The 55,111-nt window shown below is 71.6% G+C and carries 60 protein-coding genes (1 of these 60 cut by a window edge); 37 read left to right on the forward strand and 23 right to left on the reverse strand.

The window, feature by feature from the left end:
• Positions 1–218 precede the first annotated feature (218 nt).
• Positions 219–440, reverse strand: a complete 222-nt coding sequence (locus tag ABZ463_RS36815; RefSeq protein ID WP_352013243.1) for an MbtH family protein — start codon at positions 438–440, stop codon at positions 219–221.
• Between the two features lie 624 nt (positions 441–1,064).
• On the opposite strand from ABZ463_RS36815, the gene ABZ463_RS36820 reads away from it, so the two are divergent.
• The gene (locus tag ABZ463_RS36820; RefSeq protein ID WP_362783803.1) at positions 1,065–1,583 is read left to right on the forward strand and encodes a YbhB/YbcL family Raf kinase inhibitor-like protein; all 519 of its coding nucleotides are present in this window, start codon (positions 1,065–1,067) and stop codon (positions 1,581–1,583) included.
• A gap of 21 nt (positions 1,584–1,604) precedes the next feature.
• Here ABZ463_RS36820 and ABZ463_RS36825 read toward each other — a convergent pair whose 3' ends face one another.
• Positions 1,605–2,333, reverse strand: a complete 729-nt coding sequence (locus tag ABZ463_RS36825) for an HAD-IB family phosphatase (protein ID WP_362783806.1) — start codon at positions 2,331–2,333, stop codon at positions 1,605–1,607.
• A 670-nt stretch (positions 2,334–3,003) separates the two neighbouring features.
• Here ABZ463_RS36825 and ABZ463_RS36830 point away from each other — a divergent pair.
• The 18 genes from ABZ463_RS36830 to ABZ463_RS36915 all read left to right on the forward strand — a co-directional run bounded on the left by ABZ463_RS36830 (position 3,004) and on the right by ABZ463_RS36915 (position 19,808).
• A complete protein-coding gene (locus ABZ463_RS36830) occupies positions 3,004–3,819 on the forward strand; it encodes a 2OG-Fe(II) oxygenase family protein (protein WP_352013246.1) in 816 nt (271 codons plus the stop codon).
• Positions 3,803–4,852, forward strand: coding sequence for a hypothetical protein (locus tag ABZ463_RS36835; protein WP_352013247.1), 1,050 nt, complete (start codon positions 3,803–3,805; stop codon positions 4,850–4,852). The genes ABZ463_RS36830 and ABZ463_RS36835 overlap by 17 nt, the downstream gene beginning before the upstream one ends.
• Entirely contained in the window at positions 4,845–5,723 is an 879-nt protein-coding gene (locus tag ABZ463_RS36840) for a phosphotransferase (RefSeq protein ID WP_362783810.1), read from the forward strand. Before ABZ463_RS36835 ends, ABZ463_RS36840 begins: the two co-directional genes overlap by 8 nt.
• A complete protein-coding gene (locus ABZ463_RS36845; protein WP_362783813.1) occupies positions 5,720–6,895 on the forward strand; it encodes a type III PLP-dependent enzyme in 1,176 nt (391 codons plus the stop codon). The genes ABZ463_RS36840 and ABZ463_RS36845 overlap by 4 nt, the downstream gene beginning before the upstream one ends.
• Positions 6,896–6,900: 5 nt before the next feature.
• A complete protein-coding gene (locus ABZ463_RS36850; RefSeq protein WP_362783816.1) occupies positions 6,901–8,103 on the forward strand; it encodes a hypothetical protein in 1,203 nt (400 codons plus the stop codon).
• Entirely contained in the window at positions 8,100–9,023 is a 924-nt protein-coding gene (locus tag ABZ463_RS36855; RefSeq protein WP_362783819.1) for an NAD-dependent epimerase/dehydratase family protein, read from the forward strand. The genes ABZ463_RS36850 and ABZ463_RS36855 overlap by 4 nt, the downstream gene beginning before the upstream one ends.
• The gene (locus ABZ463_RS36860; protein WP_352013252.1) at positions 9,002–9,313 is read left to right on the forward strand and encodes a hypothetical protein; all 312 of its coding nucleotides are present in this window, start codon (positions 9,002–9,004) and stop codon (positions 9,311–9,313) included. The genes ABZ463_RS36855 and ABZ463_RS36860 overlap by 22 nt, the downstream gene beginning before the upstream one ends.
• Positions 9,285–10,928: a GMC oxidoreductase gene (locus tag ABZ463_RS36865; RefSeq protein WP_362783822.1), complete on the forward strand. Its 1,644-nt coding sequence runs from the start codon at positions 9,285–9,287 to the stop codon at positions 10,926–10,928. Before ABZ463_RS36860 ends, ABZ463_RS36865 begins: the two co-directional genes overlap by 29 nt.
• Complete coding sequence (locus ABZ463_RS36870; protein ID WP_362783825.1) at positions 10,925–11,866, forward strand: ABC transporter ATP-binding protein; 942 nt, start codon at positions 10,925–10,927, stop codon at positions 11,864–11,866. The genes ABZ463_RS36865 and ABZ463_RS36870 overlap by 4 nt, the downstream gene beginning before the upstream one ends.
• Positions 11,853–12,635: an ABC transporter permease gene (locus ABZ463_RS36875; protein WP_352013255.1), complete on the forward strand. Its 783-nt coding sequence runs from the start codon at positions 11,853–11,855 to the stop codon at positions 12,633–12,635. The genes ABZ463_RS36870 and ABZ463_RS36875 overlap by 14 nt, the downstream gene beginning before the upstream one ends.
• 11 nt (positions 12,636–12,646) lie before the next feature.
• Positions 12,647–13,657 carry a hypothetical protein gene (locus ABZ463_RS36880; protein WP_362783829.1) on the forward strand — a complete coding sequence of 337 codons (1,011 nt, stop codon included), beginning with the start codon at positions 12,647–12,649 and terminating at the stop codon, positions 13,655–13,657.
• Positions 13,627–14,181, forward strand: a complete 555-nt coding sequence (locus ABZ463_RS36885) for a hypothetical protein (protein WP_352013257.1) — start codon at positions 13,627–13,629, stop codon at positions 14,179–14,181. The genes ABZ463_RS36880 and ABZ463_RS36885 overlap by 31 nt, the downstream gene beginning before the upstream one ends.
• A 48-nt stretch (positions 14,182–14,229) precedes the next feature.
• Entirely contained in the window at positions 14,230–14,673 is a 444-nt protein-coding gene (locus ABZ463_RS36890) for an SRPBCC family protein (protein ID WP_352013258.1), read from the forward strand.
• An 85-nt stretch (positions 14,674–14,758) separates the two neighbouring features.
• The gene (locus ABZ463_RS36895; RefSeq protein ID WP_362783833.1) at positions 14,759–16,036 is read left to right on the forward strand and encodes an aspartate aminotransferase family protein; all 1,278 of its coding nucleotides are present in this window, start codon (positions 14,759–14,761) and stop codon (positions 16,034–16,036) included.
• Positions 16,033–17,280 (forward strand): acyl-CoA dehydrogenase family protein, encoded by a 1,248-nt coding sequence (locus tag ABZ463_RS36900; protein ID WP_362783835.1) that lies wholly within the window; start codon positions 16,033–16,035, stop codon positions 17,278–17,280. The genes ABZ463_RS36895 and ABZ463_RS36900 overlap by 4 nt, the downstream gene beginning before the upstream one ends.
• 40 nt (positions 17,281–17,320) lie before the next feature.
• A complete protein-coding gene (locus ABZ463_RS36905; RefSeq protein ID WP_362783838.1) occupies positions 17,321–17,548 on the forward strand; it encodes an acyl carrier protein in 228 nt (75 codons plus the stop codon).
• Positions 17,545–18,774: a beta-ketoacyl-[acyl-carrier-protein] synthase family protein gene (locus tag ABZ463_RS36910; protein WP_362783841.1), complete on the forward strand. Its 1,230-nt coding sequence runs from the start codon at positions 17,545–17,547 to the stop codon at positions 18,772–18,774. Before ABZ463_RS36905 ends, ABZ463_RS36910 begins: the two co-directional genes overlap by 4 nt.
• The gene (locus tag ABZ463_RS36915) at positions 18,771–19,808 is read left to right on the forward strand and encodes an SDR family oxidoreductase (RefSeq protein ID WP_362783844.1); all 1,038 of its coding nucleotides are present in this window, start codon (positions 18,771–18,773) and stop codon (positions 19,806–19,808) included. The genes ABZ463_RS36910 and ABZ463_RS36915 overlap by 4 nt, the downstream gene beginning before the upstream one ends.
• A gap of 47 nt (positions 19,809–19,855) precedes the next feature.
• On the opposite strand, the gene ABZ463_RS36920 is transcribed toward ABZ463_RS36915, so the two are convergent.
• On the reverse strand, positions 19,856–20,458 hold the full coding sequence (locus tag ABZ463_RS36920) for a superoxide dismutase family protein (protein WP_352013264.1): 603 nt from the start codon (positions 20,456–20,458) through the stop codon (positions 19,856–19,858).
• A 141-nt stretch (positions 20,459–20,599) separates the two neighbouring features.
• Positions 20,600–21,880 (reverse strand): diaminopimelate decarboxylase, encoded by a 1,281-nt coding sequence (gene lysA, locus ABZ463_RS36925; protein WP_362783848.1) that lies wholly within the window; start codon positions 21,878–21,880, stop codon positions 20,600–20,602.
• Between the two features lie 144 nt (positions 21,881–22,024).
• Here lysA and ABZ463_RS36930 point away from each other — a divergent pair, with 144 nt between their 5' ends.
• The 6 genes from ABZ463_RS36930 (at position 22,025) to ABZ463_RS36955 (ending at position 28,627) form a co-directional block, all read left to right on the forward strand.
• The gene (locus ABZ463_RS36930; protein ID WP_352013266.1) at positions 22,025–22,909 is read left to right on the forward strand and encodes an ABC transporter substrate-binding protein; all 885 of its coding nucleotides are present in this window, start codon (positions 22,025–22,027) and stop codon (positions 22,907–22,909) included.
• Positions 22,900–23,838: an amino acid ABC transporter permease gene (locus ABZ463_RS36935; RefSeq protein WP_362783852.1), complete on the forward strand. Its 939-nt coding sequence runs from the start codon at positions 22,900–22,902 to the stop codon at positions 23,836–23,838. Before ABZ463_RS36930 ends, ABZ463_RS36935 begins: the two co-directional genes overlap by 10 nt.
• Positions 23,838–24,629, forward strand: a complete 792-nt coding sequence (locus ABZ463_RS36940; RefSeq protein ID WP_352013268.1) for an amino acid ABC transporter ATP-binding protein — start codon at positions 23,838–23,840, stop codon at positions 24,627–24,629. Before ABZ463_RS36935 ends, ABZ463_RS36940 begins: the two co-directional genes overlap by 1 nt.
• Positions 24,626–26,230, forward strand: coding sequence for a D-aminoacylase (locus ABZ463_RS36945; RefSeq protein WP_362783855.1), 1,605 nt, complete (start codon positions 24,626–24,628; stop codon positions 26,228–26,230). Before ABZ463_RS36940 ends, ABZ463_RS36945 begins: the two co-directional genes overlap by 4 nt.
• Positions 26,227–27,024 carry a serine hydrolase gene (locus ABZ463_RS36950; protein ID WP_362783858.1) on the forward strand — a complete coding sequence of 266 codons (798 nt, stop codon included), beginning with the start codon at positions 26,227–26,229 and terminating at the stop codon, positions 27,022–27,024. The genes ABZ463_RS36945 and ABZ463_RS36950 overlap by 4 nt, the downstream gene beginning before the upstream one ends.
• A gap of 178 nt (positions 27,025–27,202) precedes the next feature.
• Positions 27,203–28,627, forward strand: coding sequence for an amidase (locus tag ABZ463_RS36955; RefSeq protein ID WP_352013271.1), 1,425 nt, complete (start codon positions 27,203–27,205; stop codon positions 28,625–28,627).
• Positions 28,628–28,634: 7 nt separating this feature from the next.
• Here the strand turns inward: ABZ463_RS36955 and ABZ463_RS36960 are convergent, their stop codons facing one another.
• From ABZ463_RS36960 to ABZ463_RS37000, 9 genes are all read right to left on the reverse strand, one after another.
• Positions 28,635–29,546, reverse strand: a complete 912-nt coding sequence (locus ABZ463_RS36960) for a LysR family transcriptional regulator (protein ID WP_362783861.1) — start codon at positions 29,544–29,546, stop codon at positions 28,635–28,637.
• A 147-nt stretch (positions 29,547–29,693) separates the two neighbouring features.
• Positions 29,694–30,038, reverse strand: coding sequence for an RNA polymerase-binding protein RbpA (locus ABZ463_RS36965; protein WP_352013273.1), 345 nt, complete (start codon positions 30,036–30,038; stop codon positions 29,694–29,696).
• A 135-nt stretch (positions 30,039–30,173) separates the two neighbouring features.
• Positions 30,174–31,520, reverse strand: coding sequence for an MFS transporter (locus ABZ463_RS36970; protein ID WP_362783864.1), 1,347 nt, complete (start codon positions 31,518–31,520; stop codon positions 30,174–30,176).
• A 54-nt stretch (positions 31,521–31,574) separates the two neighbouring features.
• Entirely contained in the window at positions 31,575–32,366 is a 792-nt protein-coding gene (locus ABZ463_RS36975) for a glycerophosphodiester phosphodiesterase (RefSeq protein ID WP_352013275.1), read from the reverse strand.
• 83 nt (positions 32,367–32,449) lie between these two features.
• A complete protein-coding gene (locus ABZ463_RS36980; protein WP_362783868.1) occupies positions 32,450–33,022 on the reverse strand; it encodes a TrmH family RNA methyltransferase in 573 nt (190 codons plus the stop codon).
• A 55-nt stretch (positions 33,023–33,077) separates the two neighbouring features.
• Positions 33,078–33,689 carry a methyltransferase gene (locus ABZ463_RS36985; protein ID WP_362783870.1) on the reverse strand — a complete coding sequence of 204 codons (612 nt, stop codon included), beginning with the start codon at positions 33,687–33,689 and terminating at the stop codon, positions 33,078–33,080.
• A gap of 32 nt (positions 33,690–33,721) precedes the next feature.
• On the reverse strand, positions 33,722–34,669 hold the full coding sequence (locus ABZ463_RS36990; RefSeq protein ID WP_352013278.1) for a VWA domain-containing protein: 948 nt from the start codon (positions 34,667–34,669) through the stop codon (positions 33,722–33,724).
• On the reverse strand, positions 34,666–35,625 hold the full coding sequence (locus ABZ463_RS36995; RefSeq protein WP_362783874.1) for a DUF58 domain-containing protein: 960 nt from the start codon (positions 35,623–35,625) through the stop codon (positions 34,666–34,668). The genes ABZ463_RS36990 and ABZ463_RS36995 overlap by 4 nt, the downstream gene beginning before the upstream one ends.
• Positions 35,622–36,626, reverse strand: a complete 1,005-nt coding sequence (locus ABZ463_RS37000) for a MoxR family ATPase (RefSeq protein WP_362783877.1) — start codon at positions 36,624–36,626, stop codon at positions 35,622–35,624. The genes ABZ463_RS36995 and ABZ463_RS37000 overlap by 4 nt, the downstream gene beginning before the upstream one ends.
• A 117-nt stretch (positions 36,627–36,743) precedes the next feature.
• Here ABZ463_RS37000 and ABZ463_RS37005 point away from each other — a divergent pair, with 117 nt between their 5' ends.
• Positions 36,744–37,508 (forward strand): hypothetical protein, encoded by a 765-nt coding sequence (locus ABZ463_RS37005; RefSeq protein ID WP_352013281.1) that lies wholly within the window; start codon positions 36,744–36,746, stop codon positions 37,506–37,508.
• Between the two features lie 35 nt (positions 37,509–37,543).
• Here the strand turns inward: ABZ463_RS37005 and ABZ463_RS37010 are convergent, their stop codons facing one another.
• Entirely contained in the window at positions 37,544–38,185 is a 642-nt protein-coding gene (locus tag ABZ463_RS37010) for a response regulator transcription factor (protein WP_362783880.1), read from the reverse strand.
• Between the two features lie 353 nt (positions 38,186–38,538).
• A complete protein-coding gene (locus ABZ463_RS37015) occupies positions 38,539–38,820 on the reverse strand; it encodes a hypothetical protein (protein ID WP_352013283.1) in 282 nt (93 codons plus the stop codon).
• 714 nt (positions 38,821–39,534) lie between these two features.
• On the opposite strand from ABZ463_RS37015, the gene ABZ463_RS37020 reads away from it, so the two are divergent.
• Positions 39,535–39,807, forward strand: coding sequence for a WhiB family transcriptional regulator (locus ABZ463_RS37020; RefSeq protein WP_352013284.1), 273 nt, complete (start codon positions 39,535–39,537; stop codon positions 39,805–39,807).
• A gap of 27 nt (positions 39,808–39,834) precedes the next feature.
• Here ABZ463_RS37020 and ABZ463_RS37025 read toward each other — a convergent pair whose 3' ends face one another.
• Complete coding sequence (locus ABZ463_RS37025; protein ID WP_362783884.1) at positions 39,835–40,818, reverse strand: DUF72 domain-containing protein; 984 nt, start codon at positions 40,816–40,818, stop codon at positions 39,835–39,837.
• A 180-nt stretch (positions 40,819–40,998) separates the two neighbouring features.
• Here ABZ463_RS37025 and ABZ463_RS37030 point away from each other — a divergent pair, with 180 nt between their 5' ends.
• A complete protein-coding gene (locus tag ABZ463_RS37030; protein ID WP_352013286.1) occupies positions 40,999–41,994 on the forward strand; it encodes a winged helix-turn-helix domain-containing protein in 996 nt (331 codons plus the stop codon).
• Between the two features lie 59 nt (positions 41,995–42,053).
• Positions 42,054–42,338: a DUF427 domain-containing protein gene (locus ABZ463_RS37035; protein ID WP_352013287.1), complete on the forward strand. Its 285-nt coding sequence runs from the start codon at positions 42,054–42,056 to the stop codon at positions 42,336–42,338.
• Positions 42,339–42,422: 84 nt separating this feature from the next.
• On the opposite strand, the gene ABZ463_RS37040 is transcribed toward ABZ463_RS37035, so the two are convergent.
• The 3 genes from ABZ463_RS37040 to ABZ463_RS37050 all read right to left on the reverse strand — a co-directional run bounded on the left by ABZ463_RS37040 (position 42,423) and on the right by ABZ463_RS37050 (position 44,903).
• Positions 42,423–43,610, reverse strand: coding sequence for an FAD-dependent monooxygenase (locus ABZ463_RS37040; protein ID WP_352013288.1), 1,188 nt, complete (start codon positions 43,608–43,610; stop codon positions 42,423–42,425).
• A complete protein-coding gene (locus ABZ463_RS37045; RefSeq protein ID WP_362783888.1) occupies positions 43,607–44,449 on the reverse strand; it encodes an SAM-dependent methyltransferase in 843 nt (280 codons plus the stop codon). The genes ABZ463_RS37040 and ABZ463_RS37045 overlap by 4 nt, the downstream gene beginning before the upstream one ends.
• Positions 44,450–44,597: 148 nt before the next feature.
• On the reverse strand, positions 44,598–44,903 hold the full coding sequence (locus tag ABZ463_RS37050; protein ID WP_352013290.1) for a hypothetical protein: 306 nt from the start codon (positions 44,901–44,903) through the stop codon (positions 44,598–44,600).
• An 841-nt stretch (positions 44,904–45,744) separates the two neighbouring features.
• Between ABZ463_RS37050 and ABZ463_RS37055 the strand changes: the two genes are divergently transcribed.
• Entirely contained in the window at positions 45,745–46,605 is an 861-nt protein-coding gene (locus tag ABZ463_RS37055) for a carbohydrate-binding protein (RefSeq protein WP_352013291.1), read from the forward strand.
• A gap of 388 nt (positions 46,606–46,993) precedes the next feature.
• On the opposite strand, the gene ABZ463_RS37060 is transcribed toward ABZ463_RS37055, so the two are convergent.
• The gene (locus ABZ463_RS37060; RefSeq protein ID WP_352013292.1) at positions 46,994–47,281 is read right to left on the reverse strand and encodes a Fe-S cluster assembly protein HesB; all 288 of its coding nucleotides are present in this window, start codon (positions 47,279–47,281) and stop codon (positions 46,994–46,996) included.
• Between the two features lie 264 nt (positions 47,282–47,545).
• Here ABZ463_RS37060 and ABZ463_RS37065 point away from each other — a divergent pair, with 264 nt between their 5' ends.
• From ABZ463_RS37065 to ABZ463_RS37080, 4 genes are all read left to right on the forward strand, one after another.
• On the forward strand, positions 47,546–48,346 hold the full coding sequence (locus ABZ463_RS37065; RefSeq protein WP_362783893.1) for an alpha/beta hydrolase: 801 nt from the start codon (positions 47,546–47,548) through the stop codon (positions 48,344–48,346).
• Positions 48,346–48,801: a transcriptional regulator gene (locus ABZ463_RS37070; RefSeq protein WP_362783896.1), complete on the forward strand. Its 456-nt coding sequence runs from the start codon at positions 48,346–48,348 to the stop codon at positions 48,799–48,801. Before ABZ463_RS37065 ends, ABZ463_RS37070 begins: the two co-directional genes overlap by 1 nt.
• Positions 48,802–48,910: 109 nt before the next feature.
• On the forward strand, positions 48,911–49,909 hold the full coding sequence (locus ABZ463_RS37075) for a YafY family protein (RefSeq protein WP_362783899.1): 999 nt from the start codon (positions 48,911–48,913) through the stop codon (positions 49,907–49,909).
• A gap of 64 nt (positions 49,910–49,973) precedes the next feature.
• The gene (locus ABZ463_RS37080) at positions 49,974–50,540 is read left to right on the forward strand and encodes a GNAT family protein (RefSeq protein WP_352013296.1); all 567 of its coding nucleotides are present in this window, start codon (positions 49,974–49,976) and stop codon (positions 50,538–50,540) included.
• A gap of 329 nt (positions 50,541–50,869) precedes the next feature.
• Here ABZ463_RS37080 and ABZ463_RS37085 read toward each other — a convergent pair whose 3' ends face one another.
• The gene (locus tag ABZ463_RS37085; RefSeq protein WP_352013297.1) at positions 50,870–51,175 is read right to left on the reverse strand and encodes a DUF1330 domain-containing protein; all 306 of its coding nucleotides are present in this window, start codon (positions 51,173–51,175) and stop codon (positions 50,870–50,872) included.
• 186 nt (positions 51,176–51,361) lie between these two features.
• Between ABZ463_RS37085 and ABZ463_RS37090 the strand changes: the two genes are divergently transcribed.
• Entirely contained in the window at positions 51,362–52,264 is a 903-nt protein-coding gene (locus tag ABZ463_RS37090; protein ID WP_362783903.1) for a LysR family transcriptional regulator, read from the forward strand.
• Positions 52,265–52,337: 73 nt separating this feature from the next.
• Here the strand turns inward: ABZ463_RS37090 and ABZ463_RS37095 are convergent, their stop codons facing one another.
• Positions 52,338–53,375 (reverse strand): hypothetical protein, encoded by a 1,038-nt coding sequence (locus tag ABZ463_RS37095; RefSeq protein ID WP_362783906.1) that lies wholly within the window; start codon positions 53,373–53,375, stop codon positions 52,338–52,340.
• 106 nt (positions 53,376–53,481) lie between these two features.
• Here ABZ463_RS37095 and ABZ463_RS37100 point away from each other — a divergent pair, with 106 nt between their 5' ends.
• Both ABZ463_RS37100 and ABZ463_RS37105 read left to right on the forward strand, forming a co-directional pair.
• On the forward strand, positions 53,482–54,336 hold the full coding sequence (locus ABZ463_RS37100; RefSeq protein WP_362783909.1) for a helix-turn-helix domain-containing protein: 855 nt from the start codon (positions 53,482–53,484) through the stop codon (positions 54,334–54,336).
• Positions 54,333–54,740, forward strand: coding sequence for a VOC family protein (locus ABZ463_RS37105; RefSeq protein WP_352013301.1), 408 nt, complete (start codon positions 54,333–54,335; stop codon positions 54,738–54,740). Before ABZ463_RS37100 ends, ABZ463_RS37105 begins: the two co-directional genes overlap by 4 nt.
• A 97-nt stretch (positions 54,741–54,837) precedes the next feature.
• Here the strand turns inward: ABZ463_RS37105 and ABZ463_RS37110 are convergent, their stop codons facing one another.
• Positions 54,838–55,111 carry the 3' end of a S8 family serine peptidase gene (locus tag ABZ463_RS37110; RefSeq protein ID WP_362783913.1) on the reverse strand. Its footprint extends 2,396 nt past the window's final position, so only the last 274 of its 2,670 coding nucleotides appear in the window; its start codon lies beyond the right edge, outside the window; its stop codon occupies positions 54,838–54,840.

A 55,111-nucleotide genomic window follows, 5' to 3' on the forward strand; every position in this document is an offset into this window, starting at 1 on the left:
CGGGCGTTGAGCTCCGCGGCGGTCAGGCGGGTGGTGCCGCAGACCACGGCTTCGGCGCCGGGGTCCGCCGCGACCCGCGCCTCGAACAACCGGGCGAGACTCTCACGGCGGGAAAGCGGGTTCATCGGGCCTCCTGGTTCATGACACGGCGACCAGGGAGCCGCCCGGCCGCCGACGGGACGGAACACGCCGGGCACGACCGGGAGCGGGAGCTCTTCTCATAAGACCGGGAGACCTTCCCGCGACGCCGAGAGGCCGCGGGGCCGCATGTCGGTCCAGTTCGCCTCGACGAATTCAAGACAGTCCCGGCGGCTGCTTTCCCCGAGCGCCACCTCCCATCCCCTGGGAATTTCCTGGGAAAAAGGCCACAGGGAGTGCTGGCCCTCACCGTTGACCAGGACGAGGTAGCGCCCGTCTTCGTCCTCGAATGGATTGCTCATGGAAACTCCGTACTCTGGTGTGGTCCTTGGCGCCGACGCCGGGAGAACGCCGGAAGGACATCGGTGGAACGCCGGGAGGGCATGAACCACACCGCCCCCGGTAAGCTCGCGTTTGAATTCGGATTCGCCCGCGAGAGGAAAGTCAGAGAAGTCCGTCCCGTGTCCGCCCGGACGGTCACCCCTGGTAACCGGGCGTACGGCCGCCCTATACGAGCGGCGTGGGGCCGGAAGGAGAAGACCGGGGAGTCGCTCAGGAGGGCGGCGAGGCCGTACGGCACCTGCGACGCGCGGAATTTCTGAGGACAGGGCCGGGAAGAGCGCGGAACCGCGCCGAGGGCCGGGGGGAGGAAATGCCGTTTCCATCCTCGAATGGATTGCTCATGGAAACTCCGCGCTGTCGGATGCGGGTTTGTGAATCGTCTGGTCGGCCGGGCGCAGGATCGTCGCGTGACGCCGGGTGCCGACTGGCAACCCCGCTTTGCCATTGATGCTCCAAAAGCGGAGTATGCCCTCAGGTCCCATACAATTGTCAACCCTTGACAAAGGTTCCGGGCGGAGAAACAATCCACTGCCGGATGACGTCCGGCGGGAGGCCGGCGCTTCCCGAGGAGAAACGGAAGAACGATGGCCGAGCGTGCGCCGCTGCCCTATGCCCATCTACGCCGGGTTCCGGCGTTCGACGTCGTCAGCGACGACCTCGTGGACGGCGGGGTCCTGCCCGACGCGCACGTCTACGAGTCCGGCAACCTCTCCCCGCACCTGCGCTGGTCCGGCGCCCCCGAGGGGACGCTGAGCTACGCGGTCACCTGCTTCGACCCCGACGCGCCCACCTGCAGCGGCTGGTGGCACTGGCTGCTGGTCGACATCCCGGCGGAGGTGACCGAGCTGCCGCGCGGAGCGGGCAGCGGTGACATGAAGGGTCTGCCGGGCGGCGCGATCCACGGACGAAACGACTACGGCACCTTCGACTTCGGCGGGGCCGCCCCGCCTCCCGGGCCACCGCACCGCTACGTCTTCGCCGTCCACGCCCTCGGCGTGCGGAGCGCCGAGGTCACCCCCGACCAGACGGCCGCGATCTTCTCCGGCACGATCAACCACCACGCCCTGGCCCGCGCGGTGCTCACCGTCGAGTACGGGATCTGAGACCCTCCCCGTGGAGGGCGGTCACCGGCCTGACGGCTCCGTCCGCCACGGCAGGACCGCGCAGTCGCCGTCGGTCCCGGCCATGATGCGCCTCAGATGGGGGGCCGACGGGCTGATCGCGAACCGGCGCCGGGCGGCGAGCAGCAGCGGCAGGTCGGCCGCGCTGTCGGAGTAGGCGTAGCCGAAGGGCACCGGTATCCCCGCCGCCCGCAGCATGAGCACCTTTCCCTCACCGAGGCAGCGCTCGCCGACCACGAGCCCGCCGAGCCTCCGCCTCTCCCGGGTGGCGACGATCTCCACGCCGTCCAGCCCGAGCTCGGCGCAGACCGCCCTGACGACGCGCGTCCCCGAGCCGCTGGCGATCACGACCCGGTCGCCCCGGGAGAGGTGTTCACGCAGCCGGTCCAGTCCCGCGCGCATCGGGTTGGCCGAACCCGCTCCCGCGTGCCCCGTCGCGAAGACGCCGGCCAGCCGGTCGAGTTCCGCGTCGTCGCTGCCGACGGTGGCGAACCAGCAGAGCCCCGACAGGGCGGCCCTGCGCGTCCTGACGTTGGGCAGCGCCCGCAGCGTGGCGATCACCGGGAGGGCGGGAAGCAGGAGTGCGAGCCGCCACGGCCGCCGCCGCATCAGCCAGCGCAGGAACCACTCGCCGCACTCGCCCCTGACCAGGGTGCCGTCCAGGTCGAAGACGGCGATCACCGGCGCCTGCCCCGGGATGTCCCCGGACGCGGGGGAGAAGCTGTGGTCCACGGTCGGTTCCTTCGCGGGTCGCGGGGGAGGTCCGGAACGCTCCACACCGCCGGGGAGATCGCCGGGCCGGTGGGAGGTCCGTGACATGGACGGCCCGGGACACGCGTGGATGCGCGCGGGCACGCCGTCGGCCGGTCCGCCCTCGGTTCGCCCTCGGTTCGCCCTCAAGGGGCCCGGCGCGCGATCAGTGTGCCATGCCGGAAGCCCGTTGACCATGGGGAAAACGCTTTGTTCCCTCCCTTGGACCGTTCTCATTAGTGACGCGAATAAATTATTAAAGTCCTGTCCGAAACCGGCGGTCCGGGTGGCGGTACGGGATGCCGTGAGGGGTGGGGGCGCAGTTCCGGACCGACCGGAACGTCTCGGTCGTATCGTGTCCGGAATTGAGAGAGCGTTATCTGGAGAGTTCTCCGGTTGCGTCCGTAACCCAAAAACATGAGTTCCCCTCGCGTACGGCACATCCGAGTTGGTCTGCGGTCATTTAGGTGCGTAGCGAAGTCGCAACTTTGGGTGACTTTAATCTGAAAATTCACCATTTATTTGCTTTGATCACCTCCTATACACTCGCTCGCGGCGCTGGTCGGGAGACCAGTGACCGACGGCCGCGCGATCGCGCTCTGCCTGGCATTTGCCACCGCCAAACCTTCGTACGACGGGGGACATCCTCGAAATGCCACACAAGACCCTTGACTACGCTCGAGAACTACTCGGGGTCGGCTATGCGCGCATAACACTGGGCGCGAAGGAGGCCGCTCTCCTGGCCACCGCCCTGGACGAGTGCCGGCGCTTCTTCTCCCTGCCCGACGCGACCAAGGCGCGCTACTCAAGCGCCGACTGCAACTTCGGCTACCGCCCGCTCGGCATGGAGTACTCGATCACCGCGGACCGGCCGGACCTGAACGACTGCTTCACGCTGTGGTCGGACCGGCTCGACCTCGTGCCGAACTCCGCGGAGCTGACCTCCCTGACGGACGCGCTCCTGGCCTGGCGGAACCACCTGTCCGCGCTCGTCTCCGACGTCGTCGGCCACGTCGCGGGAATCATCGGGGACGCGCAGGCGCCCTCCTTCGAGGCGGCCTCCTACCTGCAGGTCAACAACTACACCCACGCGGACGGGGAGCGCGACCTGCTCCAGGACCGGCACGAGGACGGCCACCTGGTCACCGTCATCCACACCACCGCCCCCGGCCTTGAGATCTGGCCGGACGGGGAGTGCCTGCCGGTCGAGATGGCCCCCGACGAGGTCGTCCTGATGCCGGGATCGGTCTTCGCCGAGCTCACCGGGGGAAAGGTCGGCGCGCTGGACCACCAGGTGCGCAACCTCGGCCTCGACCGGCGCATGTCCCTGATGTACTTCGTCAACCCCGAGCTGACCGAGCCCCTCTACCCCTGGGTGCGCACCGAGGGTGAGGCCCCCGCCGACCTGCGTGACAAGATCCGCAGTCACCCGGCGACCTTTGGACTCCCCCATGTCCCCGTCCTCTGACCTCCGTACCGTCCTCATCGTCGGCTCCGGCGACGGCACGGGACTGAACTTCTCCCGCTCGCTCGCCCTGGCCGGGGGATACCGGACCGTCGGTGTCGACACCACCCTTGAGGACTTCCACGCCAGTGAGGCGGACGCCCGCTACCTCGTCTCCTGGAACGACCCCGCCGACCTGGTGAAACAGGTCAACGACATCGCCGGGCGGGAGTCGGCCGACCTGATCTACGCCGCCGACACCAGCCCCGAACTGCTCGCCGTCGCCGAGTCCCGAGACGACCTCGTCGCGCCCACCCTCCTTCCCGACCGGGACGACCACCACAGGATGGAGGACAAGTGGGCCACCTGGCAGGCCCTCAGGCAGGCGGAGCTGCCCGTTCCCGACACCGTCCTGGTCGACTCACCGGCCGACCTGGAGGAGATCATGGCGCGCCACCCCAAGGTGTGGCTGCGCCGCCGCAGCGGCAGCGGGGGAGCGGGCTCCATCGCGACCGGGTCGATGCCGCTGGCCACGGCCTGGCTCGACGAGCACTCCGGCTGGGGCCACTTCACCGCGGCCGAGCACCTGTCCAAGCGGACCGCCACGCTCAGCGGGCTCTGGAACGACGGTGAGCTGGTCTGCTCCCAGCTCAGGGAACGGGTCTCCTGGAAGTACGCGACGCTGTCGGTCTCCGGCGTCACCGGCATCACCGGGGCGCAGCGCACCTTCTGGGACGAGGAACTGCACGAGCTGGCGCTGCGGTGCGTGCGGGCGGTCTGCGCCCGGCCGCACGGCATCATCGGCGTCGACTTCACCTACGGCCACGACGGCACGGCGCTGCCCACCGAGGTACAGCCCGCCAGGTTCTACTCCTCGATCTACTTCCTGGCCACGCTCGGCGTCAACATGCCCGACCTGTACTGCAGGCTCGCCCTCGACGGCGGCCACGGCCTGCCCGGCCCCGCGGCGAACCCCATCAGGGAGAGCCACTACTGGGTGAAGTCGGTCGACAAGCTCCCCCGGCTGCTCTCGCCCGAGGAGTTCGCCCGTGGGTGAGTGGACGCATCACGACCTGCGGCGGCTCTGCGCGGCCGGGCGGCCCATCACCAAGGGGCCGCTGAACGACACCTACGCCGCGACCCTCGGCGGAAGAGCGGTGTTCGTCAGGCACCGGGTCCTGGACGACCCCTGCTACGGCCAGACCTTCGCCGGGGAGCGCCTCGTCGGCCCCCTGCTGCCCGGCCGGATCAGGGTGCCCGAGATCCTGCAGGTCGTCCCGGACGAACAGGGTGACGACCGGTTCGCCGTCTTCGAGTTCGTCGACGGTCACACCCCCGACTGGGACGACCCCGAGGTGCTGACCGCGCTGGCCGACCGGCTCCTCGACGTGCACGCGATCCCCGCCGACGGTCTCGGCGACGTCGGCGGGCCGCTCAGCCGTACGGCGGTGCCCGCCTACCTGCTCGGCCTGCTGCGGCGCGAGTGCGAGCTGCTGCCCGCCCACGCGGGCGAGCTCACCGGCGCGGCCGACCTGCTCACCGGCGCGATGGCCTGCTTCGAGGACGAACGGCCCTGCCTGTGCCACGGCGACGTGCACCGGGGCAACTGGCTGGTCGACCGGTCGGGGGAGCTGTGGACGCTCGACTGGGAGGCGGCGCGGTTCCGGGTCGCGGCGGCGGACTTCAACCAGATGCGCGCCGACTGGCTGACGGCCGCGCAGGAGGAGACCGTCCTGTCGCGCTACCTGGAACGATCCGGAAGGGACCGGGCCGTCTTCACCCGGCAGATCGCGATCCTGCGCCTGCTGTGGCACCTGCGGACCTACAACTTCCAGGTCCTGGTCAGAGGCCGCTCCCCGCGGCGGCACCTGGAGAACCTGGAGGCCGCGCGCGCCCTCCTCGGAGAGATCCTGGGAGAGGGCCCGTGACGATCCCCGCGCACCTGACACCCGCCGTGCCCGTCTCCGGCGACGCCGGCCTGGCCACCCCCTGCCTGATCCTCGACGAGGACCTCGTCACCGCCGCCTTCACCGGCTTCCGCGCGGCCTTCCCCTCGGTCGGCGTCCACTACGCGGTCAAGTGCAACCCCGACCCGGCGCTGCTGCGGCACCTGCGGGGGCTCGGCTGCGGCTTCGAGATCGCCTCCCACCCCGAACTCGAACTGCTCACGAGCGTGGGCGTCGACCCGGCCGAGGTGCTCTACAGCAATCCCGTACGGCCCCGCGAGCACATCTCCCGCTGTCACGACGCCGGAGTGTGGCGTTTCTGCGTCGATTCGCCGCACGAAATGGCGAAACTGTCGCAGGCGGCGCCGGGAGCGCACGTCTACGCCAGGCTCGGCACCGGCCAGGCGGCCAGCGTCGTGCCGAGCGAGGGGAAATTCGGCGTCTCGAAGGACGATGTCTGCGACCTTCTCCTCGGCGCCGGAAAAATGGGGTTGAAACCCCATGGAATCGCCTTTCACGTCGGTTCCCAGATGACGGATCCGCACGCCTGGGACGCCCCGCTGCGCGACGCGGCCGAAATCATGGAACGGCTCGCCGAAAAAGGCGTGAGAATCGCCATGCTCGACATCGGCGGCGGATTTCCGGCGCGCTATGACAAGCCGGTCCCCGGCATCGGGGAATTCGGACGGCACATAACCGGTCTTCTCAATGCGCTGCCGTACCCCGTCGAGGTCGTCGCCGAGCCGGGACGCGCGCTGGTCGCCGAGGCCGGGGTCATGGTCTGCCGGGTCCTGCAGGTCGTCCGCAGGGGCGGGACCTGGTGGGCCCACACCGACCTGGGCGTCTTCAACGGGATGATGGAGGTCCTGGAGACCGCGGGCGCGCTGGTCTACCCGATCTCCGGAGAGCGGGAGAGCGGCCCGCCGCGCAGGTACAACGTCACCGGGCCCACCTGCGACAGCCAGGACACCTTCGCGACCGGCGTCGAGCTGCCCGAGGACCTGGCCGAGGGCGACCTGCTGTTCGTCGGCTCCGCGGGCGCGTACACCACCGCCTACTCCTCGCAGTTCAACGGCTTCTCCACACCCCACACCGTGCTGCGCCGCCCGTCGGGCCCCCGCGTGACCACCGACCGTCCCGAGTTCGGAGAGTGAGACAAGTGAGTGCTCTGACCGGCGCCGAGGAACTGCTCGGCGACGTCGAGGACGCCGCGGCCAAGGCCCGGTGCGAGGTCGCCGCGGCCTGGAACGTCGCGGGCCTCGAACTGGACGTGCGCTGCGGTGACCAGGCCCTGTTCGAGGCCCTGCACGCCTACCTCGGCTCGCACACGGGCCCGCCCGCGGGGGGACGTCCCGACGTCGAGATGACGTTCGTCGCGGACGACGCCCTGGTGGGGCGCCTTGAGGAGGCCGCCGCCCGGCTGGCCGCCCCGGCGCCCGCGATGATCTCCTACTGCAGCACGGAGAAGGGCAGGCTCCCCGTCGAGCACTGGCGGGCGGGGGAGGCCGTGCTGCTGCGCACGGTGAAGACCCCCACCTGGCTGCTGGCCGACGCGGGCTACACCCGCCTGACGTTCGTCGTCGGCGGCGCCTACCCGGCCGCGCCGACCGTCCACAAGGACCTGGCGCTGCTGATCCTGCACGTCATCCAGCGCACCCTGGAGGTTCGCGGGCAGCTGCAGGTCCACGCCTCGGCCGTCGTCGTCGACGGCAGGGCCGTCCTGTTCTCCGGGCCGAAGCGCTCGGGCAAGACGACCTGCTTCCTCGACGCGATCGTCAGGACCGGCGCCAGGCCGCTGTCGGTCGACAAGGTCCACCTGGCCGAGGACCCGGCCACCGGGCGGCTGCGGGTCTTCGGCGTCCCCACCCGCCTGCGGGTCCTGGCGGGCACGCTGCAGAAGTATCCGGGAAGCTGGGACACCTTCATCCCCGAGGACTACCGGGGGGTCGACGAGGAGCGCCTGTGGCGCGGCGAGAGCGACTCCAAGGTGACCGTCCCGCTGACCAGCCTGCGTTCGATCACCGGCGCCGACTTCGAGCTGAGCGCGCCGCTCGGCATGATCGTGCTGCCGGACGTCGCCAGGGGACGCGACCCCCTGCTGCGCGAGGTCACGGACCCCGGGGAGATCGCCTCCCTCATGCGGCCCAACGTCTACACCCCGGACAACCCGGAGGAGGACTGGTGGTCCGGGATCGGCGAGCACCTGGCCGCCGACCTCAGGGCGCGGGCCGAGGCGTTCCTGACGGGCGTCGGTTCCAGGGTGCCGATCCTGCGTCTTGAGGGAGCCGAACGGATCGACCACCTGCTCCAGGACGCCTGGCGCAGGCTCGCCGCCGTACCCGTCACCGTTCCGGGCCCATGACCAGGGCACTGGTGCTCGGCGGCACCCGGTTCGTCGGGCGGGCGGTGGTCGAGGCGCTGCTGCCCTCCTGCGAGGTGACCGTGCTCAACCGGGGGACACGGCCGCTGTGGGACCCCAGGATCGTCCAGGTCGTCGCCGACCGGCGGGACGCGGCCTCGACGCGCGCCGTCCTGCGCGGGAGCTACGACGTGGTCGTGGACGTCTCGGGCACAGAACCGGTCCACGTGCGCAACGTCCTGGACACGCCCGCCGTGGCCGGGGCCGTCCGGTACGTCTACGTCAGCTCGGCCGCGGTCTACCGGCGCGGGCACGCGGGCCCGCCCTTCCACGAGGACGACCCGGCGGACGGCGACCCCGCCTGGGGCGGCTACGGCGAGGACAAGGCGGAGTGCGAGCGGCTGCTGTCCGGCCTGCCCGGCCTGACGGTCCTGCGGCCGCCCTACGTGTACGGCCCGCGCAACACCGAGCCGAGGGAGAGCTTCCTGTGGGCCAGGATGCTCACCGGGCAGCCGATCTTCGTGCCGGGCGACGGGCGTACCGGGATCCAGTTCTGCCACGTCCGCGACCTGGCGGAGACCGTGGCCGCGGCGTGCGCAGGGACGCCTCCCCCCGGCGTCTACAACGTCGGCGGGCCGGGGAGGTGCTCCTTCACCGACTATCTCGGCCTGCTCGCGGAGACCGCCGGGACCGGGCACAGGGCGGTGCACGTCCACGACGAGGAGGTCCCGGCACGGGCCTACTTCCCCTTCCGCGACCTGGAGCTGACGCTCGACACCACCCGTCTCGACCGGACGGGAGCGGGGGCGGCCACCCCGCTCGCCGACGGCCTGCGCGAGACGCTGGCGTGGCTGCGCGCGCACGGCTCCCTGGCCGACGAGCCCACCGAACAGGAGAAGAAATGGCGAGCGACGACGCTCTAGCGGACGTCGTGGCGGCCGTACTGGACGCCTACGGCCTGCCTGAGGCGTCCCTGGAGCCGCTCGCCGGGCAGGTGCTCACGGCGGCGCGGGAGCGCGGGCTCGGCTCGGCGGACCTGGCCGGGGCGGGCGTGCGCGGCTGGGAGGACCTCAGGCGCGTCCTCGACGGCCCCGACGAGCGGGCCCGCGCGTCGGCCGAGTCGGTGTGCGCCTGCGTCAACGACGTGCTGTTCTCATCCCCGCGCTGGCGGAGGGAGGTTGGCTATGAGCACCCGATGGACGAGCTCGGCTGACGCGGTCGTCGTCGGTTTCGGGCTCACCGGCGCCCCCGTCCTCGAACGGCTGCTCGGCGCCTCCGGCGCCGGCGACGTCGCCGTCCTCGACCGGGGCGCCTTCTGGGAGCCGGAGGGCCACGCCTTCCCCGGCGAGCGAAGCCTGATCCTCGACCGCCCGCTCACCGTCGACCCCCGGGAGGACCACGTGCTCCTGCGGACCCCCGGCGCGGGCCCGGCGCGGTTGCGCAAGTGGTGGGCCTCCCGGCTCGCCGGCGGCGGCTCCTGGCTCTGGTACGGCCAGCTGTCCCGCTTCCGCCCCAGTGACCTGCGGATGCGTTCGGCGTACGGCGGCGCCCTCGGCCCCGAGGTGCGCGACTGGCCCATCGACTTCGCCGAACTCGACCGGGCCTACGCCCACATCCAGGGGAGGCTGCGGCCCTTCGGCTGCGCCTACGGCCACACCGAGGCCGCCTACCGGGACTTCGACGGCGGGCCGTACCTGGAGAGGCCGGGGCCGAGTCACCTCGAACGGCTGATGGTCGACCGGCTCGGCCGTGACGGCCTGAACGCCTACGTCGGGCAGAGCTGCCTGGGCGGGCGCGCCTGGGACACCTGCCCGGTCTCGCCCGTCACCGGGCGCCCCGCCGAACGCGGCCGGCCGATGCTGGCCCGCCCCAACTGGTACGTCGACCTGTACGGCACGCTGCGCGAGGACCCCAGGGTGCGCCTGCTCGGCGGCTGCTACGTCTCCCGCGTCCTGGTCGACGGGGGAGCCGTCCAGGGCGTGGAGTACCTCCAGCGCGACGACGCCGGAGACCTGCGGACCCGGCGGATCAGGTGCGGCACCGTGGTGCTCGCCCCGGGCGCCCTGGAGACCAACCGCATCCTGCTCAGCTCGGACCTGCCCGACCGCAACGGCCTGCTCGGCAGGCGCTTCACCTTCACCCTGGAACGCACCGCCTACCTGGTGACCGCGGAACCGCGCGAGCGGGACCTGGCCGACCGCCTGGCGGGACTCTACGGAAACGTCGTGATCAAGGACTTCTACGACCTCGGGGAGACGGGCCCGCTGCGCAAGGGCGGCAAGTTCGCCCTCTACGACGCCTACATCGCCGAGTCACCGGCCAGGCACGTCCGCAACCTGCGGATGCGCGGCCCGGAACTGGCCCGCTTCCTGCGGGCGGAACGCGGGCACTACGTGGTCAAGGTGAGCTTCAAGGGCGAGTCACTGCCCTCGGCGGGCAAGTTCGTCTCACTCAGCGCCCGCAGGAACGCCTTCGGCGCCAGGGTGCCGACGGTGACCTACACCCCCCACCCGGCCGACCTGCTCCTGCAGGAACGCGTCACCGCCATCCTCCCCAGGATCGGGCGTGCCCTCGGCGCCGTCGAGACCCGGGTGCACCCCGTCCCCTCCGGCGAGGACCTGGTCTCCGCGCACCACCACGGCGGCGCGGTCTTCGGCGACGACGCCGCGCAGGCCGTACTGGACCGCGACTGCGAGTGCTTCGAGGCCAGGGGGCTGTTCGTGGCCGACTCCAGCTTCATGCCGACCTCGGGCGCGACCAACTCGTCCCTGACCGCCATGGCGAACGCCCACCGGGTGGCCGGCGTCGTCGCGGCGCGGCTGTCATGAGCGGCCTCACCCGCGAGGGCGGGACCCCCGCGGACCAGGCCACCGGGGACCACCTGCTGGCCGTCACGGACCTGTCCTTCGCCTACGGCGACTCCCCGCCGGTCCTCACCGGCGTCACGCTGCGGCTGCGCGGGGGCCAGGTGCTGGGCGTCCTCGGCCGCAACGGCGCGGGCAAGAGCACCCTCATCAACGCGATCCTCGACATCGTGCCCGGCAGGCGCGCCGGAGAGGTCGTCCTCGGCCAGGAGGGGACGGGCGGGGACACCCGGCGGCACGTCGGCGTCGCCGGCCAGCGCATCTCCCTCTACAAGAAGCTCACCGTCGCCGAGAACCTCACCCACGCCGCCAGGCTCGTCCTGCCGCGCGGGCGGGTCGCCTCCGCGACGGAACGGGCGATCGAGGACTTCGGCCTGGCGAAGGTCGCGCGGACCCCGGTGCACCGCCTTTCGGGAGGGTGGGAGCGGCTGTCCCACATCGCGGCGAGCTTCGTCCACGCCCCAAGGCTCCGCTTCCTCGACGAGCCGACCAGCGCGCTCGACTTCGAGACCAGGACCAGGCTGGTCGCCCTGATGGCCCGGTGGCGCCAGGACGGCGACGCGATGATCGTCACCTCGCACTACCCCGAGGACATCGAGGAGACCTGCACCCACGTCGCGGTCGTCTCCGGCGGCACCGTCGTCGGCGTCGGCCCGCTGCGGGACCTGCTCGGCGGCTACCACAGCGAGCTGCTCATGCGGGTCGGCGGCGAGGACGGCCCGCTGACGCTGCGCGCCCCGGCCCCCGGGACGGTCGGGCAGGCCGCCGAGACCCTCGCCCGCTGGGCGCGGGAGGGCCACGCCGCCTCCGCCGTCGAGTCCGTACGGCTGACCAGCAGGAACCTGCGGGAGATCATCTCCCTGGACCCCGAACTACGCGGGAGCGTCGGTGAGAACGACTGAGGGCTCTACCAAGGACAGGGCCGGGTTCTGGTCGGTCGCCGCGGGCTACGCCACGACCGAGCTGCTCGTGCTGTGGCGGATGCGCACCCCGCTGGTCTTCATGTTCGCGGTGCCCGCCACCCTGGCCCTGACCCTCGGCTCCGCCGTGGCGGGGGAGGGCAGCCACGGGCGCGCCATGCTCGGCATCGCGGTCATGTTCAGCTTCACCACCACGCACTACACGGGCCTGGCGCTGTTTCGCGAGTTCGGCAGCAACACCTGGGTGCGGCAGGCGCTCCACCGGCCCCCCAGGGGCGCCTTCCTGCTCGGCAAGATCCTGCCCATCGCGGGGATCGGCCTGACGCAGCTGAGCCTGTTCACCGCCATCGCCGTCGTCTTCTACGGCACGCCCGTCCACGGCTCGGTGTGGCAGCTGCTCGCGATCGCGGTCACGCTGCTCGGCGTCAGCTGCGCCATGGGGGTGGTGCTCTATCTCGTCACCGCCGACACCTCGACCTTCGAGAGCCTGTTCTACATCTTCCTGATCACCGCGGGCAGCGTCGGCGGCGCGATCGTGCCCGACGGGAACCTGCCCGCCCTGTCCAGGGCCGTCGGTGTGCTGACCCCGCACCACTGGGCCCTGCGCGCTTTGGACGAGGCGACCTCGGGGCGGGGGGAGTGGGGTCCGGTCCTGCAGTCGATCGGCGTCCTGGGCTGCTGCGCCGTGGTCCTGGGGGCCGTCGCCGCGACGGCCTTCGACTACCGGCGCCAGAAATACGACCTGTACTAGAAGGAGACCCCTTGACATCGCCTGACGACATGGCGCGATATCTCGGCGCGCGTCTGGCCGCGCACGGCAGGACGACCGGCGACCTCGTCGCGGAGGTGGACACCAGCTTCGGCGAGCCCCTGCTGATGTCGGCGGCCGGCTCGGTGGTGCACGGGTTCGGCACCCCGATGAGCGACGTCGACGTCCACGTCGTCGTCGAGAGCACGAAGGTGACGGGCCTGCCCATCACCTCCTTCAGCCTCGGCGTCGCCGTCGACGTCAACTACATCAGGGCCGACTCGATCCGGCGCGCGGCCGACGCCCTGAGCGCCCCCGGCGAAACGGCGAAGGCGGACCGCTCCGCCTGGCGGGACTACCGCAGGAAGCTCGCCCAGCTCAACCGGCTGATCCTCGGCCTGCCGCTGCGGGGAGACCAGGACTGGCTCGACTGGCAGCGCGAGCGGCGCAAGCCCGTCGCCGACGCGACGGTCCGCTGGTGGCGGACGGAGGCGGTGCGCTACCGGCTGGCCTGCGAACTGCTGCGCGAGACCAGGCCGCTGGCCGCGGCCGAACGGCTCGGCAGGGCCGGGGTCGCCGCGCTCGACGCGCTGGCCACCGCCAGGGGCGAGCTGTGCTTCGGGCAGAAGTGGGTCGGAGCCAAACTCGACCGGCTCGGCGACACCGAGCTGGCCGCGCTGTACGGGCGCTTCCTCGACCTGCCCGCCGGAACCGGGGACGCCCACGACTACCTGCGCCGGACCGGGGAGCTCTTCGACGGGCTGGCGGCCAGGCTCGACCTGCCGGACGACCCGGCGGTGTGCCTGACCCCCGCCGCGGGGCTGAAGACCTGGCACACCCACGGCGGGCGCGCCCTCGTCCACCGGTGGGCGCTGCGCGGGGCCGAGGGGCCGGAGCGGGAGCTCGCCCCCCTCGGCGAACCCGGCTGGAGCTGGACCGGCGCGAGCACGGAGATGACGCGGACGCACCGCGAGCTGGCACGGGAGGACCTGCTGTGGCTGTCGATCGACTGGAGCACGACGTGAACGACGAGAGCCGCGAGACGGGCCTGACCCCGGTGCGGGACCCGCGCAGATGGGCCGCCCACGAGTGCTTCGGCGTCTTCGAGCTGCTCTTCGAGGTCCACGCCAGCTACGAGGACCTGCTCGGCACCCTCGACGAGGGGCTCCTGCAGGTGGCGAGGTTCGTCGCCAGGGACACCGTCGTGCGCGCGCTGGCCGTACGGTCCCTGCTGCGGGAGGGGCTGCCGCCCGACGAGCACGACGTGCTGGCCGACCCGTACGCGGGACTCGACGAGGAGGAGATCGAGCGCGGCCTGTCGGCGGCCCGCGCCGTGGCGCTGGCCGCCGACGTCCCCGCCGCCCGCGAGGCCGCGGCCAGGGTGGGCGACTACGTCGCCGAACTGGAGCGCGACCTCGGCTTCACCACGCCCCCCGCCTCGATCCGCGGGCCCTCCGGCCTGTTCCCCGCGCTCAGGCTCACCAGGACGCTGCTGCCCCTCAACGAGGCCTCAGGACTGCCCACCGCGTTCCCCGCGGCCTGGTCCTGACGCCCCCGAACCCGCCCGCCGAAGAGAGAAGAGACGACAGTGCCCACCGTGACGACGACGCACACGAGCGCCGAGCCCGCCCAGCGGATCTGGGAGGTGCTGCTCGACTGCGAGGACTACCCCACCTACATGGACGAGGTGGTCGACGTGACGATCCTCGACCAGTCGGAGACGGGCAGGACCAGCCGATGGGCGGTGCTGCTGAAGGGCTCCGAACTGGAGTGGGTCGAACGGGACAACGTGGACCACGAGCGCCGCAGGATCGAGTTCGAGCAGATCGAGGGGGACCTGGCCTACTTCGACGGCTACTGGCAGGTCACCGACGACGGCGCCGGACGGACGACGATCGAGCTGCACGTCGAGTTCGACATCGGCATCCCGCTCATGGCGGACATGCTCAACCCGGTCGCGGCCCGCGCCCTTGAGGAGAACTCCAGGGCCATCCTGACCCGGCTGAGCACCCGCAACAGCGACGTCAGCCCCGTCGCCTGACCGCGCCTGACCGCACGGCACAACGCGGGTCCGTGTTCTCACCGGGCACGCAGAAGGTAAGGAAAGGGAAACGTTGGATCGCCACGTGCTGGAACCGTCCGCCCCGCCGGGGGCCGCGGCTCCCGACATCGCACGGGTCACCTTCCGCAGGATTCAGCGGCACATGTCCCCGGGGATCGCACTGAGCGGCAAGTTCGCCGGCCAGGGCGCGGTCGAGGAGAGCGCCTCGGGCTGCGAGGTGCTCCTGTCGGACGGCCGCTCGGTCCTGGACTTCGGCTCCTACGCGGTGACCCTCCTGGGCCACCGCAACCCGGCCGTCGTGGACGCCGTACGGCGCCAGCTCGACGTCATGCCGACCTCCACCAGGAGCCTGGCCAGCCCGGTCTCCGCCCTGGCGGCCGAACGGGTCAGCGAGTATCTCGGCGGCGGCCTGAACCGGGTCTACTTCGGCATCAACGGCGCCGACGCCGTCGAGGCCGCGGTGAAGCTCGCCCGCCTGGCGACCGGCAGGCGCGTCGTCGTCGCGGTCGAGGGCGGCTACCACGGCAAGTCGCTCGGCGCGCTCGGCCTGACCCACCACGACCGTTTCCGCGACGGCCTGACCGGGCTGCTCGACGGTGTGCTGCACGTCGCCCCCGACGACCCGGAGGCGGTGGCGCGGGTGACGGCCGAGACCGACGTCGCGGCGGTCGTCTTCGAACCCGTCCAGGGGGAGAACGGCGTGCGCCCGCTGGAGACCGAGGTGCTGCGGCGCTGGAGCGCCGACGCCAGGCGGGCGGGCGCCTTCACGGTCTCCGACGAGATCCAGTGCGGCCTGCGGCGCTGCGGCGACCCCTCGGTCGCGCTCGCGGCCGGGATCGAGGTGGACGCGGTGCTGCTGGGCAAGCCGCTCGGCGGCGGCGTCGTGCCGGTCTCCGCCCTGGTCTGCTCCGACGCCCTCTACGAGCCGCTGCTGAAGGACCCGTTCCGGCACACCGCGACCTTCGGCGGACACCCCCTGGCGACGGCCGCGGTCCCGGCCGCGCTGGCCGGGATCGAGGCCGCGGCGGACAACGGCGCCGAGCTGGCCCGGCTGATGGAACAGGGCCTGCGGACGCTGCGTGAGGACAATCCCGGGCTGGTCGCCGACGTCCGCGGCAGAGGACTGCTGTGGGGCGTCGACTTCGCCGGGACCGAGCTGGCGGGCGAGGTCCAGATGGGACTGGCCAGCCGCGGCCTGCTGGTCTCCCCGTGCCTGAGCAGGCCGCGGACCCTTCGGCTGCTCCCGCCGCTGGTGGCGGGCCCGGCCGAGGTCGGACGGGCGATGGCCGTACTCGACGACGCGCTGAAGGAGGCCGGGGCGGCATGGGGAGGACGCGGGTGAGCACGACGGTGAGCACCGGCCTCCCGTCCGGTGAGCTGTGGCCGGACGTCGGCGCCCTCATGCCCGCAGACGCCCTGGAGAGCATCGCGGCGGGCGCGGCGGCGGCCGACGAGAGCGGCCGCCCCGACCCGGCGAGCCTCGACCTGCTGCGGAGGATCGGCTGGCCCGCCCTCGCGATCCCCACGGACTTCCAGGGCAAGGGCGCGAGCCTGCTGGAGTCGTGCGCCGCGCAGCGCCTGCTCGGCAGGGCCGACCCGGCGCTCGCGGTCGCGGTGAACATGCACATCTTCACCATCGGCCTGACGGTCGAGCACTGGCGGCGCAACACCGACGTGTCGTGGCTGCTCATCGAGGCCATCGCGACCCAGAACCGGCTGGTCGCCTCCGCCTTCGCCGAACCCAACCTGGGCGGCTCGGCGACCAGGTCCACACTGACCGCCGAGCGGGTGCCCGGCGGCTGGGAGGTGACCGGCAGGAAGTACCCGTGCTCGCTGGCCGCGGAGGCGGACCTGGTCTGCCTCCAGGTGGCCGCCCCGGGCCAGGACGGCGCCGCCCCGCAGGTCCTGGTCGCGATGCTGCCGACCAACGCCCCCGGGCTGAGCGTGGTGGAGAACTGGGACGCGATGGGCATGCGCGGCTCCGCCTCCAACACCCTGGTGCTCGACCGCTGTGTGATCCCCGACGAACTGGTCTTCTACCAGGCCCCCGCGGGCGCCGAGGACGACGACGTCCTGGCGGCGGGCGTCATCTGGTTCTCGCTGACCGCGACCGCGGTCTACCTCGGGCTGGCCGAGTCGGCCCTGGGTGCCGGGCGCGACCTGCTCGGCACCCAGCGGATCGCGCACCTGGGCAGCACCAGGGCGCGGCTGCCGAGCTACCAGGCGGCGCTCGGCGACCCGTACGCGGCGCTGCTGACCCTGGAGGCGGGCTGCGCGGCCGTCGCCGCCGGGATGGACGCCGGCGCCGACCCGCAGCGGCTCCTGCCCGCCGCGCTCGCGGTCAAGCAGCAGGCGGTGCGTACGGTGCCCGACCTCGTCTCGGCGATCGCCGAGGCGTGCGGCGGGGCGTCCTACGCCAGAGGGGGCGTGCTGGCGCGGCTGTGGCGGGACGCCCAGGCCGTCCGTTTCCACCCGCCGACCCCCGTCGCGACCCGGCAGTTCCTCGGCAGGCGCGCGCTGGGCGTGCCCGCCTCGCTCGACCTGGACGAGTGCGCGCCGTCCCTGGCCCCCAAGCACCACACCTGATGAGAGAACGACGATGAACCGAGCCGAAATATCCGAGTTGATGATCGAGAAGGTGTCCGAGGTCCTGGGGGTCGACCAGGCCGAGATCGGCGAGCAGACGGACCTGGGCGCGGAGTACGCCGTGGACAGCCTCGAACTCATGGAGATCGGGGCACGGCTCGAACGGGCGCTCGGCGTCCGGATGCAGATCGAGGACCTCCTCGACATGCGCAACATCGGTCACGCCGTCGACCTGGTGGCCGCGCGGATCTCGGCGCACCCGGCATGAGCGGCCGCAGACGGGTCGCGGTGACCGGCCTCGGGGTGAAGTCCCCTGCGGGCAACACCGTCGAGGCGCTTCTGGGGCGGCTGATCGAGGCCCGGCCGACCGCGGCGACGGTCGAGGAGCTGGTCAGGAACGAGGTCGCGGTGACGTTCGCGTGCACCGTCCCGGAGTTCGACCTCGACCACTACCTCACCCTCCGCCAGCGGCGCCAGATGGACCGCGGCACGACGCTCGCCCTGGCCGCCGCGGCGGACGCCGCCGAGGGGGCCGGGCTGGAGGACCTCGCGCCCGAGCGGGTCGGGGTCGCGGTCGGCACCGGGGTCGCGGGCCTGGGCGCGACCGAGGAGGTGCTGCGGCGCTGCGAGCACGACCCGGCCAGGATTCCGGCGTTCACCGTGCCGCAGATCATGTCGAACTCCGCGGCCGCCAGGATCGGCATGCGGCTGGGGGCCAGGGGCACCACGCTGACCTACGCCACCGCCTGCGCCAGCGGGGCGACGGCCATCGGCGAGGCCATGCTCAAGATCCGTTCCGGTGAGTGCGACGTCATGGTCGCCGGGGGTGTCGACGCCCCGGTCACCCCGATGGTGATGGCCTCCTTCGCGCGGATCGGCGCGCTGTCCGGCCGCAACGACGACCCGGCGGCGGCCTGCCGCCCCTTCGACGCCGACCGCGACGGCTTCGTGATGGGGGAGGGCGCGGCGTTCCTGGTGCTTGAGGACTGGGAGCACGCCAGACGGCGGGGCGCCGCCGTACTGGGGGAGGTGCTCGGCTACGGGAGCACCTCCGACGCCCACCACATCGTCGCGCCCCGGGAGGACGGCGAGGCCGCGGCCGCCTGCATGGCCATGGCCGTACGGGACGCGGGGCTGTCCTTCTCCGACGTGGGCCACGTCAACGCGCACGGCACCTCCACCTACCTCAACGACCGGGCTGAGGCCCGCGCGCTGGCCACCTGCTTCGGCGACCGCTGCCCGCCGGTGACCGCCCCCAAGGGCGTCGTCGGTCATCTGATCGGCGCGGCCGGGGCACTGGAGGCGGTGATCTCGCTCGGTGTGGCCCAGGCGGGGCTGGTGCCGCCGGTGGCCAACTTCGGCAAGAGCGAGTGCGCCGACGGGATCGACCTCGTCGCGGGGGCGCCGAGGCGGATCGGCTCGCCGGTCGCGCTGTCCAACTCCTTCGCCTTCGGCGGGCACAACGTGTCCCTGGTGCTGCGGGCCGCCGTATGAGCGACCGTGTGGGCGGCACGCGGCGGGTGCTGCTGACGGGATCGACCGGGGTGGTCGGCACCGAGCTGTGCCGTGCCCTCGGGAGCGCGCCCGTCGAGCTGGTCCGGGTGGCCAGACGCCCCCAGGGGGAGGGCGAGATCGGCTGGGAGATCGGGGTCCGGCCGCCCCCCGAGGAACTGCGGGGCCCCTGGGACGTCGTCGTGCACGCCGCGGCCTCCACCCGGTGGACGATGAACGCGCAGGAGGCGCTCGACTCCAACGTCCGGCCGCTCGACGCGGTGCTCGGCCTGCTCACGCCGGAGACCCACCTGGTGCACGTCTCGACGGCCTACGTCGGCGGCTCCGACGACCCCTACGCCAAGGACGAGGGATTCGGGCGCTACCGCAACGGCTACGAGTGGTCCAAGGCCAGGTGCGAGGAACTGGTGCGGGAACGCCACCGGGGCCCGGTCACGATCGTACGGCCGCCGCTGATCCTCGGCCGGGACGACGACGGGTCGATAGCCCGCTTCTCCGGCCCGTACACGCTGCTGCAGACCCTGGTCTCCGGGCTCGCCGCGGCCGTGATCGGCGAACCGGGGGGATACGCGGAGGTGGCGCCGGTCGACCTGGTGGCCGACGTGATCGCGGAGGCCGTCACCGGGCCGCCGCCGGAGGGCCTCAGGGTCGAGACGATCGCGGGCGGCGGCGCCTGCATGACCCTGCAGACGCTCCTGGACGTCACCTGCGGCACGCTCAACGGCTGGCGCGCGGAACGGGGCATCCCGCCGGTGGCCGTGCCGCCGTTCATCTCGCCCAGGCGCTGGCACCGCTTCTTCCTGCCCTTCGCCGAGCAGCACCTGTCGCCCATCCAGCTCCAGGCGGTGCGGCTGCTGGGCATGTTCGAGAGCTACACCAGCATGGCCGACCCGTTCGAGCCGACGCGTCAGGTGACCGACCCGGCGGCGACCCTGGCCAGGTCCGTCCTGTGGTGGGCCGACGCCAAGCCGCGCCTGGCCTCGCGGATCTCGGAACCGTGGGGCCTGATCGCCTGAGACCCCTCCCAGGCCCGGTCCCGGCGAGGACCGGGCCGGGGAACGGGTCAGCGCCCGGTGATCACGCCGCAGCCGATCCGCCCGCCCGCGTCACCGGTCTTGAGCGTCGCCTCGTCCGGCCCCGTCTTGCCGTTGGCGTCGGCGTAACGGGAGGGGATGTTGGCGAGGTTGTCGGGCAGGCCGTGGACGATGACCGCGCTGCCGTCCTTGTCGAGGAGCTGGCCGACCCGGAAGCGGTCGGTCACCACCGACGCGTTCCCGGTGCCGTCCGCGCCGACCAGCAGGGCGGGCAGGTCGCCCGTGTGGTCGCCGTGGCCGCCGGTGCCGAGGTTGAAGTGGCCGCCCGCGCTGAAGAAGGGGCTGCCGGTCGCCGGATCGGTCGACTTGGGGTCGCAGATCCCGGCGGTGTGGATGTGGAAACCGTGGTAGCCGGGGGTCAGGCCCTTGACGGCCACGGTCACCCTGGACTTGCCGTAGCGTTCGTGGTCGATCCTGAGGGTGCCGACGGCCGCCCCCTCGGCGTTCTTGATCACGGTGTACGCCTGGTATCCGGAGTGGCCTGACGCCGATTCGGCCGCCGCCGCGGCGCCGACGGAGACGACGCCGGCGCCGAGGGCCACGATCAGGGCCAGATGGGTCTTGCGTAACATGGCAGACCTCCCTTGGGTCCGTGCTGGGTTGTCCGTGAGCGGTCTTTCAGGGAAATCCTTCTGCACGCTACGGTGCCGACGCCGTATCTGGCCGGATTCGGCCGGTAACGGGCACCCAGAGCACGGTGAGGGCCGGGAGGCTCAGACGTACAGCCGCAGGAGGTCCTCCTCGGTCTCCCTGCGCACGATCACCCGGGCGGACCCGTCGCGGACCGCGACCACGGGCGGGCGCGTCACGTGGTTGTAGTTGCTGGCCATCGAGCGTTGGTAGGCGCCGGAGGCGGGGACGGCGAGCAGGTCGCCCGGCCGGACGTCGGCGGGCAGCGGCAGGTCGCGGACCAGGACGTCCCCGCTCTCGCAGTGCTTGCCGACCACGGCGACCTCCCGGGCGGGGGCCGAGGAGGAGCGGGAGGCCAGGACCGCGGTGTAGGCGGCGCCGTACATGGCGGGGCGGGGGTTGTCGCTCATCCCGCCGTCCACGCTGACGTAGGTGCGGGCGCCGGGGATCTCCTTGACCGTGCCGACCTCGTACAGCGCGACGGCGCTCGGCCCGGCGATGGAGCGGCCGGGCTCGACGGCCAGCCGCACGTGGGCCGGTACGGCCTCGCGCACCGCGGCGATCACCTCGGCGGGACGCGGGGGGAGCGGGTCGCCGGGCCGGTGGACGATGCCCAGGCCGCCCCCGAGGTCGAGCTTGGGGATCGTCACGCCGTTCTCGTCCTCCATGGTCCGCAGGAAGGCGGCCATCCGGCGCGAGGCCAGGGTGAACCCCGCCAGGTCGGTGATCTGCGAGCCGATGTGGGAGTGCAGCCCGGCCAGTTCGAGCGACGGCTCGGCCAGGACCCGGCGGACGGCCTCGGCCGCGAGCCCGGCGCGCAGTGAGAAGCCGAACTTGGAGTCGTCGCCGCCGGTGGCGATGAACTCGTGGGTGTGCGCCTCGACCCCGGGGGTGACGCGGATCATGACGCTCTGCCGTACCCCCGCCTCGGCGGCGACGGCGGCCAGGCGCCCGATCTCGGCGAAGGAGTCGACGACCACGCAGCCGACCCGCCAGGAGACGGCGCGGAGCAGTTCGGCCGGGGACTTGTTGTTGCCGTGGAAGACCACCCGTGCCGGGTCCATGCCGCCGGCCACGGCCACCGCGAGCTCGCCTCCGGTGCACACGTCGAGGCAGAGCCCGGCCGTGTCGAGCCAGCGCACCACCTCGGGGCAGAGGAAGGCCTTGCCGCCGTAGTGCACCTCCCCGTCGGGCAGCGCCCGGCGCCACTCGGCGCAGCGGGCCAGGAAGTCCTCCTCGTCGAGGACGTAGGCGGGGGTGCCGAACTCGGCGGCGAGCTCCCGCACGCCCACCCCGCCGATGTGGAGTTCCTCACCGGCCCACGTCGTGGTGCGCGGCCAGCCGTTCTCGATCACCAAGGTCATGGGGTCGAAGGTAGGGCTTTAAGGCATTTGTCCGGTCTGAGCATCGAAGTTTTCGATGCTCAGACTCGCAAGCATTCACCTGCATTGGGACCGTTACCTGCCGTCGGCAGCATAAGCTCAACTATTCGCAAAACAGGAGCTTAAATGACAAAAAGGACTTATTCCGTCATTGCTGCCGCCCTGATCGTCACGGCGCTCGCGGGCGGTTGCGGGCGCTCGGCGTCGGAGACGGACGCGAACACGGGCGCGGCCGCCGCGGCGGGCAAGACCGCCAAGGACCTGGTGCCCGAGGCCGTGCGCAAGACCGGTGAGCTGCGCATGGCGACCTCGGAGGGCTACCCCCCGATGGAGATGTACAAGGAGGGCACCCAGGAGCTCATCGGCGTCGACCCCGACCTCGCCGCCGCGATCGCCGCCAAGCTGGACCTGAAGATCAAGGTGACCAACGCCGCCTTCGACGGCCTGATCCCCGGCCTGCAGGCCAAGCGCTGGGACATCGTCATGTCCTCCATGAGCGACACCGAGGAGCGCCGCGCGGCCGTCGACTTCGTCGACTACTTCAACGCGGGCGGGGCCGTCATGGTCAAGAAGGGCAACCCCGAGGGCGTCAAGAACCTTGAGGACCTGTGCGGCCGCGTCGTCGTGCTCGCCAAGGGCAGCTCGAACCTCGCGATCGGGCAGCGGCAGAACGACAAGTGCGCCAAGAAGATGCAGATCATGCAGAGCGAGGACGCGCCGACCGGCCTGCTGAGCATCGACTCGGGCCGCGCGGTCGCCACCATCGTCGACTCGCCCGTCGCCGCCATGTACGCCAAGGAGACCGGCAAGTACGACGTGCTGCCCGAGCAGTACGACGCCGGCCCCTGGGGCATCGCGATCGACCGCAACAACGCGGGCCTGCGCGACGCCGTCGCCAAGGCCATGCAGGAGCTGCTGGCCGACGGCGGCTACAAGGAGGTCCTCGAAAGGTACGGCGTGACCTCCAACGCCGTGTCCGAGACGATGGTCAACACCAAGCCGTGGAAGTGACAGGCGCCCCCGAGGCGGCCACCGGCGCGCGGACGGCGCCCGAACCGCACCTGCCCATCGACGCGATCCGCCCGCCCAGGCCCGGCAGGTGGATCGCGGCGGTGGTCGCCGTCTTCGCCATGGTCTGGCTGCTCTACACGATCATCGTCAACGAGAACCTGCACTGGGACGTCATCGTCGAGTACCTGACCGACGGCAGGATCCTCGGCGGTCTGTGGGTCACCATCCAGCTCACCGTGCTGTCCATGGTGATCGGCCTGGCGCTGGGCGTTCTCGCCGCCGTGATGCAGCTGTCCGGCAGCCCCGTCCTGCGGGCCGCCTCCGGGCTGTACACCTGGTTCTTCCGCGGCACCCCGCTGCTGGTCCAGCTGATCTTCTGGTTCAACATCGGGCTGGTCTTCCCCTCCTTCGGCATCGGTGTGCCCTTCGACGGCCCCAAGCTGATCGAGTGGCAGGCCAACGAGCTGATCACGCCCTTCACCGCGGCGCTGCTCGGCCTGGCCATCAACGAGGGCGCCTACATGGCCGAGATCGTCAGGGCGGGCATCCGCTCGGTCGATCCGGGACAGCGTGAGGCCGCGGAGGCGCTCGGCATGTCGCACCGGCAGGTGCTGCGCCGGGTCGTGCTCCCGCAGGCGATGCGTGTGATCATCCCGCCGACCGGCAACCAGTTCATCTCGATGCTCAAGACCACCTCGATGGTCTCGGTCATCGCCGGAGCCGAGCTGCTGACCGTCTCCCAGCGCATCTACCTGGGCAACTTCGAGGTCATCGCGATGCTCATCGTGGCCTCCATCTGGTACATCGTGCTCACCACCATCGCGAGCGTCGGCCAGCACTTCATCGAGAAGCGGTTCGAGCGCGGCCACCACGCGCTGCAGACCAGGGTCCGCCGCAACCTGCGGCCCTTCGGCAAGGGGAGTGTGTGATGGCCGCGGCAGTCACCGGGAGCGCGTCCACGCGGCCCATGGTGCGGATCCGTTCGGTGCGCAAGTGCTTCGGCCCCGTCGAGGTGCTCAAGGGCATCAGCCTCGACGTGCCCGTCGGCGGCGTGGTCTGCGTCGTCGGCCCCTCCGGCTCGGGCAAGTCCACGCTGCTGCGCTGTGTCAACCGCCTGGAGACCATCGACTCGGGCCGCATCTGGGTCGACGGCGACCTGATCGGCTACACCGAGCGGGACGAACGCCTGCACCACCTGCGTCCCGCCCAGCTGTGCGCCCAGCGGCAGGACATCGGCATGGTCTTCCAGCGCTTCCACCTGTTCCCGCACCGCACGGCGCTGGAGAACGTCATGGAGGGCCCGGTCGTCGTCAAGGGCGTCCCCAGGGAGGCCGCCAGAAGACGGGCGATGGAACTGCTCGAACGGGTCGGCCTCGCCGAGCGGGCCACGCACTACCCGGCCCAGCTGTCCGGCGGCCAGCAGCAGCGCGTGGCGATCGCCCGCAGCCTGGCCATGGACCCCAAGCTCATGCTCTTCGACGAGCCGACGAGCGCCCTGGACCCCGAACTGGTCCAGGAGGTCCTGGCGGTCATGCGGGACCTGGCGGCCAGCGGCATGACGATGATGGTGGTGACCCACGAGATGGGCTTCGCCCGCGAGGTCGGCGACAACCTGGTCTTCATCGACGGCGGCGTCATCGTCGAGCAGGGTGACCCCCGGCAGGTGCTCGCCAACCCGGCCAACGACCGCTTCCGCGCCTTCCTCGGGCAGGTGTTGTGAACCACTTCGACCTGCTGCTGCGCGGCGGCCTCGTGATCGACGGGACGGACTCCCCGGACGCCGCGCGCCCGGCCGACGTCGGCGTCGCCGGCGGACGCCTCACCCTGCTTCCCCCGGGAGCCCCGGCCACCGCCGACGAGGTCGCCGACGTGACCGGCCTGGCCGTCGCCCCCGGCTTCATCGACGTGCACACCCACTCCGACGGCGTCACCCTGATCGACGGCGAGCTCGGCCGCGAGATGGTCATGGCCTCGGTGCTGCAGGGCGTGACCACCGAGATCTCCGGCAACTGCGGTTCGAGCCTGTTCCCCGCGCTGCCGGGACGGCTGGCCGCCATGGGCGCGGAGAACCGCGTCTACTTCGGCGGTGACGTCGGCATGTACGAGGGGTTCGCGGAGTTCGGCGCCGCGCACGCCGCCGTGCCGAGGGCCAACCACCTGGCCTCCCTGGTCGGGCACGGCACGCTGCGCAGCGGGGTGATGGGCCCCGTCGACCGGGCGGCGACCCCCGAGGAGCTTGAGGCCATGTGCCTGCTGCTCGACCGGGCGCTGACCGCCGGGGCGGCAGGGCTCTCCACCGGGCTGATCTACACCCCCGGCACCTACGCGGGCACGGACGAGGTCGTCGCGCTCGCGGCCGTCGCGGCCCGGCACGGCAAGCCGTACGTCACCCATCTGCGCGACGAGATGTCCCGGGTGGAGGAGGCGCTTGAGGAGGCCGTCGAGATCGCCGCCAGGAGCGGCGCCCCGCTGCACGTCTCCCACCACAAGACGGCGGGAAAGTACGCATGGGGCCGTACGGAGCGCACCCTCCCCAGAATCTCCACTCTTCGTGCAGACGGGATGGATGTGACATGTGACGTCTATCCCTATACTGCGGGGAGTACGGCGCTGGGCGCGATGCTTCCGCCATGGGCTTCCGAGGGCGGGATCTCCGCGCTGACGGCACGCCTGGCCGACCCCGGCCAGCGCGACCTGATGCGCCTTGCCATCGCCGAAGGTGTCCCCGGATGGGAGAACACCGTCGGCAACGGAGGTTGGGATCGCATCTCGATCGCCTGTGCGCCGCGCCACTCCGAAACGGAGGGGCTCACGATCGCCGAGCTGGCCGTCACCCGCGGCCAGGACCCCCTCGACGTGGCCGCCGCCCTGCTCGTCGCCGAGCAGGGCGAGGTCACGATCATCAGCCACTCCATGGTCGAGGAGGACGTACGGCGGGTGCTCGCGGCGCCGTACTCGATGATCGGCTCAGACGGCGTGCCCAAGCCGGGCGGTCGTCCCCACCCCCGCTGGGCCGGGACCTTCCCCCGGGTGCTCGGCCACTACGCCAGGGACCTGGGGCTGCTCAGCCTGGAGACGGCCGTGCACAAGATGACCGGCATGGCCGCGGCCAGGTTCGGCCTGCGGGGGCGCGGTGTGATCGCCGACGGCGCCCACGCCGACCTGGTCGTCTTCGACCCCGCCACGATCGCCGACCACGCGACCTTCACCGACCCGCTCCTGCCGCCGGCCGGGGTGCACCGGGTGGTCGTCGCCGGGCGGACCGTGGTCCGCGACGGCGCGGAGACCGGCGCCAGGCCGGGAAGGGTGCTGGCCGCATGAGCGCCGAGGTGGTGGACCAGGAGGGACCGGGCACCCTCGCGGTCTCGGTGCCCGGGCTGCTCGCCCTCCGGGAGGACACCGAGATGGTCCTCGCCAGCGCGGGCAAACTGCTGCTGCTGGCCGTGACCGCCCGGCGGATCGTCTCGGGGGAGCTCGACCCCGCCGAACCGGTGGAACTGCGCCAGGAGGACCGCTGCGGCGGCTCGGGGCTGCTCGGCCTGTTGTCGGCCCCCTCCTGGACGGTCGCCGACCTGGCCGTGCTCGTGGCCTCGGTGAGCGACAACACCGCGACCAACGCGCTGCTGCGCCGCGTCGGCCTGGAGGAGGTGGCGCGCGGCGCCGCCGAACTGGGCTTCGTCCGGACCCGTGTCCTCGACCGCATCCGCGAGCCCCGGCTGCCCTCGCACCCGCCCACCTTCGCCGTCGGCACGGCGGGTGAGCTGGCCGCGTTCGCGGCAGGGCTCGACGGGCGCACGGAGTGGACCCGGCTCATGCTGCGCTGGATGGCGCACAACGGCGACCGGAGCCTGGTCCCGGCCCTGCTGCCGCACGAGGCCGAGGACCGTGAGGTTCCCCAGGTGCCTGCGCGGGGGATGGTGTGGGTGGCCAACAAGACAGGAACCGACACCGGGGTGCGGACCGACGTCGGGGTGATGATCGGCCCCGGCGGCAGGATCGGCTACGCCGTGCTGGCCAACGGTCCCGCCGGGAGCGAGCACGCCCTGGTCCGGCGCGTCCGCGAGGCGGGCCTGCGCGTCGGAGCCCTGGCCGGGCTCACCGGACAGGACTCCTGAGGCCCCGTACGGCGGGCGGCTCCTCCGTCCGCCGTACGGGCAGGGAACCCCGGCTATTTGTCGCTCTTCGCCAGAAAAGCCCAGGAAACAGTGGAAATCCATCGCTGGAACGCGCTAACACTGTTCGAAGGCAGGAGCGGGACGACATGACACGGGCCCGCCGACGGGAGGAACGCCAGTGGAGCTCCACGAGTACGCACGTCACGACGCCGTCGGGCTGCGGGACCTGATCGCGGCGGGCGAGGTGACGGCGGCCGAGGTCGAACAGGCCGCCAGAAGGGCGCTGGAGGCGGCCGACGCCGAACTCAACGCCCTGGCCCTGCCGCCGTTCTCCCCGGCGCTCGACCACGCGGCGGACGGGCCGCTCGCGGGCGTGCCCTTCCTGATCAAGGACAGCGGGCCGATGGCGCGGGGCGTGCCGTCCTTCCTGGGCAGCAGGGGCCTGGAGACGGTCCCCGGCCACGACAGCGAGCTGATGACCCGGCTGCGGGCCGCGGGCCTGGTCACCCTGGGCCTGACCACCGTGCCGGAGATGGTGGTCAGCTTCTCCACCGAGTCGCTCAAGCACGGGCCGACCCGCAACCCCTGGGACCTGGAACGCGGCGTCGGCGGATCGAGCGGCGGCGCCGCCGCCCTGGTCGCCGCGGGCGCCGTGCCCCTCGCGCACGGCACGGACGGCGCGGGCTCCATCCGTGTCCCCGCCTCCTGCTGCGGCCTGGTCGGGCTCAAGCCCAGCCGGGGCCGTGTCTCCAGCGGCCCCGACGCCGCCGAGGTGACGTTCGGGATGTCCTGCGACTTCGGGCTGACCCGCACCGTCAGGGACGCCGCCGCCCTGCTCGACGCCGTCCACGGCCCCGCCGCGGGCGACAAGTACACCGCGCCGCCCCCGGCCAGGCGCTACACCGAGGAGATCGGCGCGGACCCCGGCAGGCTGCGGATCGCCGTCACCACCACGGCCTGGTCGGGCGCCGCGGTCGACCCCGAGGTGGCCGCCGCGGCGGTCGCGACCGGCAGGACCCTGGAGGGAATGGGCCACCTCGTCACCGAGGCGAGCCCCGAGGTCGACTGGGACCTCGTGATCGGCGGCGTCGTGCCGGTCGCCGTCGCCTGCGTCGCCTCGGCCGCGGCCCCGGGAACGACCCCTGGGACGCCCCCTGACCCCGAACGGTTCGAGGCGGTCACCAGGCACGCCCTCGACGTCGCCGGAGACCTCGGCGCCCTCGACCTGATGGGCGCCCTCGCCGCGCAGAACCGGATCAGCCGCTCCGTCGGCGCCTTCTTCACCGGGCACGACCTCCTCATCACCCCCACCCTGGGGCAGCTGCCCGCGCCGCACGGAACCCTGCGCTACGACGACCCCGGCCACACCATGACCAGCTGGCACGAGAGCCTCTTCGAGTACGGCCCCTTCACGGTGGTGTTCAACATCGCCGGGCTGCCGGCCGTCAGCCTGCCGCTCGGCTGGAGCCGGGACGGGCTGCCGATCGGCGTGCAGCTGGTCGCGCCGTACGGCCGTGAGGACCTGCTGCTGCGGCTGGCCTCCCACCTGGAGGAGGCCCTGCCCTGGCGGGGCCGGGTCCCCGGCGTCTTCACCGGCGCCTGAGCCGCGCTCAGCGCAGGGCGTTGCGGATCTGGGCCGAGGCGTCGCGCAGATAGTCGATGAAGGACCGCAGCGCCGGGTTGGGGTTGGTCGGCCGGACCGCCGCCCCGATCCTGCGGTAGAGCCTCGGGCCGTCCAGGCGGCACACCTGGATGCCCGAGGCGCCCTGCGCGCCGAGACTGGGCACGAGGGCGACCCCCAGCCCGGCCCTGACCAGCCCCAGCGTCACCTCGTAATGGTCGCTGCGGCAGCGGATCGTCGGGTTGAACCCCTCAAGGGCGCTGGCCCGCTCAAGGACCGAGACCGGGGTGTCGGTGCCGTAGGTGGTGATCCACGGCTCATCGGCCAGGTCCGCCAGCCGTACCCGCGGGCGCTGGCCCGCCGGGTGGCCGAGCGGTACGACCAGCAGTTGCGGCTCGTCGAACAGGTGGGTGACCTCGACCCCCTCCGGGGCCTTCCACGGGTCGAGGGCGTGCTCGAAGACCACCAGCACGTCCAGGGCGCCGCGCTCCAGGTCGGGCAGCAGCTCGTGCGGCTGGCCGAGCACCAGGTCCAGCTCGACGGCGGGATGACGGGCGGTGAAGGTCGACAGCGCCAGCGGCAGCAGCCGGTATCCGGCGGAGGCGAAGAACCCGATCCGCAGCTGGCCCGCGTCGGCCCTGGCCTGGGCCAGCAGGTCCTTCTCCGCCGCCTCGATGATGTCCAGGACCTCCTGGGCCCTGGTCGCCAGCCGCCGTCCCGCCCCGGTCAGCCGCAGGCTCTGCGCGCCCCGCTCGACCAGGCCGACACCCGCCTCCTCCTCCAGCTTCGACAGCTGGTGGGACACGGCGGACGGCGAGAGCCGCAGGACACGCGCTGCCCCGGCTATGCTCCCGGTCCTGAAGACCTCAAGGAGCACCCGCAGGCGTTGACTGCTCAGCACGTTTTCAGTATCGGCGCAGGCAGGGGGTGCCGAGCACGGGGCGCAAGGACCGGAAGGTGAGACGAGAAGGTGAGAAAAAAGGGCGGAGACGCCGACCCCCGGCTCCTCGACCGAGGAACCGGGGGGACGCGAAGGGCGCTGGCCGGGTCAGGCGCTCTTGCGGCGCTGTGCGCGCAGGATGGCCAGGCGCTCGTTGAGGACCTCCTCCAGATCCTCGATGGTGCGGCGCTCAAGTAGCATGTCCCAGTGGGTCCGCGGGGGCTTTACCTTCTTGGTCTCCGGCAGTTCTCCGTCCACCCGTAGCGCCGTCGCACCGCACATCCGGCACTCCCAGGTCGCCGGGATCTCCGCCTCGGCGGCGAGGGGAACGTCGAATCGATGGCCCTTCGGGCAGGTGTAGGACACCTCCTGGCGCGGGGCCAGATCGGTGTTGCGGTCGTTCTCGTAGCTGGTCGCCCCGAGTCGGGTACCGCGTAGCGCACGCTCGCCCATGTCTCAATGCCTCCTGAGGGCCCCGTCGTGAGGGGTTCGTCTCCCACGGCGTACAACGCTTGATACCGTGTGTGGATTCCCACACCCGGGGTGATCCAATCGCGCCTTCTTGACCCGGTCTGCGGCGAGAGCCGTTCAGATGCGCTCCGGCACCTTGTTTCCGGCGGCCCTGATCGCCCTCGGCAGGTTGATCGCTCCCAGCGCCACCAGGCCGACCAGGAAGAACACCAGCAACGACAGCACGCCGAGCCGGTAGCTGTCGGTCAGCTGCAGGGCCACGCCCAGGGCGAAGGAACCGAGAAACGTCGAACCCTTGTCGCTGATCTCGTAGAGGCTGTAGTACTCGGCCTCCTTGCCCGCCGGGATCACATGGGAGAACAACGAACGCGACAGGGCCTGGGTGCCGCCCATCACGATCGCGATCGCGAAGGCCAGCGCGAAGAACGGCAGCGCCGAGCCCCTCGGCAGGAAGTAGGCCACGCCGACCACGGCCATCCAGGCGACCAGCGCGCTCATCACGACCCGCTTGGCCCCGTAGGAGGAGGCCAGCCTGCCCAGCAGCAGGGCGCCGCCGAAGGCGACGAACTGCACCATCAGGATCGCCGCGATCCGCGAGGTCTGGCTCAGCCCCAGCTCCTTGTCGGCGTAGGTGGCCGAGAAGGAGATGACGGTCTGCACGCCGTCGTTGTAGATCAGGTAGGCCACCAGGAAGGCCAGCGTCAGCGGATACCTGCGCAGCTCCGCGAGCGTACGGCCCAGCTGCCTGAAACTGCCCGTGACGACCGTGCCGTGCGCCCCGGCCGCCGATCCCGGGTTGCGCAGCCTCAGCATCGGGATGATCGTGAACCCCGCCCACCACAGGCCCGCCGAGGCCAGGCAGATGCGCACGGCGTCGGTCTCGGAGACGCCGAGGGTCTCGTGCCCCAGGAAGAGCGCCAGGTTGAGGGCCAGCAGCAGGCCGCCGCCGAGGTAGCCGAAGCCCCAGCCGCGCGCCGAGACCCGGTCGCGTTCGTCGGCGGTCGAGATCTCCGGCAGGAACGAGTTGTAGACGACGAACGCCGTCGAGAACCCCAGGCTGGCCACGATGAACAGCACCCCGCCCAGCAGGTATCTCCCGTCGGAGACGAACCACATGCCGACCGTGGCCCCGGCGCCGACGTAGGCGAACAACCCCATGAGCTCCTTCTTGCGCCCGGTGTGGTCGGCCAGGGCCCCGGCCACGGGCATCAGGATGATCTGCAGGACGGCCGCCGCCCCGACCACGAAGGAGTAGTAGGCGCTGGGCCGTACGTCGAACCAGAGCACCGGCACGTACGGCCTGCCCCCGGCGGCGTTCTCGGCGATCGTCGTCAGATAGGGGCCGAGGAAGACGGTCAGCACGGTGGAGTTGAAGGCGGAGTTCGCCCAGTCGTAGAAGTACCAGCCGCGCTGCTGCCTGCGGCGGGCGAGGGGGGATTCCTCGACGGCCTGTCCTGCGGTCATGGGCGTCCTTTGCTCACGGGGGGACGGGGGGTCGTGCGCTCACGGAGAGAGGGGTCAGGCGGCGCCGGGGTGCCACTGCCCTCGGGCCTGGAGCACCTCGCGCAGGCCGGAGATGTTGTCGGTCATCACACCGTCCACCCCAAGGTCGAGCAGGCGCTCCATCTCCCGGGGGTCGTTGACGGTCCACACGTGGATCTGCATGCCGAGGGCGTGCGCGGTGCGCACCAGCGCGGGCGTGGTGACGCGCAGCCCGCGAAAGCCCAGCGGGACCTGCGCGCACGGCACGCCCGCGCGGGCCAGCCGGGCCAGCAGGCGGCCGTAGCCCGACGTGGTGGCCGCGGCGCGCAGGGCCGCCACCCCGCGCGGCCCCAGGGAGGAGCAGACCGGCCTGCCGACGGCGGCGCGGGCGCGGGCGAGCCGCTCGTCGGAGAAGGACGTCAGGCAGACCCTGTCGTAGGCGCCGGTCCGCCTGATCGCCTCGGCCAGCGGGGCGATGGCCGAGGCCTCCTTGACGTCGATGTTGAAGCGCGCCTCGGGCCAGGAGCCCAGCAGGTCGTCCATGAGCGGGATCTCGTCGACGCCGTCGATCCGCGCCTGACGCACCAGCCGGTACGGCAACTCGGCGATGCGGCCCCGCCGGTCGGTCACCCGGTCCAGGGTGTGGTCGTGGAAGGCCAGCAGCACCCCGTCCGAGGTGGCGTGCGCGTCGGTCTCCAGGTAGGTGTATCCGAGCTCGACGGCGCGGGCGAACGCGGCGTGGGTGTTCTCCCGGCCCTCGGCCGCCCCGCCCCGGTGGGCGAAGGCGAGCGGGCCGGGATGGTCGAGGAAGGCGTAACGGGGCTGCACGTGCAGGAGTATGCCCGTTACGGGCACGGCCCGTCATCGCCGGAAGCTGAACGTTCGGGAACCACCCGCCTCCGGCGGGCCGCTCACTGCCCTCCGGTCACCTCGCCCCCGGCCGGGAGGCCGGCCCACTCCCTGCGGCGCACCTCGGCGACCGCGATGGCGGTCGCGACCGCCACGTTGAGCGAGCCGACCCGGCCGACCTGCGGGATGTAGCAGACGGCGTCGGCGGCCTCAAGCAGCGCGGGGGAGCAGCCGTGGTCCTCCCCGCCGACCACCAGGCACACGTCACCGTCCAGCTTGGCCTCGTGCAGCGGTACGGCGTCGCCGGTCAGCTCGATCGCGACCACCGTGAACCCCTCGGCCCTGGCCGCCCGCACCGCCTCCGCCGAGGGGACCGGCTCCTCCCAGGCGACCAGGCGGTCGGTGCCGAGGGCGGTCTTCTGCGCCTTCGGGTTGGTCGGGGGAGTGGCGTTGCCCGCCAGCCAGATCCGGTCCACACCGAACGCGGCGGCCGTACGGAAGATGGAGCCGATGTTGAACGGGCCGGTCACCGACTCGACGATCAGGGCCAGGCGTCCCCCGGTGTTCCTGCGCCAGGTGCGGTTGAGCCGCTTGACGTCGGTCGGCCGCAGCTGCCTGCGCGGGTTGGCGGTCATCGGTCGTTCACCGTTCCTCGTCCGTTGTCGTTCTTCGTCTCGCCCATCGGCCCGCTCACCGCTCCTGGTCCGCGGGGCGGGCGCCGACCCGGAGGATCCGGTAGGAGGAGCGGGAGGCGGCGCGCTCGGCGGGCCAGCCCTGATCGTTCAGCCAGCGCTGCAGGGAGTCGGAGCCCAGGTGCTTCTGGACGACCAGATGGGCCTGGCCGTCCGGGGTCAGCCGGGACAGCCAGCGGGCCAGCATCTCGTGCAGCGCGGCCTTGCCGATGCGGATCGCCGGGTTGGACCAGATGGCGGAGAAGCGCACCTCGGAGGGGACCTCGTCGACGTGCACCGACCTTACTTTGTCAAGGGCGGCGGTCCGGGCGTTCCTCGCACACAGCTCGACCGACCTGCGGTTGACGTCCACGGCCCACACGGTCGCCTCAGGCGCGCGTGAGGCCATCGTCAGCGCGATCGGCCCGTAACCGCAGCCCAGGTCGAGCAGGTCGCCCGTCGCGGGCGGGGCGGGCACGCTCTCCAGCAGGATGCGGGTCCCCTGGTCGACCCGCTCGGGGGAGAAGACCCCGCTGTCGGTCTCAAGTCTCAGGTGCAGGTCGGGGAGCACGAGCGTGACCGAGCCCGGGCGGCTGGCGGTCTGGGGACGCTCCTCGAAGTAGTGGGCCACGTCGTAGAACGTTACCAACGGTGGGGACCCGGTCAGGGCAGCCGTGATCCCAGCAGCCCCGCCGTCACGGCCACCAGCAGCCCGGTCACGATCGCCGCGACCACGAACCACTGGCTGACCTCCTGGTTGACCGTGCGGTAGCCCAGCGAGGTGCCGATCTGCTCGTACACCTCCCGCAGCTGGCTGCCCGACTCCGCCTCGTAGGCCCGTCCCGAGGTGCCCTCGGACAGGGACTGCAGGGTGGTCTTGTTGACCGGCACGTTCACGTCGCGGCCGTCGATCGAGACGGTGCCCTCCTGGGTGCCGTAGGCGATGGTCGAGACCGGCACGCGCGCGTTCATCGCGGCGTCGATGGCGTCGCCGACCGAGCGGCCCGAGGTGTTGTCGCCGTCGGACAGCAGCACGATCGCCGCGGGCGGCGGGTCGGTGACGGCCTGCTGGTCGAAGGAGCGCAGGGAGTCGATCGAGCTGAAGACCGCCTCGCCGATGGCGGTGCCGGCCCTGGTGGTGAGGTTGCCGATGGAGGTGACGACGGCCTGGTGGTCGGTGGTGGGGGAGACCACGACCGAGGCCGAACGGGCGAAGGCGACGACGCCGACGTTGAAGCGCTCGGGCAGGTCCCTGACGAACCGCTGGGCCGCCTCCTTGGCGGCGCTCAGCCTGCTCGGCGGGACGTCGGCGGCCTCCATCGACAGCGAGACGTCCATCGCGATGATGATCGTGGCGCGGTCGCGCGGAACCCGTACGGAGTCCGCAGGCCGGGCGGCGCCGACGACCAGCAGGCCCATCATCAGCAGGAACAGCAGCGGAGCCAGGTGCCTGCGCCAGTCGGGTCCGGAGGGGGCGACCAGCGTCAGCAGCGGCAGGTTGGTGAAGCGCACCGCGTAGCGCCGCCGGGCGAACTGGGCGACCACATAGCCCGCGACGAGCAGCGCGAGCACCGCGAACAGCCACAGCCACGCCGGTGAGAGGAAGGTCATCTGGCCGCTCCGGGGACGATGGACCGGTGCGCCAGGTGGGCCGTGCGCCGCTGCCGCAGGACGAAGCGGGCGATGTCCGCCACCCAGTCGCGGTCGGTGCGCAGCACCAGGTGCGAGACCCCGCAGCGCCGCAGCGCCACCGCGGTGGCCTCCCGCTGGGCGGCGGCGGCCCGCGCGTAGGCCGCGCGGACCCTGCCGGTCAGGCGGATCCTGCGGGCGCGGCCCGTCTCCGGATCGGTCAGGGTGACCAGGCCGACCGGCGGCAGTTCGAGTTCACGCGGGTCGATCACCTCGACGGCCAGCACCTGGTGCCGGGCGGCCAGGCGGCGGATCGGCCGTTCCCAGGGCGGCTCGGCGCCGGGATCGAGGACCGGGGCGGCGTCGAGGAAGTCGGAGACCACCACCCGCAGGCCGCGCCGCCGCCGCGCCGAGGCCAGCACCTCGATCGCCTCGGCCAGGTCGGGGGCGTCCGCGACGGGACGGCCCCTGGGCGCCTGGGCCAGGGAGTTCAGCAGGCCGTACAGGGCGGGCCTGCCGCCTCTGGCGGGCATCCGGTGGACGTACTCGTCGTGCAGGACGTAGGCGCCGAACCGGTTGCCGATCCGGCTCGTCAGGAAGCCGATCGCACCGACCGCGGCGACCACCAGGTCCCTCTTCTCCATCGTGTCCGTGCCGAAGTCCATGCTGGGCGACAGGTCGGCCAGCGCCCAGGTCTCCAGCTCCCGGTCGGCGATCAGGTCGCGCACGTGCGGGACGGTCGTGCGGGCGGTCACCGCCCAGTCCATCCTGCGGATGTCGTCCTCACCGGGGACGTAGACCCTGCTGTCGCCGAACTCGCCGCCGGGGCCGGGCAGCAACCCCTGGTAGGAGCCGTGCAGCAGGCCGTCCAGGCGTCTGACGATGGTCAGTTCGAGCCGTCGCAGCGCCCGCTCCGAGGCGCCGGTGACGCCCGTCACCGTGAGTCCTGGTTCCACACGACCAGGGGCGGGGGCACGGCCGCCAGCACCCGCCCGACCACGTCATCGGGGTTCACCCCGTCGGCGAGGGCGTCGAAGGTGAGCATCAGGCGGTGGGACATCACGTCGGCGGCCACGTCGCGGACGTCGTCGGGCAGCAGGTAGTCGCGGCCCCGCAGCAGGGCCAGGCCGCGGCCTGCGGCGACCAGGCCGAGGGTGGCGCGGGGGCTGACCCCGATCTCGATGTCGTCGGCCAGCTCCGCCAGGCCGTACTCGGCGGGGGAGCGGGTGGCCATCACCAGCCGGACCACGTAGTCGGCGACCAGGTGGTGCACCGACACCTGTTCCGCGGCGGCCTGCAGCGCGATCAGCCGCGCCGGGTCGAGCACGGTCCTCGGCTCAGGCGGGGTCACGCTCATCCGGTGCAGGATCTCCAGCTCCTCGTGGGCGCTGGGGTGGGCGACCCGGATCCTGAACAGGAAACGGTCGCGCTGGACCTCGGGCAGCGGGTAGACGCCCTCGGACTCGATCGGGTTCTGGGTGGCCAGCACGATGAACGGCCTCGGCAGCCGGTGGGTGCGTCCCGCGAGCGTCACCTGGCGCTCGGCCATGACCTCAAGCAGCGCCGACTGCACCTTGGCCGGGGCGCGGTTGATCTCGTCGGCCAGCAGGAAGTTGACGAACACGGGCCCGAGCTCGACGTCGAACTCCTCGCGGGAGGGATGGTAGACCCGGGTTCCCACGATGTCGCTGGGCACCAGGTCGGGGGTGAACTGGATACGTGCGAAGTCACCGCCGACGACGGTGGCCAGCGTCGAGGCCGCCAGCGTCTTGGCCACCCCGGGCACGCCCTCCAGCAGGCAGTGGCCACGGGCGAGCAGGGCGACGAGCAGGCGTTCGACCATGTGCTCCTGGCCCACGATGACCCGCCGGACCTCGGCCAGGGCCTCGCGCAGCAGTCCGGCGTCGGTCTCGCTCGGCAGTTCTTCCGCGACGGTCATGTTGACATTCCACCAAATGAAGTGCCGGGTCGCACGGCTGGTCGGGTGCCCATTTCCCGTTCCTACCCACAACGCGGTGCCCGTGTGGACGAGGGGACGTCCGCGCCGTGTGCTTTCATGGCAGGCGTGGCCAGTCCGCTTCAGCACGGTGACCCGCCCCACCTGGGGCCCTTCGTGCTGCGGGCGCGGCTGGGGGTCGGTCCCGCCGGGCTGGTCTACCTCGGGCAGGGCTCCGACGGCAGGCAGGTCTCGGTCGCGGTGCTCACCAGGGGCGCCGCGCACGACCCCGCGGCCCGCGACCGCTTCGTCACCGGCATCCGCGAGGCGGCGGCGAGCCGTTCGGGGATGCGGGGCTGGATGGTCAGGGCGGCCCGCGGCCGTACGGCGGTCGCGGACACGATGCCCCAGGTTCTGGCGATGGACGGCGGAGACGCGCCGTGGGTGGCGACGCCGTACGAACCGGGCAGGGCGGGGGCGGAGCGCTTCCTCGAACCGGTGCTGGTGCGCGGCACACTGATCGGCGAGCGGCACGGCCCCGACTTCGCGCCGCACTGGGTGAGCGATCGATCGCCCGCGCTGCCCGCGCCGCCGGTCGGAGCGCCGCCGCCCGTCGAGACGCGTCGTTCCGTGCTTTTCGCCACGGCCACGCTCGCCGTGCTGCTGGTGCTGCTGGCCGTGATGCTGCTGGTGCTGCTGCGCAGGCAGGAGGAGGGGGCGCCGCCGCCGAGGCCGCGCCCGCAGACGACGTTCGTGCCGACTCCGCCGCCGGTTCCCGCGACGACCGAGCCGGGACAGCCGACCCCCTCGCCGTCCCCTTCGGAGAGCGGCGGTGGCAGGCCGGGGCCGGGGGAGGGCGACGAGGACGACGGTTCCCCCATCTGAGGCGTCCCGCCGGGTGGCTCACGGGGCCCGCGGTGTCACCTGGGGGAGACGAAGCCCGACTCGTAGGCGGCGATGACGGCCTGGGGGCGTTCGCGGGCGTCGAGTTTGGACAGCACGTCGCTCACGTGCGTCCTGATCACGTCCGTGCCGACGGCCAGTTCCACGGCGATCTCACCGTTCGACAGGCCGCGTGCCATCAGGCGCAGGACGTCCGCCTCGCGTTCGGTGAGCCTGCCGATGCCGGGGACGGTCCTGCCGTCGCCGTGCAGGGCGGCGAGGGTGCGTACGGCGGAGGGGAAGAGCAGGCGGTCTCCGGCGGCCACGGTCCTGATCGCCTGGACGAGTTCGTCGGGGCGGGTCCGTCTGAGCAGGAAGCCGCTCACCCCGGCTCGCAGCGCCTCGTAGACGAGGTCGTCGTTGCCGAAGGTGGTGATCACGATGATCTTGGGGGGTTCGGGCGGGGAGAGCAGGTGCCGGACGGCCTGGACGCCGTCCACCGCGGGCATCCGCACGTCCATGAGCACCACGTCGGGGCGCAGTTCGCGTGCGGCGGTCAGGGCCCCGGCGCCGTCGGCCGCCTCGCCGACCACGGTGAGCCCGGGTTCGGAGTCGATGATGATCCGCAGCCCCGTGCGGGTCAGGTCCTCGTCGTCGGCGATCACCACGCGCAGGGTCATGGCCATGACCATACAGACCGCGCCCGCAGGGGCCCGCCCCGCATCGTTGGAGGTCTTTCCCGGGCCGCTGCTGTAGGGAAAGGGCAGGGCTCATCGGTGATTTACGAGCTTGCCAGGAATTGCGAGGAAAGCCGGGCTATCGCCTTTTGGTGTGGCATGCCCGTCAAGTCTCAAGTTTGAGAAGTGACATGAAAAGGCGTGCCGCGCCCGGTTTGTCGTGCTTGGGGCATGAAAAACCCCTGACGAGAAAAGCGCTGGCCAGTCACTCTTCGCGTCAGGGGTTGGTGCTACGTGAGAATCCTCGTGCCTCTATGACGGTGCCCGCTGTGCACATGAGCGGCCGTCACAGGCGCCTAGTTGTTGTTGCTGCTAGGGCTGAGGATGGGGATGTTGACGTCGCACAGGTTCAGGCCGAGGCCGAGGCCCAGGAGCAGGCCGAGACCCTGGTTGTTGGTGGAGCAGGTGGTCTCGCTGCTGGTGACGTCGACGTCCTGGTCGTGGCCGACGTGGAACGGCGGCACGTGGTAGGGCGACGGGAAGGGGTCGGTAGCAGCGGAGGCCGCGGTGGCCTGCGTCATGGCGGCGACAGCCAGGGCGCTTGCGACGGCCGCGCCGACGATAACGCGACGGATCATGGTATTCCTCCATGGAGACTAATGGGAAATTCTGGGCGAATCAGCGTGAGTGCCTTTCGGCTCCCTGCGGATCGCCAGGGACAATGATTGTGCATCGAGGGTCTGGATTTCAACGTTGTCGAGCAACTGGAAAGTAAAGTACTGAGGGTTTATCTCAAAAAATAGAATATGATCGTTTTGGTCCTTTGGGGACGACAGCGATATGTCATCGATGGCGCTTTTTTCTGTCTCCGGTGTATCTGGTGCTGACATGTCGTAAAAGCGCGACAAACGAGCCCTTTGCGGGAATTGGTGCACGGATATTTCCCGACACTTCCGACGAGATCGACCACGTCGATCGCGTCAGGCGGCGTCCCGCACGCCGTGCGAGGCCGGAGATCGTGGCCCGCTCCGGCTGGGAGACGGGTGGAACGTGACCTGTGCCATATCCATGTCGTGGCCGTGTCGTGGTCGTACGGCAGGGCCGACGGGTGTCCTGAGGGAGTTCGGCGGACGGCCCGGGAGGGCCGCCGGCCTCCGGCGGCCGTCATCGGCGGGCGGGAAGGAGCGCGGAGGTTCGGAGATCGTGCCCCTGACGGGCGGCTTCTCAGGGAAATCCGAGGTCAAGACGCCCCGATTTTTCCCCCGAAAAGGTATGAATGTACTTCCTGCGGGCACGCGATCCAGAAGCCGAGCCGCCAACCGTCGAGCTTCCTCACCGTCATTGGATCGCCTATGTCTCTTCAGGGCAACGTCATCCCCATCATCCACTGGTCGCGCCGTTCTCTCTGTCTCACCGAGGACCCCGAACTCTTCTTCCCCGTCTCCACGGAGGGGCCGGGGCGGGAGCAGTACGAGCAGGCCAAGGCCGTGTGCCGCCGCTGCCCGGTGCAGCACCGCTGCCTGGAGTACGCCCTGAACACCCACCAGATGTACGGGGTGTGGGGTGGGACGAGTCCCGACGAGCGCAGGGCGGCGATGACGGCGCCCAGACGCGGGGCCAGGTGACGGATCACGGGAACGGGGCCGTACCCCTCAGCGGGGGCGGCGCCGCGCGGCGGGGTGGGTGAGGACCCCGGCGCGGAAGGAGGGCGCGGCGTCCCCGGCCTGCCGTGACTCCTCGATCAGGGCGGCCAGCCGGGCGGCGGTGCGCTGCGAGGCGTCACCGCAGCAGACGTTGGTGAGCACGTGGGTCGTCTCCGCGCTCCGGGAGAGCGCGAGGATCCGGGAGGCCCACCGCCTGAGCTCGGTCTCGGTGTACCGGTAGGAGAAACGCTCCTCGACGTTCCCGCCCACCCACCGCGACGAGTGGCCGTGCAGGCGGACCACGGCGAGGTCGGAGGTCACGGCCGTCACCGGAGGGATCGAGGAGGGGTGGCCCTGGGGCATGTCGACGCACACGTAGGGGATGTCGTGCTCGGCGAGGAAACCCAGGGTCGCGGCGCGGCCGGCCCCCTCCATCCAGGTCCGGTTGCGGAACTCGACACAGATCCGCATCGGCGCGCATCGGCGGGCGCATTCGAGGACGCGCCGCCTGCCGTGCTCCCCGGCGGGCAGCCACGGCGGGAACTGGAACAGCAGGGCGCCCAGCTTGCCCGCCTCGTGCAGCGGGGTGAGCGCGCCGAGGAAGCGCCGCCAGACCTCCTCGGCGATCCGCGGGCCGACGCCGTCCAGATAGAGGCGCTCCGGTACCTCGCCGAGCGTGTCCCGCAGGTCCTTGTAGAGCGCCTCGGGGCGGGTCGGATGACCGGTGAGCAGGGAGAACGCCTTGACGTTGAAGACGAAGCCCGCCGGGGTGCGGTCCCGCCAGGCCTGTACGGTCCGCAGTGACGGCGGGTGGTAGTAGGTGGAGTCGACCTCCACGATCGGGAACCGCGAGGCGTACCAGGCCAGTCGCGCGGCCGGGGTCGAGGCCTCCTCGGGATACCAGCCCGACTCCAGCAGCGACCTGTCCGTCCAGGAGGCCGTACCGACCAGAATCCGGCCCGGGCGGGCCGTCCGGTGGATGGCGTGTGTCATGTCCCGCCCCTGCCCCCGCGCCGGCTCCTCTCACCCGTGAGCCGACCGTGAGCCGACCGTGAACCACCCGCCCGCCGTTCGAACGCCGTCCGGGAGGCCCTCTGTGCGACCGGTTTACCGAAGTTTCCAGCTTTAGTGAAATGTCGCCGTTTCCGAGGGTCGGTCACTAGGGTTGCCCGGGTGGGGGCGGATACGGGGACACGGGTGTGGAGCGAACTGCGGGTTTCCTCGGCGCCGAGGGTCTCGGTGTCGATCTCGCCGAATCTGACGGCTCTGGCCGTGATCGCCGACGCGCTGGCGGGCAGACGGAGGGGGCTGCCCGAGCGGTGGCGGCGGGTGATCCAGGATTCGGTCGGCCCGCAGGCGCGTGAGGCGGTCAGGCCGCTCGGCGCGCCGGGATACTCGGTCGTCCCCGACAGCGTGGTGCCCCAGACCCCGATCGAGGGCTTCTCCGTCGCCTCGCAGGCCGAGCTGCTGCGCGCGGTACCCGAGGAGCAGCTGACCGCCGACCTCGAACAGGCCTTCGGCGAGCAGGGGGTGCCCGAGCACTGGCGCTGGGCCGCCGACCGGCCGAAACGCTGGCTGGCGGGGTACGCGGCGGCGCTCGGGGACGTGTGGGACGCGACGGGGCCGGTGTGGGCGCGAGCCGCGTCCCTGCTGGACCGGGAGGTCGAGCGGGTCGGCACCGCCGTCGTCAGGGGCGGCCTCGACGTACTGCTGAGCTCCCTGAGCGAGCGGATCCAGTACGGCGAGGACGGGCTGCTGATCGCGGACCTGGAGCCGAGCCGGTACGACCTCGGCGACCGCAGGATGATCCTGGTGCCGATGCTGGCCGGGCGTGACGCCGTGATCGTGAAGCTGGACCACCCCGAGGTGGTGTGGATCGCCTATCCGGTCCCCGGAGCCGAGACGCTGTGGCACGGGCCCAACCCCCGGGCGGCCGACGAGCTGACGGCGCTGATCGGGCCGGTGCGCGCGGCGCTGCTGCACACCCTGGACCAGCCCGCCACGATGAGCGCCCTGGCCGCCGGGGCGGGGATGGTGCCCAGCGCGATCACCTACCACTGTGAGCGGCTGGTCGCGGCGGGCCTGGTCAGCCGCGAACGGCGGGGCCGTGAGGTGTGGATCGTCCGTACCCGCAGGGGCGAGGAACTGCTGGACCTGTTCCGGCACTGAGGCCCGCCGGGGCCGAGGCCCGCGCGATCCGTCGCGGGGGCGTGTGCGAACCTTGGCCCATGGCTACTGCGCGCTGGAACGGCGAGATCATCGCGGAAAGCGACGAGACGGTGATCGTGGAGGGCAACCACTACTTCCCGATCGAGTCCGTCTCCTCCGAGTACCTCAGGCCGTCGGAGACCACCACGGTCTGCGGCTGGAAGGGCACGGCGAACTACTACACGCTGCACGTCGAGGGGGCGGAGAACCCCGACGCCGCCTGGTACTACGCGGACCCGAAGGAGGAGGCCGCCCAGATCAGGGGACGGGTGGCCTTCTGGAAGGGCGTCGAGGTCACCGGCTGAGCCGGCTGCGGGACGGAGCGGAAAAGGAAGGGGGACGGCCGCGGTGCCGTCCCCCTTCCCGTGGCCGGGCGCCGGCGCACCGGTTCAGTGCACCAGTTCGGCCTCGACCTCGTGGCCGTACAGCCAGGCGTTCTGCCGCAGCGGGTCGCCCTTGGCGAAGCCCTCGTCGCGCCTGCGCTGTTCGGGACCGTCGGGCAGGTGGTTGACCACCTCGCGCCCCCGGCTGCCGAGCTGCACCTGGGAGGCTCTCGGCTTGCGGATCTCCTCGTAGCGCAGCAGCGCCCGCGCCGCGGTCTCCGGCGTCGCCTCCCGCAGGCATCCGGCCAGGACCGTGGCGTCCTCGACCGCCTGGCAGGCCCCCTGACCGAGGAAGGGCAGCATCGCGTGGGCGGCGTCCCCGAGCAGGGTCACCCGCCCGTCGGTCCAGCGGTCGAGGGGGCCGCGGTCGTACATGGCCCAGCGCTTGGTCTCCGACGCGGCGGCGATCAGTTCCCCGAGCCGGGGGTCCCACGTCTCGAACTCCCGGGCCAGGTCCTCAAGCCGGCCGTCCGTCGTCCACGACTCGACGCGCCACTCGCCGGCGGGCACGACCGCGACGACGTTGACCAGCCGTCCCCGGCTGACCGGGTAGTGCACGAAGTGCCTGCCCGGCCCGAGCCAGATCGTCTGGGACGGCCTGGTCATCAGGGAGGGGGCGGCGTCGGCGGGGACCAGGCACCGGTAGGCGCACAGCCCGGAGAAACGCGGCGGCGCCTCGGTCACGACCGTGGGCCGTACGGTGGAGTGGATCCCGTCGGCGCCGACGACCACGTCCGCGACGGCCGTGCTCTCCCGGCCCGCGGAGTCGGTGAGGGTCAGCTCGACCTCCCGCTCGTCCTGCCGCAGGCCGGTCAGCCGCCGGTCGAGCCGTACGATCTCCTCGGGCAGCGCCTCGGCCAGCATGGCCAGCAGGTCGGCCCGGTGGGCGACGTAGCAGTCGACGCCGTACAGCTTGCGGCACTCCGCCCCCATCTTCTGGGCGAACAACACACTGCCGTCCTGCCAGCGCCGCATCTCCCAGGCGGTCTCAAGGCGTACGGCGAACTCGGCCAGCCGTTCGCCGAGCCCGGCCCTGACCAGGGGGCGCACCATGTTGGGGGCGACGATGATGCCCGCGCCGACCTCACGCAGCTCACCGCTCTGCTCGTAGACGGTCACCTCGACCCCCGCCCGGCTCAGCAGCAGGGCGGTGGTCAGCCCGCCGAGTCCCCCTCCGACGACGGCGACTCTCATCGGGCACCTCCGCTGTTCACAGGCCCCGCCAGACGGCCGAGCCCTCCGTCAACTCTGATTCTGGACGGTCCCCCGCCGGGCAGCGGCGGCAGCCCGTCGTCGTCGGAGCGCCAGTCCTGTACGGGCACCAGCCCCGGGGCGAGCAGGTCGAACGGGCCGAAGAGCGCGCGGACCCGCTCGTGCGGGCGGAAGGTCACCTGCATGGGGGTGTTCGCCGTTCCCGAGGACAGCTGTGCCCGCGCGGCGGGCGTGCTCTCGGCCATGACGTGTGAGAGCGCGAGATGGCTGCCCGGCGCCACCCGCCGGGCGAACTCCCCGACGAGGCCCTCCGGGTCCTCCTCGTCGGTGACGAAGTGCAGCACCGCGACCATGACCAGGCCGACCGGCTCGGAGAAGTCGATCAGCCGGGTGACCTCGGGGTCCTCGACGATGTCACCGGGCCTGCGGACGTCGGCCTGGACGCTCGTCACGTTCTTGCCGCCGGCCAGCAGTACCTCGGCGTGCAGCCGTACGACGGGGTCGTAGTCGACGTAGACCACGGTGGCGGACGGGTCGGCCGCGTGCGCGATCTCGTGCACGCTGGGGGAGGTCGGGATGCCGGTCCCCAGGTCGATGAACTGCCGGACGCCCTGTTCGGCCATGACCTGGACCGCTCTGACCAGGAAGTCGCGGTTGGCCCTGGCCGTCGTCCTGGCGTCGGGGGCGACCGTGAGCAGCCGTTCGGCGAAGGTCCGGTCGACCGCGAGGTTGTCCTTGCCCCCCAGCAGGTAGTCGTAGACCCGCGCCGAGCTGGGCACGGTCGGATCGACCCCCGGGGGAACACGTTCCAACTTGGTCACCGCGACTCCTCCGTCGGCGAAGGCCAGCGCGTTGATCATACTGGTGGAATTACCACTCAGGATGGCTTATCAGGACCAAGTATCCGTTCTCGCTATCCCCTTCCGTACGGCCCCGCCAACGGGCGCGGGCCGTACGGAAAGAGGGTGTTCAGCGTGTCTGGACCTGGACGGAGACGATCTGGTGTGCGGTGATCCAGGTCGAGGAGGTCGTGCCCGCCGGGGCCCATTCGCTGTAGATCGGGATGTATCCGACCTCGGCGAGGAAGTGCTTCTGCAGGACGAAGACACGGTGCTCTCCCGTGCCACCCGAGCAGTAGCTGCTGGCGGTCTGGCCGTTGATCTGGTAGCTGCAACCCGTTGGGGCCGCCGAGGCGCTCGTCGCGGTACCGGTCACCATCGTGGCGGTCAGCAGCGCGGTGGCGCAGACGGCCGAGACCCGGCTTCTGGCGTTCATGCGTGACTCCTGGGGGGTGGGCGTCGGGTGTGCCGCCCGCCTTTCCGGTCCGCGCCGGGGTCGCGGCCTTCCTGGGCGGGCAAGAAGGCGGCCCCCGGGGCGGGGCGCGCCGAAGTCGCCGTCGAAGGCGATTAGATGAGGATGATGTCGCAGGTCAGCGCGCTTATGGTTAGGAAAGTTTCTTTAAAGAAAAGATAAACCGGGTCTTGGGGGGCGTCAATATCCCGTTTGGGGGAGTGCGCGGGCCGCCGTTTTCCTGTCCGGATCGGAGCTCGTGCGGGTCCCCCGGTGACGGTGCCCGGGAGGCGGTGGACCGTTGTGGCGGGTGCCGGCCGCGTCTGTCCCCTCGCCGCCCCGTCTGGGCTGTCCGTCCCCGGATGGCCATCACTTCGGGTGATCCCCCCGGCCTCTTCTCGTGTCCGCGGGAGTCGTGAGGTCGCCGACAAGAAGGATGGAACGGTCTAGAGTGTGCTCTCCAGGCGTAACACCTTGTATGCGGCCAGAAGCAGGGAAGGGCGAACGGCTCGGCATGGTATTACGGACCCGCCGATTCCAGCAATTCGCCCGTGGCCGAAAACGGGCGGCGCGAGATGAAAATCATCCGCGAACGCCTTGACCTGCTCGTTTACTGGAAAAAGGTGCATAGCGTGAAGTTATAGAAAACTGTGGGGTTCAACCCACTCCCGCACGGTGTCAGCTTTGGTCCAGTCCAGGCTGCCTGGTTCGTTCGGCCCGCCCGCGGCGGCATCGCACATCGCCGGTCCCTCACCGGCCTCGTCGGCGCCGTGCGCGGCCGGGAGGAGCGGCCAGGCACGACCCCCCGAAGGCCAAGGAGGCCATTGTGGACGCCGAGAACACCCCCGTCGAGGAATTCGACGAAGAGAATGACACCAGGGGCATCAGCCGTAAGACCCTGCTGAAGGCCGCCATCATAGGTGCCCCGATCCCGCTGCTGATGGGTGGGGTGCCCGCCCTGGCTCGGGACGCCAAGCAAGAGGGCAAGCTGCTCGACCCGACGCCGTTCTGCGGCACCGGCGACCCCGCCACGATCGCTCAGACCGAGGGCCCGTACTTCAAGCCGGGTTCCCCGCTGCGCGACACGCTGACCGGCGCCGGAACGCTGCTGACCGTGAGCGGTTACGTGTTCAACCGCTCCTGCCAGCCGGTCGCCAACGCGCTGATGGACTTCTGGCAGGCGGACAACGCCGGTAACTACGACAACTCCGGCTACACCTTCCGCGGTCACCAGTTCACCAACGCGCAGGGCTTCTACAAGCTGACCACGATCGTGCCGGGCCTGTACCCGGGCCGCACCCGTCACATCCACGTGAAGGTGCAGGCTCCCGGCCGGGGCATCCTGACCACGCAGCTGTACTTCCCGGGTGAGCCCCGCAACAGCACGGACACCATCTACGACTCGCGTCTGCTGATGAACGTCAGGACGGTCGGCTCGGGCAAGGAGGCGACCTACGACTTCGTGCTCAACTTCACGGGCACGCCGCAGACCCCCACCCCGACCCCGACCAACAGCAGCACCCCGACCCCGACCGGCAACCCGGGTGGCACCTGGGCCGCGGGCACGAGCTACGCCGCCGGAGACGTCGTCTCCTACGGTGGCTCGAACTACCGCTGCCTCCAGGGCCACACCGCCTACCCCGGGTGGGAGCCGCCGAACGTCCCCGCCCTGTGGCAGCGCATCTGACGCGCCGGCCCGGCATGACCGGTGTCCGCGTGCGCGCGGTCACCGGTGCCGGATACTCCGGCCGGCGCACCGTGGGGCCGGTGCAGCGCGGACCGGTGGGCGGGACGGCCAGCCGTCCCGCCATGGCGGCGGTCTCCTTCCGCCGCGCGAACCCCGTAGTCACCGTGCCAGGGCGGGCGCTCATCCGGTGACACAGCGGGACGCGCGGGCGGCAGGGGACCGGCGCCGCGTCCGCGGATCGGGTGCCACGCCTGGGCGTGGCACCCGATCCCGTCGTGGTCTTCCCCGGTGCGCCCGGACCCTCCCGGGTCCGCACCCCCTTTTTTCCGGGGAACGCCGGGAGGCGGCCCGTCCGTCCAGGACGCGCCTCCCGGCGGCCAGGAAGCGGTCAGCGGTTCTGCTCGGTGACGAGGAAGGCCACGGAACCCCCCTCGCCGATGTCCGCGTCCAGCGCCTTGTCGTCGAGCATGTCGGCGGCCGCCCGGTCCAGGAAGATCCGGGCCCCGTCCGTCTCGACCACCTTGTCGTCCGTCTCCGGGCCGTTCACGACCGACAGTGTCAGTGAGCCCGTGCCGTCCGCCTGCGAGGCGATCCGGACGCCGGTGTCCTCCGATTCCGCCACCTGAGAACTGAGGTCCCTGATCACCTGGGCAGCGGTGTCCGTCAATGTGAGCATTGTGACTCCTTGTCGGGATCTCGGGTTGATTACTCGCCCTTGCCCGCTGTGAAAGTGCCCAACCTCCTCGCCGGTCGTTATTTCCTCCGCCGTGCCGTACGAGGTCCCGGACGGGAAACCGGTGCCGAGGAGTTCGGCGGCGCTTGGCGGTGTGTGTTGGCGGTGCTTGGTGGCGCCCTCCGCGCGCTCATCCGAACGGACGCCTCGCCGGGTGGTCGGCGAGGGTGGCATCGCTATATTTGCTATATTTAGTACATGCTAAATATGACCGATGCGCTGTCGTTCGATGGGTGTGACCTGCGTTACGGCGACAGCGGCGGTGAAGGGGTGCCGGTGGTCCTCACGCACGGCGCCGGGGCCGACCACGTGATGTTCGACGCCCAGGCCGAACATCTGCGCGTCCGAGGGTTCCGCGTCGTCGTCTGGGACATGCGCGGCCACGGCCTGTCCCAACCGGCCGCCGGCCCGTTCACCGCGGAACGGGCGCTGGCCGACCTGCGCGCGCTCATCGAACACCTGGCGCTGGACCGGCCCGTGCTGGCGGGCCAGTCTCTGGGCGGCAACCTCGGCCAGGCCCTCGTCCGGCGGGACCGCCACCTGGCGCGGGCCCTGATCGTCATCGACTCCGCATGGAACACCGGGCCGCTGTCCTGGGGCGAACGCGTGCTGCTCAAGATGGCCGCGCCGATGTTGCTGGCGCTTCCGGCCAGGCGTCTCCCGGAGCTGATGGCCAACGCCTCAGCGGTCACACCGGCCGCCCGGGCGGACGCGCGGCGCGCCTTCTCCCAGATGCCCAAGGAGGACTTCGTCCAGGTGTGGAAGGCCGCCGTCGAGCTGGTCGTCCCCGATCCCGGCTATCGCACGCCCGTTCCGCTGTGCCTGATCCGCGGTCTGCACGACCGAACCGGCAACATCGCCTCGGCCATGCCCAGATGGGCTCAGGCCGAAGGTGTCGAAGAGGTCGTCATCCCTGACGCGGGCCACATGTCCACCCAGGACAATCCACGAGCCGTCAACGCGGCGATCGAGACGTTCCTCGACACGCTGACCCGTCAGGAGCGGTGATGGACGCCGACAAGCGCGACTCGTTCACCGTCTCGGTGGGTGACCTGCTGGCCTCCTGGAACCTGCCGCACGCCACCGGCCGCGTCTACGGGCTGCTCCTGGTGAGCGAGGAGCCGCAGTCCCTGGACACGATCGCCGCCGAGCTCTCGCTGAGCAAGGGATCGGTGAGCACCGCCGTGCGCCAGCTGGACTCCTGGGGGCTGGCCAGGACCATTCCCCAGCCGGGAAGCCGCAGGCTCCTGGTCGAGGCCGCCGGCGGAATCGCGTCCCTGCTGGAGGCCAGCCACGCGCGCGCCGGGACCCTGATCGCCGCCCTGCGAGAAGGAGAGGACCTGGTCGGCCCCGGTCCCGCGCGACGGCGGCTCCAGGACGTGATCGGCCTGTTCGAAAGTTATGTCGACGTCGGAAACCAGATGCTCACCGCGTACCGCAGGCAGCGGGAACGCCGGCCGTGAGCTCCGGCGGGTCGTCCTCGCCGGACACGTGGGGGAGGGGCACCCGTCCCCGGGGGAGGCCGGGGGACACCGGGCAACGCTGTGGGGCGGCTGCGGGACAATGGTGCGCATGCGTGCGAGTCGCCTGCTGTCACTGCTGCTGCTTCTGCAGACCCGGGGGCGGATGACGGCCACCGAGCTCGCGGGAGAGCTTGAGGTCTCGATCCGCACGGTCTACCGGGACGTCGAGGCGCTGTCGTCGGCGGGTGTGCCGGTCTACGCCGACCGGGGGCCCGCCGGGGGATACCAGCTGCTGGACGGCTACCGCACCCGCCTCAACGGCCTGACGGCACAGGAGGCCTCCTCGCTGTTCCTCGCGGCGCTGCCGGGGCCCGCGGCGGAACTGGGCCTGGGAGAGCTCGCGGCGAACGCCGAGCTGAAGCTGCTCGCCGCGCTGCCGCCGGAGCCGCGTTCCCACGCCACCCGGATGCGCGAGCGCTTCCACATGGACGTCCCCGGGTGGTACCGCGACGCCGACGAGACCCCTTTCCTGGCCGACGTCGCGGAGGCGGTCTGGGAACAGCGGCCGATCCGCATGACCTACCGGCGCTGGGGGCCTCGCGAGGTCGTACGGCTGGCCCAGCCGTACGGCCTGGTGCTCAAGGGCGGGACGTGGTACCTCGTGGCGGCGGCCGACGGGGGAGGCCCGCGCACCTACCGCGTGTCGCGGATCGTGACCGCCGAGATCCTCGACGGCCGCTTCGAACGGCCCGAGGGCTTCGACCTGTCCGCGTTCTGGAGGGACTACTCGGCCGAGTTCCGTGCCCGCATGCACACCGGGCACGCCCTGGTGCGGGTCGCGCCGGAGGCGACGAAGATGCTCCGTTACGCCGTCGGCGCCGAGATCGTCGACACCGCCCTGGCCGACGCGGAGCCGCCGGACGAGCGGGGCTGGACCACACTGCTCCTGCCGACCGAGTCGACCAGGCACGCCCACTGGCTGTTGCTGCGAATGGGCGCGGACATCGAGGTGCTCGAACCGCCCGAGCTACGCGCCATGATGACCGAGACGGCCGCCGGGCTCCGCGACCTGTACGCTTCCCGGGGGGAGCCCGGAGAAGGCGTCTGAACAGCGGAAACGCCGGGAGGAAAAACCGTCGCCCATCGCAGGGTCGCTGCCCTACTCTGTCCGGATGCCGAAGCCTTTCTCCCCCGCCTTTCCCATTCGCACCGCCCGTCTGATCCTGCGCCCCTTCACCCACGACGACCTGGAGGAACTGCACGTCATCCGGTCGCTGCCCGAGGTCGCACGGTACGTGCCCTGGGAGCCGGGTGACCTGGAGAAGACCGCCAAGGCGCTGGAGGCCAGGATCGGGCAGACGACGCTGACCGAGGAGAACCAGCCGCTCACCGTCGCGGTCGAGGTGGCCGAGACCGGCGAGCTGATCGGCGACGCCATGTTGTTCTGGGTGAGCGAACAGCACCGCTGCGGAGAGGTCGGCTACGTCTTCCACCCCGCCCACCACGGCAGGGGATACGCGACCGAGACGGTCATGGCCCTGCTCGAACTCGGCTTCGACGGCCTGGGCCTGCGCCGGATCATCGGCCGTCTCGACACCCGCAACGAGGCGTCCGCCCGGGTGCTGGAGCGCGTCGGCATGCGCCGTGAGGCCCACCTGGTGGAGAACGAGCTGTTCAAGGGGGAGTGGACGGACGAGTTCGTCTACGCGATCCTGCGGCGCGAATGGGAGTGCCGGTAAGACCCGTGCGACCAGGTACACCCGTTCAACGGATCTTTCCGTGATCGTCGGGCGTACGTGGTCGTGATCCGGATTCGTGAGGGTCGCGGCGGCGCGGCCGACCGCTTCGCGAGAGAGCCGGACGCCGCGTGCGCCATCCCGGCGCGCCCCCGGGCTGCTTCGGCGACGGAGGAACCGCAGGTCGAAACCCCTCGAAGTCAGACTCTGAGCAGCCCCGGCGGGGCACGCGGCAGACGGATGCAGGGTGCGCCCCGGTCATCGACACCTGGTGTTCGCTGGACCGAGCTGTCGCGTGGGAAGCGGTTCGCCCCGGGCGAGGGCGGGTGTGGTCAGCCGACGCCTTCGACGATGCGGAAGTCGCGCTCGACGCCGTCGGGGAGGGCCCCCAGCGCCTTCTGGTATGCCTCGCTCTCGTATGCCGCGACGGCCTGTTCAAAGCTGTCGAACTCGATCAGAACGACGCGTTGCGTGATTCCGGCCTCGTGGGCGACGACTCGACCGCCACGGGACGGCAGGAGGGACAGGTTGCGCCCGCCCCCGGCCTGGACAGCCAGACCGGCCAGCTTGTCGTAGGCGGTCAGCCTCTCAGGGTCGGAGACGGCAGGGTAGACACTGACCCAGTAGCCCTTGGCCATGGAAACCTCCTGTGTTCGGCCGGACACGTCCGACTTCGAATCGGCACTCGGATCGATCGATCCCGGCGGCGGGTACCGCGGCCGGTCGAATCGCCGTACGCGCAGGTTAGGGCTTGATGTGCGGCCGAGGGAAAGACCGGTCCGGGATAGACTCAGAACGGATCGTTATCAATCGGCAGGGGGCACATGGCGCCGGACACGGTGAGCCTGCGGTACTTCCTGGTGCTGGCACAGGAGCTGAACTTCACCCGCGCGGCCGCACGGATCGGTATCGCACAGCCCGCGCTCAGCGCCCGGATGCGCCGACTGGAGGCGGAACTCGGTACGGCCCTGCTGGTCCGCAACACGCGTAGCGTCGTGTTGACCACGGCCGGGGCGGCTTTGGCGGAGTCCGCGCCGCCCGCGCTGGCGGCACTGGACCGGGCATGGGACACCGCCCGGAAGGCGGCGGCCGGTGAACTGGGCACGCTGCGCATCGGATACAGCCTCACCGCCGGGGCCGAGACGGCACCGGCCCTGGTGGACAGGCTCATTCGCAGCAGCCCGGGGCTGAAGGTCGGCGCGGTCCCGATGGCGACACCGGAGATCTGCCCCGCGGTCGCCGACGGCCGCATCGACGCCGGGATCACCCGCGGTGAACAGCCGGGCCGTGGCGTGCGCCGGTTCCTGCTGCGGCGTGAGCGCGTCGGGGTCCTGCTGGCGCGGCACCATCCGCTGGCCGAACACCCGGAGATCGAGATCGCCGACGCGGCCGCGTATCCGCTGCGGCTCCCGGACCGTGCGGCCAACCCCGTGATCTACGATCAGCTGTCCGCGCTGTTCCGAGACATCCGGCCACACCCCCGGTTCCACACGCCCGCGGTCACTGTCGACATGTCTCTGCGCGACCTGCGCGACGGGGCCACCCTCGCCCCGGGCGGAGAAGCCGCGGTCACGGCACAACCGGCCGGTCTCACCTGGCGACCGCTGCGGGGCGCGCCCAGCCTGACGATCCACCTGGTCCTCCCACGTGAGCCGTCGCCGCTACACCGCCGCATCCGTGCCGTCGCCAAAACCCTGGCGCACGAACTGCACTGGCTGCCGGACTGACGCGCGAGAGGTCAAGCGAGACGGACGCCTGCGGTGGCGGGGCCGGAGACATTGCCCCGTCCGCTGACCCGGCTCAGTCCTCGATGCCCGGGTTCGCCGCGAGGACATGGTCCCTGAGCCGTCTGAGGCGCGGCAGGAAGTCGCGGACCCGCAGCGCCCGTTCGCGCAGCCCGGCGGCGGAGCCGACGCCCAGGTCCTCGGTCAGGTCGAGGAAGCCGGGCATGAACGCCTCGGCCGCCCCGGGGCCGCCGTGGGCCAGGATCTTCAGGCAGCGGGCGTAGGTCGCGGCGATCCAGAAGACCGCCTCCCGATGGTGCCCGCGAGCCAGAAGGTCGTGACCGCCGCCGACCGCGATCGGCCGCGCCGCCGCTGTGACGTCCGAGGCGAAGGGGTACGGCGTCGCGGGCCCGGCGGAAGCGGCGTCGAAGGCCCGTGTCATCGTCCCCAGGTGGTGCGCCACGCGTTCCGGGGTCAGATGCGCGCAGCCGAGCAGCGCGAGCAACTCCTCGTGGGCCTCCGGCCTGCCGTACTCGATCAGCAGCGCCCGTGCCGCCAGGTAGCGCAGCCGTACGGTGGGATTGCGCAACCCCGCGGTGAGCAGGACATGCGTGGTCACACCGGTCGGGAACAGCCAGCCCGTCACCCGGTCGTACGGCGGAGCGGAGACGTCGAGTGCCGCGAGCCCGTCGGTCACCCTGCGCTCGGCCTCCTCACAGCGCCTGACGACCCACCTCCGCCTGGCGTAGTCCCCGGCGGCCGCGGCCCGCAGCGCGGTCAGGGCACCCGTGGGGTCGGCCAGGACCGTCTCTCCCCGCAACGCGCCCGCGAGGTGGTAGGAGGCCAGGATCTCCTCACCGGAGGGCATCGGTTCCCAGCCCAGATAGGTGACTTCGAGCAGGGCCCCGCCGTAGCGGAACTTGCCGGGCTTGCGGGGGGTCCGCCTGGCCGAGAGGACGACCATGACGTCGACGTCGGAGGAGGGGGAGAGCTCGGCCTCCGCGGGCAGCCAGACCGTCGACCCGCTGAGGAAGGCGCCCGCGAAGTCAGGGATGTCCGAGGAGTGTTCGGCGACCCACCGCTCCGCCACCGCTCGTGCCTCTCCAGCGTTCACCGGTTCATCTTATTGATTTACTTTGTAAAGGCGCCGGGTTCGGACGAAGCCGTCACAACGGAAACCACAAATAAACTGGCCTTGAGGCCGGGAAGCTGGAGGCGGGATGGAGTTCGTCGTGCAGGCGCCACCGCCTGTTTTGCGGCCCTTTGTCGCGGGCTACACCGGCTATCGGGAGGCGGGGCCGGAGCCGAGGGTGCACCGTGGCCTGCCGTCGCCGTACCTCACGTTGATCGTCACCCTCGACGAGCCGCTCGTGATCGCGGTGCGTTCCGACGGGAGGGCGGGGCCGGAGCGGTACGACGCGTTCGTCGGCGGTCTGCACACCAGTTCGGCGCTGATCACCCATGACGGGCGTCAGTCGGGCATCCAGCTGGCGTTGACGCCGCGGGGCGCGCGGGCGCTGCTCGGCCTTCCCGCGGGGGAGATGGCGGGCGCCGACCTGCACCTGTCGGAGGTCGCGGGAGGCTGGGCGGGGCGGTTGCGTGAGCGGGTGCTCGAAGGCGGGGCCGGCGGCTGGGCCGGGCGTTTCGCGGCTCTCGACGCGGAGCTGCTGGCCCGGGTGAGTGTGGAGCGGGTGATGCCGGCCGAGGTGGCGCGGGCCTGGGGGTTGCTGACGGCCTCCGGTGGTACGGCGAGCGCGGCCGAGCTGGCCCGCGCGGCGGGCTGGAGTGGCCGTTACCTGAGCCGGAGGTTCGCCGCGGAGATCGGTCTCCGGCCGAAGGAGGCGGCGCGGGTCGTGCGTTTCGACCGGGCGCGGCGGAGGTTGCGGCGGGCGGCGGCGCTGGGGGAGAGGCTGACGCTGGCGGATCTGGCGGCCGGGTGCGGTTACTGCGACCAGGCTCATCTGGCCAGGGAGTTCGGTGCGCTCGCGGGGTGCCCGCCGAGTCGCTGGCTGGCGGAGGAGTTCCGAAACGTCCAAGCCTGGGGTGCCGCGCTGGCGGAAGACTCGGGTTCATGAGCAACAACACTTCACAGCCCCGGGTGTGGCCCATGTTGCGCGCCCGGAATCCTCGTGATCTCATCCGTTTCCTCACCGAGGCGTTCGGTTTCGAGGAGAGCGTGGTGTACGGCGACGGCGAGCGGGTCGACCACGCCGAGCTCTCCTGGCCGCTCGGCGGCGGTGTCATGCTCGGCGGGGCGCGCGACGTCGCGGACGATCCGTGTGGGCTGGTGCCGGGTACGTTCGGCGCCTATGTCGTGACGGACGCGCCCGATGAGCTGTTCGCCAGGGCGGTCGCCGCGGGGGCGCGTCCGGTTCGCGAGCTCACGGACACCGACTACGGTTCCCGTGACTTCGTCGTCGCCGATCCTGAGGGCAACCGGTGGTCGTTCGGTACCTACGGGGGGCATGTCGCGGAGTGAGGTGCGGGCCACGGGGTCGTCCCGTGGCCCGCGCGTTCACCGGCCTTCGGTTCCGGCCAGAAGGTCAGTGGGTCAGTGGGTCAGCCCGGCCGGTAGGTCAGGGGGTCAGGATGTCGTCGATGGCGGCGTGCAGGTTGGGCTGCGGGCCGATGTGGTGGGGGTCGCCGGTGGGCTGGGCCGTTCCGGTGAGTTTGAGGGTGTCGCGGACCTGGGCGGGGGTGAGCACTCCGCTGTTGGCCTTGGCGACGCCCTGGAGGGCGGCGACGGTTCCGGCGATGACGGCGCTGGCGCTGGAGGTGCCGTTGAAGGAGCCGTTGTAGAGCTTGTTCGGGTTGGTCTCCGAGGGGGTCAGTTCCTGCCAGCCGGGGACG

The organism is Streptosporangium sp. NPDC020145 (assembly GCF_040631275.1).
Taxonomy (GTDB): Bacteria; Actinomycetota; Actinomycetes; order Streptosporangiales; family Streptosporangiaceae; genus Streptosporangium.

Excerpts from the sequence above, each read along its gene's own strand:
- ABZ463_RS36970 (WP_362783864.1), bottom strand. The coding sequence starts at position 31,520 with ATGACCGCAGGACAGGCCGTCGAGGAATCCCCCCTCGCCCGCCGCAGG.
- ABZ463_RS36860 (WP_352013252.1), top strand. The coding sequence starts at position 9,002 with ATGGCGAGCGACGACGCTCTAGCGGACGTCGTGGCGGCCGTACTGGAC.
- ABZ463_RS37090 (WP_362783903.1), top strand. The coding sequence starts at position 51,362 with ATGGCGCCGGACACGGTGAGCCTGCGGTACTTCCTGGTGCTGGCACAG.
- ABZ463_RS37075 (WP_362783899.1), top strand. The coding sequence starts at position 48,911 with ATGCGTGCGAGTCGCCTGCTGTCACTGCTGCTGCTTCTGCAGACCCGG.
- ABZ463_RS37070 (WP_362783896.1), top strand. The coding sequence starts at position 48,346 with ATGGACGCCGACAAGCGCGACTCGTTCACCGTCTCGGTGGGTGACCTG.
- ABZ463_RS37050 (WP_352013290.1), bottom strand. The coding sequence starts at position 44,903 with ATGAACGCCAGAAGCCGGGTCTCGGCCGTCTGCGCCACCGCGCTGCTG.
- ABZ463_RS36950 (WP_362783858.1), top strand. The coding sequence starts at position 26,227 with ATGAGCGCCGAGGTGGTGGACCAGGAGGGACCGGGCACCCTCGCGGTC.
- ABZ463_RS36855 (WP_362783819.1), top strand. The coding sequence starts at position 8,100 with ATGACCAGGGCACTGGTGCTCGGCGGCACCCGGTTCGTCGGGCGGGCG.
- ABZ463_RS36965 (WP_352013273.1), bottom strand. The coding sequence starts at position 30,038 with ATGGGCGAGCGTGCGCTACGCGGTACCCGACTCGGGGCGACCAGCTAC.
- ABZ463_RS37000 (WP_362783877.1), bottom strand. The coding sequence starts at position 36,626 with ATGACCGTCGCGGAAGAACTGCCGAGCGAGACCGACGCCGGACTGCTG.
- ABZ463_RS37035 (WP_352013287.1), top strand. The coding sequence starts at position 42,054 with ATGGCTACTGCGCGCTGGAACGGCGAGATCATCGCGGAAAGCGACGAG.
- ABZ463_RS36930 (WP_352013266.1), top strand. The coding sequence starts at position 22,025 with ATGACAAAAAGGACTTATTCCGTCATTGCTGCCGCCCTGATCGTCACG.
- ABZ463_RS37040 (WP_352013288.1), bottom strand. The coding sequence starts at position 43,610 with ATGAGAGTCGCCGTCGTCGGAGGGGGACTCGGCGGGCTGACCACCGCC.
- ABZ463_RS36830 (WP_352013246.1), top strand. The coding sequence starts at position 3,004 with ATGCCACACAAGACCCTTGACTACGCTCGAGAACTACTCGGGGTCGGC.
- ABZ463_RS37005 (WP_352013281.1), top strand. The coding sequence starts at position 36,744 with ATGGCAGGCGTGGCCAGTCCGCTTCAGCACGGTGACCCGCCCCACCTG.
- ABZ463_RS36940 (WP_352013268.1), top strand. The coding sequence starts at position 23,838 with ATGGCCGCGGCAGTCACCGGGAGCGCGTCCACGCGGCCCATGGTGCGG.
- ABZ463_RS36910 (WP_362783841.1), top strand. The coding sequence starts at position 17,545 with ATGAGCGGCCGCAGACGGGTCGCGGTGACCGGCCTCGGGGTGAAGTCC.
- ABZ463_RS36990 (WP_352013278.1), bottom strand. The coding sequence starts at position 34,669 with ATGACCTTCCTCTCACCGGCGTGGCTGTGGCTGTTCGCGGTGCTCGCG.
- lysA (WP_362783848.1), bottom strand. The coding sequence starts at position 21,880 with ATGACCTTGGTGATCGAGAACGGCTGGCCGCGCACCACGACGTGGGCC.
- ABZ463_RS37010 (WP_362783880.1), bottom strand. The coding sequence starts at position 38,185 with ATGACCCTGCGCGTGGTGATCGCCGACGACGAGGACCTGACCCGCACG.
- ABZ463_RS37085 (WP_352013297.1), bottom strand. The coding sequence starts at position 51,175 with ATGGCCAAGGGCTACTGGGTCAGTGTCTACCCTGCCGTCTCCGACCCT.
- ABZ463_RS36915 (WP_362783844.1), top strand. The coding sequence starts at position 18,771 with ATGAGCGACCGTGTGGGCGGCACGCGGCGGGTGCTGCTGACGGGATCG.
- ABZ463_RS37060 (WP_352013292.1), bottom strand. The coding sequence starts at position 47,281 with ATGCTCACATTGACGGACACCGCTGCCCAGGTGATCAGGGACCTCAGT.
- ABZ463_RS37025 (WP_362783884.1), bottom strand. The coding sequence starts at position 40,818 with ATGACACACGCCATCCACCGGACGGCCCGCCCGGGCCGGATTCTGGTC.
- ABZ463_RS37080 (WP_352013296.1), top strand. The coding sequence starts at position 49,974 with ATGCCGAAGCCTTTCTCCCCCGCCTTTCCCATTCGCACCGCCCGTCTG.
- ABZ463_RS37065 (WP_362783893.1), top strand. The coding sequence starts at position 47,546 with ATGACCGATGCGCTGTCGTTCGATGGGTGTGACCTGCGTTACGGCGAC.
- ABZ463_RS37100 (WP_362783909.1), top strand. The coding sequence starts at position 53,482 with ATGGAGTTCGTCGTGCAGGCGCCACCGCCTGTTTTGCGGCCCTTTGTC.
- ABZ463_RS37105 (WP_352013301.1), top strand. The coding sequence starts at position 54,333 with ATGAGCAACAACACTTCACAGCCCCGGGTGTGGCCCATGTTGCGCGCC.
- ABZ463_RS37020 (WP_352013284.1), top strand. The coding sequence starts at position 39,535 with ATGTCTCTTCAGGGCAACGTCATCCCCATCATCCACTGGTCGCGCCGT.
- ABZ463_RS36920 (WP_352013264.1), bottom strand. The coding sequence starts at position 20,458 with ATGTTACGCAAGACCCATCTGGCCCTGATCGTGGCCCTCGGCGCCGGC.
- ABZ463_RS36820 (WP_362783803.1), top strand. The coding sequence starts at position 1,065 with ATGGCCGAGCGTGCGCCGCTGCCCTATGCCCATCTACGCCGGGTTCCG.
- ABZ463_RS36980 (WP_362783868.1), bottom strand. The coding sequence starts at position 33,022 with ATGACCGCCAACCCGCGCAGGCAGCTGCGGCCGACCGACGTCAAGCGG.
- ABZ463_RS37015 (WP_352013283.1), bottom strand. The coding sequence starts at position 38,820 with ATGATCCGTCGCGTTATCGTCGGCGCGGCCGTCGCAAGCGCCCTGGCT.
- ABZ463_RS36815 (WP_352013243.1), bottom strand. The coding sequence starts at position 440 with ATGAGCAATCCATTCGAGGACGAAGACGGGCGCTACCTCGTCCTGGTC.
- ABZ463_RS36870 (WP_362783825.1), top strand. The coding sequence starts at position 10,925 with ATGAGCGGCCTCACCCGCGAGGGCGGGACCCCCGCGGACCAGGCCACC.
- ABZ463_RS36865 (WP_362783822.1), top strand. The coding sequence starts at position 9,285 with ATGAGCACCCGATGGACGAGCTCGGCTGACGCGGTCGTCGTCGGTTTC.
- ABZ463_RS36835 (WP_352013247.1), top strand. The coding sequence starts at position 3,803 with ATGTCCCCGTCCTCTGACCTCCGTACCGTCCTCATCGTCGGCTCCGGC.
- ABZ463_RS36905 (WP_362783838.1), top strand. The coding sequence starts at position 17,321 with ATGATCGAGAAGGTGTCCGAGGTCCTGGGGGTCGACCAGGCCGAGATC.